Source organism: Azospirillum soli (assembly GCF_017876165.1).
Classification (GTDB): domain Bacteria; phylum Pseudomonadota; class Alphaproteobacteria; order Azospirillales; family Azospirillaceae; genus Azospirillum; species Azospirillum soli.
The window spans coordinates 114,040-161,740 of the sequence record NZ_JAGINQ010000015.1 but is presented as its reverse complement, the minus strand read 5'-3'; the positions used below and the strand labels follow the sequence as shown (position 1 = coordinate 161,740).

Annotated in this window: 46 protein-coding genes (1 of these 46 cut by a window edge); 15 read left to right on the top strand and 31 right to left on the bottom strand. The window is 66.2% G+C overall.

Features of this window, described 5'->3' with window-relative positions:
• Nucleotides 1-76: 76 nt before the first annotated feature.
• From J2852_RS21950 to J2852_RS21900, 11 genes are all read right to left on the bottom strand, one after another.
• Nucleotides 77-598, bottom strand: coding sequence for a hypothetical protein (locus J2852_RS21950; RefSeq protein WP_209879745.1), 522 nt, complete (start codon nt 596-598; stop codon nt 77-79).
• Nucleotides 599-643: 45 nt separating this feature from the next.
• Nucleotides 644-1,546 carry a hypothetical protein gene (locus J2852_RS21945; protein WP_209879742.1) on the bottom strand — a complete coding sequence of 301 codons (903 nt, stop codon included), beginning with the start codon at nt 1,544-1,546 and terminating at the stop codon, nt 644-646.
• 403 nt (nt 1,547-1,949) lie between these two features.
• Complete coding sequence (locus J2852_RS21940; protein WP_209879739.1) at nt 1,950-3,176, bottom strand: tyrosine-type recombinase/integrase; 1,227 nt, start codon at nt 3,174-3,176, stop codon at nt 1,950-1,952.
• A 129-nt stretch (nt 3,177-3,305) separates the two neighbouring features.
• Complete coding sequence (locus J2852_RS21935; protein ID WP_209879736.1) at nt 3,306-4,325, bottom strand: agmatine deiminase family protein; 1,020 nt, start codon at nt 4,323-4,325, stop codon at nt 3,306-3,308.
• Between the two features lie 150 nt (nt 4,326-4,475).
• Complete coding sequence (locus J2852_RS21930) at nt 4,476-5,327, bottom strand: ABC transporter permease subunit (protein WP_209879733.1); 852 nt, start codon at nt 5,325-5,327, stop codon at nt 4,476-4,478.
• A complete protein-coding gene (locus J2852_RS21925) occupies nt 5,324-6,247 on the bottom strand; it encodes an ABC transporter permease subunit (RefSeq protein ID WP_209879730.1) in 924 nt (307 codons plus the stop codon). The genes J2852_RS21930 and J2852_RS21925 overlap by 4 nt, the downstream gene beginning before the upstream one ends.
• Nucleotides 6,244-7,395 carry an ABC transporter ATP-binding protein gene (locus tag J2852_RS21920; protein ID WP_209879727.1) on the bottom strand — a complete coding sequence of 384 codons (1,152 nt, stop codon included), beginning with the start codon at nt 7,393-7,395 and terminating at the stop codon, nt 6,244-6,246. Before J2852_RS21920 ends, J2852_RS21925 begins: the two co-directional genes overlap by 4 nt.
• A 126-nt stretch (nt 7,396-7,521) precedes the next feature.
• Nucleotides 7,522-8,622: an extracellular solute-binding protein gene (locus J2852_RS21915; protein WP_209879724.1), complete on the bottom strand. Its 1,101-nt coding sequence runs from the start codon at nt 8,620-8,622 to the stop codon at nt 7,522-7,524.
• Between the two features lie 176 nt (nt 8,623-8,798).
• Nucleotides 8,799-9,209: a hypothetical protein gene (locus tag J2852_RS21910; RefSeq protein WP_209879721.1), complete on the bottom strand. Its 411-nt coding sequence runs from the start codon at nt 9,207-9,209 to the stop codon at nt 8,799-8,801.
• Nucleotides 9,210-9,380: 171 nt separating this feature from the next.
• The gene (locus J2852_RS21905) at nt 9,381-10,757 is read right to left on the bottom strand and encodes a tyrosinase family protein (protein ID WP_209879718.1); all 1,377 of its coding nucleotides are present in this window, start codon (nt 10,755-10,757) and stop codon (nt 9,381-9,383) included.
• A 268-nt stretch (nt 10,758-11,025) separates the two neighbouring features.
• Nucleotides 11,026-12,369 (bottom strand): glutamine synthetase family protein, encoded by a 1,344-nt coding sequence (locus J2852_RS21900; RefSeq protein ID WP_209879715.1) that lies wholly within the window; start codon nt 12,367-12,369, stop codon nt 11,026-11,028.
• Between the two features lie 180 nt (nt 12,370-12,549).
• On the opposite strand from J2852_RS21900, the gene J2852_RS21895 reads away from it, so the two are divergent.
• Both J2852_RS21895 and J2852_RS21890 read left to right on the top strand, forming a co-directional pair.
• Nucleotides 12,550-13,830: an NAD(P)/FAD-dependent oxidoreductase gene (locus tag J2852_RS21895; protein ID WP_209879712.1), complete on the top strand. Its 1,281-nt coding sequence runs from the start codon at nt 12,550-12,552 to the stop codon at nt 13,828-13,830.
• Between the two features lie 119 nt (nt 13,831-13,949).
• Nucleotides 13,950-14,963: a hypothetical protein gene (locus J2852_RS21890; RefSeq protein WP_246499896.1), complete on the top strand. Its 1,014-nt coding sequence runs from the start codon at nt 13,950-13,952 to the stop codon at nt 14,961-14,963.
• Between the two features lie 921 nt (nt 14,964-15,884).
• Here J2852_RS21890 and J2852_RS21885 read toward each other — a convergent pair.
• Both J2852_RS21885 and J2852_RS21880 read right to left on the bottom strand, forming a co-directional pair.
• Nucleotides 15,885-17,306, bottom strand: coding sequence for an FAD-dependent oxidoreductase (locus J2852_RS21885; protein WP_343206798.1), 1,422 nt, complete (start codon nt 17,304-17,306; stop codon nt 15,885-15,887).
• Nucleotides 17,307-17,322: 16 nt separating this feature from the next.
• The gene (locus J2852_RS21880; RefSeq protein ID WP_209879709.1) at nt 17,323-18,444 is read right to left on the bottom strand and encodes a polysaccharide pyruvyl transferase family protein; all 1,122 of its coding nucleotides are present in this window, start codon (nt 18,442-18,444) and stop codon (nt 17,323-17,325) included.
• Between the two features lie 122 nt (nt 18,445-18,566).
• Here J2852_RS21880 and J2852_RS21875 point away from each other — a divergent pair, with 122 nt between their 5' ends.
• From J2852_RS21875 to J2852_RS21865, 3 genes are all read left to right on the top strand, one after another.
• Nucleotides 18,567-19,034, top strand: a complete 468-nt coding sequence (locus tag J2852_RS21875) for an HAD family hydrolase (protein WP_209879706.1) — start codon at nt 18,567-18,569, stop codon at nt 19,032-19,034.
• A 241-nt stretch (nt 19,035-19,275) separates the two neighbouring features.
• On the top strand, nt 19,276-19,551 hold the full coding sequence (locus J2852_RS21870) for an HU family DNA-binding protein (protein ID WP_209879703.1): 276 nt from the start codon (nt 19,276-19,278) through the stop codon (nt 19,549-19,551).
• A 28-nt stretch (nt 19,552-19,579) separates the two neighbouring features.
• Complete coding sequence (locus J2852_RS21865; RefSeq protein ID WP_209879700.1) at nt 19,580-19,990, top strand: Ros/MucR family transcriptional regulator; 411 nt, start codon at nt 19,580-19,582, stop codon at nt 19,988-19,990.
• A gap of 217 nt (nt 19,991-20,207) precedes the next feature.
• On the opposite strand, the gene J2852_RS21860 is transcribed toward J2852_RS21865, so the two are convergent.
• Together J2852_RS21860 and J2852_RS21855 are read right to left on the bottom strand one after the other, a co-directional pair.
• On the bottom strand, nt 20,208-20,729 hold the full coding sequence (locus tag J2852_RS21860; RefSeq protein ID WP_209879697.1) for a GNAT family N-acetyltransferase: 522 nt from the start codon (nt 20,727-20,729) through the stop codon (nt 20,208-20,210).
• Between the two features lie 139 nt (nt 20,730-20,868).
• Nucleotides 20,869-21,042: a hypothetical protein gene (locus J2852_RS21855; protein ID WP_209879694.1), complete on the bottom strand. Its 174-nt coding sequence runs from the start codon at nt 21,040-21,042 to the stop codon at nt 20,869-20,871.
• Between the two features lie 292 nt (nt 21,043-21,334).
• On the opposite strand from J2852_RS21855, the gene rpoH reads away from it, so the two are divergent.
• Nucleotides 21,335-22,222, top strand: coding sequence for an RNA polymerase sigma factor RpoH (rpoH, locus tag J2852_RS21850; protein ID WP_209879691.1), 888 nt, complete (start codon nt 21,335-21,337; stop codon nt 22,220-22,222).
• A 230-nt stretch (nt 22,223-22,452) separates the two neighbouring features.
• A complete protein-coding gene (locus tag J2852_RS21845) occupies nt 22,453-23,799 on the top strand; it encodes a globin-coupled sensor protein (RefSeq protein ID WP_209879688.1) in 1,347 nt (448 codons plus the stop codon).
• Nucleotides 23,800-23,884: 85 nt separating this feature from the next.
• Here the strand turns inward: J2852_RS21845 and J2852_RS21840 are convergent, their stop codons facing one another.
• Together J2852_RS21840 and J2852_RS32265 are read right to left on the bottom strand one after the other, a co-directional pair.
• Nucleotides 23,885-24,055, bottom strand: a complete 171-nt coding sequence (locus J2852_RS21840; protein WP_209879685.1) for a hypothetical protein — start codon at nt 24,053-24,055, stop codon at nt 23,885-23,887.
• A gap of 268 nt (nt 24,056-24,323) precedes the next feature.
• Entirely contained in the window at nt 24,324-25,391 is a 1,068-nt protein-coding gene (locus J2852_RS32265; RefSeq protein WP_209879683.1) for a glycosyltransferase family 9 protein, read from the bottom strand.
• 123 nt (nt 25,392-25,514) lie between these two features.
• On the opposite strand from J2852_RS32265, the gene J2852_RS21830 reads away from it, so the two are divergent.
• Nucleotides 25,515-26,060 carry a GNAT family N-acetyltransferase gene (locus J2852_RS21830; protein ID WP_209879680.1) on the top strand — a complete coding sequence of 182 codons (546 nt, stop codon included), beginning with the start codon at nt 25,515-25,517 and terminating at the stop codon, nt 26,058-26,060.
• Between the two features lie 5 nt (nt 26,061-26,065).
• On the opposite strand, the gene J2852_RS21825 is transcribed toward J2852_RS21830, so the two are convergent.
• Nucleotides 26,066-26,536, bottom strand: coding sequence for a hypothetical protein (locus J2852_RS21825; RefSeq protein WP_209879677.1), 471 nt, complete (start codon nt 26,534-26,536; stop codon nt 26,066-26,068).
• A 210-nt stretch (nt 26,537-26,746) separates the two neighbouring features.
• Between J2852_RS21825 and J2852_RS21820 the strand changes: the two genes are divergently transcribed.
• Nucleotides 26,747-27,892, top strand: a complete 1,146-nt coding sequence (locus J2852_RS21820) for an alpha/beta hydrolase (protein ID WP_209879674.1) — start codon at nt 26,747-26,749, stop codon at nt 27,890-27,892.
• Nucleotides 27,893-27,909: 17 nt separating this feature from the next.
• Here J2852_RS21820 and J2852_RS21815 read toward each other — a convergent pair whose 3' ends face one another.
• From J2852_RS21815 to J2852_RS21770, 10 genes are all read right to left on the bottom strand, one after another.
• Entirely contained in the window at nt 27,910-28,542 is a 633-nt protein-coding gene (locus J2852_RS21815) for a LysE family translocator (protein WP_209879671.1), read from the bottom strand.
• A gap of 78 nt (nt 28,543-28,620) precedes the next feature.
• Entirely contained in the window at nt 28,621-29,343 is a 723-nt protein-coding gene (locus tag J2852_RS21810) for an MORN repeat-containing protein (RefSeq protein ID WP_209879668.1), read from the bottom strand.
• 89 nt (nt 29,344-29,432) lie between these two features.
• Entirely contained in the window at nt 29,433-29,906 is a 474-nt protein-coding gene (gene moaE, locus J2852_RS21805; protein ID WP_209879665.1) for a molybdopterin synthase catalytic subunit MoaE, read from the bottom strand.
• Nucleotides 29,907-29,927: 21 nt separating this feature from the next.
• Nucleotides 29,928-30,647 carry a hypothetical protein gene (locus J2852_RS21800; RefSeq protein ID WP_209879663.1) on the bottom strand — a complete coding sequence of 240 codons (720 nt, stop codon included), beginning with the start codon at nt 30,645-30,647 and terminating at the stop codon, nt 29,928-29,930.
• A gap of 10 nt (nt 30,648-30,657) precedes the next feature.
• On the bottom strand, nt 30,658-30,909 hold the full coding sequence (gene moaD, locus J2852_RS21795; protein WP_209879660.1) for a molybdopterin converting factor subunit 1: 252 nt from the start codon (nt 30,907-30,909) through the stop codon (nt 30,658-30,660).
• On the bottom strand, nt 30,909-32,162 hold the full coding sequence (gene moeA / locus J2852_RS21790) for a molybdopterin molybdotransferase MoeA (RefSeq protein ID WP_209879657.1): 1,254 nt from the start codon (nt 32,160-32,162) through the stop codon (nt 30,909-30,911). The genes moaD and moeA overlap by 1 nt, the downstream gene beginning before the upstream one ends.
• Before the next feature lie 540 nt (nt 32,163-32,702).
• Nucleotides 32,703-33,215 (bottom strand): molybdopterin-guanine dinucleotide biosynthesis protein B, encoded by a 513-nt coding sequence (gene mobB / locus J2852_RS21785; protein WP_209879654.1) that lies wholly within the window; start codon nt 33,213-33,215, stop codon nt 32,703-32,705.
• A gap of 72 nt (nt 33,216-33,287) precedes the next feature.
• Nucleotides 33,288-33,890 carry a CDP-diacylglycerol--glycerol-3-phosphate 3-phosphatidyltransferase gene (gene pgsA, locus J2852_RS21780; RefSeq protein WP_209879651.1) on the bottom strand — a complete coding sequence of 201 codons (603 nt, stop codon included), beginning with the start codon at nt 33,888-33,890 and terminating at the stop codon, nt 33,288-33,290.
• A 51-nt stretch (nt 33,891-33,941) separates the two neighbouring features.
• A complete protein-coding gene (uvrC, locus tag J2852_RS21775) occupies nt 33,942-35,909 on the bottom strand; it encodes an excinuclease ABC subunit UvrC (RefSeq protein WP_209879648.1) in 1,968 nt (655 codons plus the stop codon).
• Nucleotides 35,910-36,313: 404 nt separating this feature from the next.
• Nucleotides 36,314-37,084: an SDR family oxidoreductase gene (locus J2852_RS21770; RefSeq protein ID WP_209879753.1), complete on the bottom strand. Its 771-nt coding sequence runs from the start codon at nt 37,082-37,084 to the stop codon at nt 36,314-36,316.
• A gap of 47 nt (nt 37,085-37,131) precedes the next feature.
• Between J2852_RS21770 and J2852_RS21765 the strand changes: the two genes are divergently transcribed.
• The 5 genes from J2852_RS21765 (at nt 37,132) to J2852_RS21745 (ending at nt 43,881) form a co-directional block, all read left to right on the top strand.
• Nucleotides 37,132-37,935, top strand: a complete 804-nt coding sequence (locus J2852_RS21765) for a hypothetical protein (protein WP_209879645.1) — start codon at nt 37,132-37,134, stop codon at nt 37,933-37,935.
• Nucleotides 37,936-37,974: 39 nt separating this feature from the next.
• On the top strand, nt 37,975-38,337 hold the full coding sequence (locus tag J2852_RS21760) for a hypothetical protein (RefSeq protein WP_209879641.1): 363 nt from the start codon (nt 37,975-37,977) through the stop codon (nt 38,335-38,337).
• A 100-nt stretch (nt 38,338-38,437) separates the two neighbouring features.
• Nucleotides 38,438-40,942, top strand: a complete 2,505-nt coding sequence (gene ptsP / locus J2852_RS21755) for a phosphoenolpyruvate--protein phosphotransferase (protein WP_209879639.1) — start codon at nt 38,438-38,440, stop codon at nt 40,940-40,942.
• Nucleotides 40,939-41,883 (top strand): 1-phosphofructokinase, encoded by a 945-nt coding sequence (gene pfkB / locus J2852_RS21750; protein ID WP_209879637.1) that lies wholly within the window; start codon nt 40,939-40,941, stop codon nt 41,881-41,883. The genes ptsP and pfkB overlap by 4 nt, the downstream gene beginning before the upstream one ends.
• A 186-nt stretch (nt 41,884-42,069) precedes the next feature.
• Nucleotides 42,070-43,881: a PTS fructose-like transporter subunit IIB gene (locus J2852_RS21745; protein WP_209879634.1), complete on the top strand. Its 1,812-nt coding sequence runs from the start codon at nt 42,070-42,072 to the stop codon at nt 43,879-43,881.
• Here J2852_RS21745 and J2852_RS21740 read toward each other — a convergent pair.
• Together J2852_RS21740 and msrB are read right to left on the bottom strand one after the other, a co-directional pair.
• Nucleotides 43,878-44,867 (bottom strand): LLM class flavin-dependent oxidoreductase, encoded by a 990-nt coding sequence (locus J2852_RS21740; RefSeq protein WP_209879631.1) that lies wholly within the window; start codon nt 44,865-44,867, stop codon nt 43,878-43,880. The two genes, J2852_RS21745 and J2852_RS21740, sit on opposite strands and share 4 nt — an antisense overlap.
• Complete coding sequence (gene msrB / locus J2852_RS21735; RefSeq protein ID WP_209879629.1) at nt 44,864-45,325, bottom strand: peptide-methionine (R)-S-oxide reductase MsrB; 462 nt, start codon at nt 45,323-45,325, stop codon at nt 44,864-44,866. Before msrB ends, J2852_RS21740 begins: the two co-directional genes overlap by 4 nt.
• A 132-nt stretch (nt 45,326-45,457) precedes the next feature.
• Here msrB and dusA point away from each other — a divergent pair, with 132 nt between their 5' ends.
• Entirely contained in the window at nt 45,458-46,438 is a 981-nt protein-coding gene (dusA, locus tag J2852_RS21730; RefSeq protein WP_209879625.1) for a tRNA dihydrouridine(20/20a) synthase DusA, read from the top strand.
• 56 nt (nt 46,439-46,494) lie between these two features.
• Here dusA and J2852_RS21725 read toward each other — a convergent pair whose 3' ends face one another.
• Nucleotides 46,495-47,701: the 3' portion of a sodium:proton antiporter gene (locus J2852_RS21725; RefSeq protein ID WP_209879622.1), read on the bottom strand. Its footprint extends 245 nt past the window's final position; 1,207 of the gene's 1,452 nt are visible here — the last part of the coding sequence; its start codon lies beyond the right edge, outside the window — the gene reads right to left on this strand; it ends in the stop codon at nt 46,495-46,497.

Below are 47,701 nucleotides of genomic sequence, written 5' to 3'. Positions count from 1 at the left end.
GGAATACGGCTGGCCCATGGACGCAGACCCTTCGACGGTGTCTCACTCCAACAGCACGGGCCAGCCAAAATGCCGTCTACACCCAAAAACAATCCGCTTTAGTGAAGCGCGAGGGTAAAGCCGCCTCCAGGGCCGTTTGTTGCGCGTGGTTGATGGCCGCGCTTTGGCTTAGCGAGTGGTCCATGCGGATCGGCATCGGAAGGTTGCAAGAAATTCTATTGTGATGAAGGAGTAGCTGCTCTTCATCAGTCAGCTCTCTGAACGCGGCTTGCTCACGCGGTTCAAGGCAACTGAATGCTTCAAGAGCTTTCTCGACCTTTTCTTCCGCTGTCTTCTCCCCTTTACGGGTTCTCGCTGCCTTGGCGCTACGGATCGCGTGCTGTGCCTTCTGCCAATAGACCTCAGCGTCAGGGCTCATCTCAAACAAGCTGGGTCCTTTCATCGCAGCAAGCAGCGTGTTTCGGTGCTCCTGGTACTCTGCCTGTTGCTCGTTCGTGAGCAGGTCAGCGAATTCGGTTTCGGGAACGGTGGCTTCAGGCTCGGCCTTCAGATTTTCGAGGACGATCCTGATGTAGGCTCGACGCAAGTCATCAATCATTGCGTGTTCCGTGGGTGAAGGGCGGGGTTGCCCCCGCCCTCTCAATCACGCAGCCCGCTCAACGGCTCTTGGAACAATCTGTTCCTTGTCGACCGAGATCCAACGCCCTGTGATCGAAGTTCCGACCTTAGACACGTCGTCGGACGAAACCACCGGCTGATGCCCCTTGACGCTGTTGACGATCCGCATCTTTTCGGCTTCGGGCAGAACAACGGTACCGCGAACTTTCGCCCGCTTCCCGTCACAGTCTACCACGATGATGTGCGCACCCTTGGGGAGAGCCGACTTGAAGAAGGCCGACTTTTCCGCAACGCTGCGCCGCTCACCGTAGAGTTCAGTCCAAGTAGCGATGATGCCATTGAGCTTCTTTCCACGGTCGTTCGAGAAGTTCTCGATGTACTGAACCACCCGGTCAGGAGTTACCCCCATCTTCTCCAGGTAGGCCATTACATATGCGTACTTCTCAGCCGAGCGATCACGCTTCCAAGGAACGAGGTTGCTGCTGCCCATGAAGCTCACGAAGTCCTTGTCTTCCTGAAACTCCCCAAACATGCAAGAAACCAACGCCAGCCATTTGTTCTGGCCTTCCTTGGGCGACTTCACCTGATGCCGGATCAACTCTTTCGCGAGTTCTTCAACTCGATCAGGTTCCAAGGCTAGCAGCCCTGCCGCATAAGCATCGGCAATGAGCTGATAAACTCGGCATCGCTTCGCAACAGACAGTTTCTTGGTCTCGTCACTGTTCGTGCTCTTGACCTCACTGTTTCTGTAGCGAACCTCGTCAAACACAGACGCCAGAGACTTCTTTTCAACTTCGTTAGACATTGACTGCTCCATCTTGGAGGGTCCGGCACATACGTCCGGTCCACCACCGAAGTGGCCGCTCATGCGCTTCAAAATGGGCGGCAAATGCCGGCCCGAGGTTGCCGCACGGGCAAAATCGCCCATACCAGCTCAACCCTACCACGACCTTGGAGCCATGTAAAGAAGAAACCGCCCCTGCCCTGCCGCAGTCTTCCTTCACTCAAAGTGACGGCTGCTGGACCCTAACTATAGTTCGCCGTTCCATACGCCGAGCACAATGAAACGAGAGGCATCCTGCTGCCCATGCTCATCTCTTATTGACCGATCCTACACGGCTGCGGTATTATCCTGTGGGTATCCTACGCATACCGCGCACGCGGACCAAGAGCCAAATTGGCTTGCTAATGTTGCGCCTCACTCAGAGTGAAGCGTGAAGTCTGTTGAGTGCAGGCTCAACGGCTTGCCAACCTCTTCCACAGTAGGTGAAGGCGGCCAACACTGCATAAACCCTTAGCTGATCCGGAGCCGCCGAATGCGCTACCTGAACTCAGTTCGCCCACGCGGGCCGTTCGGGTGCGTTTTCGCTCTGTCGATGGGTCAGTAGTGCCGCCTTGTCGAGGTTTGCGATATGTCCGTAGTGGTCCATTATTATTTGAACACTCGTCCGCATGTTCCGCGCCAAATCCTCGATGGGAACGCCTCGGTCAAGGGCTTCGGTGGCTGCGGTATGGCGCAAGCTGTAGAGGGAGCGAGGCGTGCCATCGGTGTCGAGCCAGAGATCGAACCTTTTTAGGCAGTTGCGGAAACTCTGCTCAAGCAAGGGCATTTCTCCCTTCTTGTAGGCGAACACAAGGTCGTCCGGCTCCGTGTGCGGGCAGATATTGCGCCATTCGATCAGCAGCGGCCCGGCGTCATGTTGGACCACTACCCAGCGCGGCTCGACCTTGCCGCGTAGGAGGAACTGCACATACCAGTGGCTGTCCTTGTCGCTCCAGGTCGCCTTGACATCTCGCCATCGCAGCAGAGGCATGTCGTTCGTTCGCATACCACTGTAGTAGACCAGTTTCACAGCGTAGTAGAGCACCGTTCGGACCATTCGGTCGCGGTCGTTGCGCGCCTCGTTCTGCCAAAGCTTCAGGATCGTGAAGAGCGTCTTCATTTCCTGCGGCGTAAAGGCCGCACGCCGGTTTACCTTGGTCTTGGCGAGGGCCTTGGGCTTTTTCAGGCGAGGCACCACTCCGCGCTTCAGGTGCCCCTTGATCTCCGCCCACTCGATGATCTGGTTGATGGTGTTCAGTTCGGCGCCGATGGTGACCTTGCTGGGTTGGACGCTGCGCTTAGCGTTGGTGAGCCGCCATGTCCAATAGCGATCCGCTTCAGCATGGTCGATGCTGCTCAAAGGCCGACCTTTAAAGTAGGATTTTAGGTATCGCTTGATCGCTCCCTTGGCTACTCGGAGCACGCTGGCCTTGTATGCGCCCTTCTTGGCCAGTTCTTCTTTTTCCGCCAACCACAAGTCGCACGCCTTCTCTATGCGCATCTCGAAGACGGGTAGATTGTCCTCAACGCGCACCTGAAGCCGCATCCATCGCTTGCGCGCCTCGACGACAGCGGTGTGGATGTCGGTGGTCTTGAGGCTTTGCCGGACGTAGCGGCGGGTGCCGGGCACGTAGGCGCGCATCTGCCAGAACGGGCTCTTGCTGTCGCGCCAGATCAAGAGCCCGTCTTCAATCTCCTTGCGCTCCGCCAGCGTGGCCGCTTCGGCTTCCGACATGATACCTCGAAAGTTCGCAACTACTTCGCAACAATGCGCGCCACTTCCGAGGAAAATCAAGACCTCGCAACAAGTTCGCAACAGGACATTTCAGCCTTGCATCTGAAAATTCTATTTGTTTCCAGTGTCTTATCGGACCGCTGGTTGCTGTTGCGTAATGCAGTGGATGCCGCCGCCGCCGCGCACGATGTCCAGCGCCGGGACCTGGATCACCTCGCGGTCCGGGAAGGCCTTGCGCACCGTCCGGTAGGCTTCGTCGTCGGCCGGGTCCTCGAAGGCCGGCATGACGATGCCGCCGTTGGCAATGTAGAGGTTCGTGTAGGACAGCGTCAGCCGCACGCCGTTCTCGTCCCGCCGCGCCGGCTGGCGCACGGGGATGACCTCCAACTCACGCCCCTGCGCGTCGCGGGCGCGCTTCAGCCGGTCCAGATTGTCCTGGAACGCCTTGAAGTTGGCGTCGCCCGGATCGTCCGTCGTGATCGCCATGACCACGCCCGGCTTCACGAACAGGGCGATCTCGTCGATGTGCCCGTCCGTCTCGTCGTCCTGATAGCCCTCGCCCAGCCAGATGATCGTGGACAGGCCGAGGTGCTCCTTCAGCAGTTCCTCGATCTCCGCTTTGCTCAGGCTCGGGTTGCGGTTGGGGTTCAGCAGGCACTGCTCCGTGGTGATCAGCGTCCCCTGCCCGTCCACGTGGAAGGAGCCGCCCTCCATGACCAGTGGCGCCTCGAACCGGCGCATCCCCAGATGTTCCAGCACCATCCGGCCGACCTGCTGGTCCTTCTCGCAGCCCTCGTAGTTGCCGCCCCAGGCGTTGAACCGCCAATGGACGCCGCCCACCTGCCCTTTCCCATCCACGACGAAGCTGGGGCCGGTGTCGCGAATCCACGAATCGCTGATCGGAAACGGCAGGATTTCCACGCCGGCCCCGCAGGCCAGCGAGGCTTCCGCCACGTCCGCCGGGTCGCAGACCATGGTCACCGGCTCGAATCGGCTGATCGAGCGGGCAACCTCGGCATAGGCGTCCGTCGCCGCGTCGAAGGCGCCTTCCGGCCAGGTTTCCGGACGGCAGGGCCACGCCATCCAGCAGCGCGTGTGCTGCTCCCATTCGCCGGGCATGTACAGCCCTTCGGCCGCCGGTGTCGTCATCCCTCGATCCCTCGGTTCTTCAACGTTTCCGTCATCCCCGCCTTCGTGGGAATGACGGTGAAAGCTTGTAGATCGCTCTCTTCCCAATCCACCCTAACCATCGGACGGCGGATTTGGCAACGGGATGAACGGAGATGGGCTCAGGGGGGATCACCGCAGCGGGCGCGGAACGGTCTCCTGCACGGCCATCTGCTCGTCGCGCTGCTTTTGCCGGTGCTGGCGCGCCATCACCAGGCTGGCGATGAAGATGCCGGTGGAGACGACCAGCATCATCAGCGTGGCGAGCGCGTTGATTTGCGGGCTGATGCCGAACTTCACGCTGGAGAAGATGACCATCGGCAGCGTGGTCGATCCCGGCCCGGACACGAAGCTGGCGACCACCACGTCGTCCAGCGACAGGGTGAAGGCCAGCAGCCAGCCGGACACGATGGCCGGCGCGATGAGCGGCAGGGTGATGACGAAGAACACCTTGGCCGGCCGCGCGCCCAGGTCCATGGCCGCCTCTTCCAGGCTTTCGTCCATGCTGACCAGCCGCGACTGCACGATGACCGCGACATAGGCCATGGTGAAGGTGGTGTGCGCGATGGTGATGGTGGTGATTCCGCGCCCGTCCGGCCAACCGGTCAGCTGCTCCAGCGCGACGAACAGCAGAAGCAGCGACAGGCCCGTGATGACCTCCGGCATGACGAGCGGTGCCGTGATCATGCCGCCGAACAGCGTCCGCCCCCGGAACCGCCCGAAGCGCGCCAGCGCCAAGCCCGCGATGGTGCCTAGCACGACCGACGCCGTGGCCGTCATCGCCGCCACCTGCAACGACAGGCCGGCCGCGCTCAGAAGCTGGTCGTTGTTGAACAGCTCCGCGTACCATTTCGTGGAGAAGCCGCCCCACACCGTGACCAGACGCGACTCGTTGAAGGAGTACACGACCAGCAGCGCGATGGGCACATACAGGAAGGCATAGCCGAACCACAGCGCCCATGCCAGGAATCCCAAGCGCTTCATCGGCCTGCCTCCGTCTGGCGGCCCTGGACGTGCTGAAAGGCCATGATCGGCACCACCAGGAACAGCAGCAGCGCGATCGCCACCGCCGAGGCCACCGGCCAGTCGCGGTTGGCGAAGAACTCGTTCCACAGCACGCGCCCGATCATCAGCGTGTCCGGCCCGCCCAGCAGTTCCGGCGTCACGAACTCACCCACCGACGGGATGAAGACCAGCAGCGACCCGGCGACGATGCCCGGCAGCGACAGCGGCAGCGTCACGGTCAGGAACGCCTTCCACGGCCGGCAGCCCAGGTCGGCCGCCGCCTCCAGCAGCGTCGGGTCCAGCTTCTCCAGAGTGGCGTAGAGCGGCAGGACCATGAAGGGCAGATAGCAGTAGGTCATGCCGATGTAGACCGCCCAATCCGAATACAGCAGCTCGAACGGTTCCGTCGTGATCCCGGTCCAGCGCAGCAGGTTGTCCACCACGCCGTTGGCCTTCAGGATGCCGATCCAGGCGTAGATGCGGATCAGAAACGAGGTCCAGAAGGGCAGGATGACCAGCATCATCAGCGGCCCGCGCTTGGCCGGCTCCGCCTTCGCGATGGCGTAGGCCATGGGATAGCCGATCAGCAGGCAGCACACCGTCGTGACCAGCGCGATCTTCAGCGAGTTCAGATAGGCCAGGACATACAGCTCGTCCTCGCCCAGCCTAAGGTAATTCGACAGGTTCAGGACCAGCTGAAGCTTGCTCGTGCCGGCGTCCTCGTCGTGCAGCCAATCGACCAGCGGCGCGTAGGGCGGCTGGGCGATCACCGCCTCCGACAGGCTGATGCCGAAGACGATCAGGAACGGCACCAGGAAGAACAGCAGCAGCCACAGGTACGGGACGGCGATGACCGCCCCGCGCCTCCACAGCCCGACACGGCTCAGAAGGTCCTTCATTGCGTCAGCACCACGTTGGCGAAGGGCTGCCACGTCAGATAAACCGAATCGTCCCAGGTGATCGGCATCTCGGTGCGCCGCGTCAGGTTCGGCGCGGTCACCCGCACCGTCTTGCCCGTGTTCAGCTCCACCAGATAGATGGACACGTCGCCGAGGTAGGCGATCTCCCGCACGATGCCGCGCGCCATATTGCGCCCATCGGCGCCCGGCGGCGGCTCCTTGCTCAGCGCGATCTTTTCCGGACGCACGGCGACCGCCACCGTGGCGCCCTCCGGCCCGGACACGCCGTGGTCGATGTAGAGGTTGCAGCCCGCCTCCTCCGACCGGATCAGCACATGGTCGGCCTCGTCCTCGACCACGCGGCCTTCGAACATGTTCACCGACCCGATAAACTCCGCGACGAAGCGCGACTGCGGGTATTCGTAGATTTCCGTGGGCGTGCCGACCTGGGCGATGACGCCGTGGTTCATGACGGCGATTCGGCTCGACATGGTCATCGCCTCCTCCTGGTCGTGGGTGACCACGATGAAGGTGACGCCCAGCTTTTCCTGGAGGTTGACCAGCTCGAACTGCGTCTGCTCGCGCAGCCGTTTGTCCAGCGCCCCCAGCGGCTCGTCCAGCAGCAGCAGCTTCGGCCGCTTGACCAGCGAGCGCGCCAGCGCCACGCGTTGCCTCTGTCCGCCCGAGAGTTGATGCGGCTTGCGCTTGGCGAAGCGGCCGAGTTGGACGAGGTCCAGCATCTCCGCCACCCGTTCCCGGATTTCGCCCTTGGGCACGCCATCTTGGCGAAGGCCGAAGGCGACGTTCTGCTCGACGCTCATGTGCGGGAACAGGGCGTAGGACTGGAACATCATGTTGACCGGCCGCTCATAGGGCGGGATGCCGGCCATATCGACGCCGTCGATGTAGATCTTGCCCTCGGTCGGCGTCTCGAAACCGGCCAGCATGCGCAGCAGCGTCGTCTTGCCGGAGCCGGAGCCGCCCAGAAGGGCGAAGAACTCCCCCCGGTAGATCGACAGGCTGACGTCGTCCACGGCGACGAAATCGCCGAAGGCCTTGGTCACCTTTTCGATGCGCACATAGGGTGTCTGGGCCGGGTCCTGCCAGGGTTCCAGACGCGTGGGCTTGCGGATCGGCTGGACGGCCATCGGTGTCCTTCTCAAGTCCGGCTGACAGGGGAAATCCGACAGGGGATTCCGACAAGGGAACGCCCCGGCCGCCCCCTCATCGGGAACGACCGGGGCGCTGGTAGCGCATCGACTCTTAAGACGGCCTTACTTGCCAGTCTTGACCTTGGTCCACAGGCGCGTGCGGGCGCGCTCCGTCGACTGCTTGATCGCCTTCAGGGCGAACAGCTTGACGTTGCTGTTCTCCGGCACGAAGACGGCGGGGTTCGACTTCACGGCGTCGTCCACCGTCGCCAGAGAAGCCGGAACGGCGTTGGCGTAGTTCACCTTGTTGGAGATGGCCGCGATGTTCGCCGGGTCCAGAATGAAGTTAATGTACTCGTAGGCACCCGCCTTGTTCGGTGCGTCGGCCAGCACAGCCAGCGTGTCCCACCAGACCTGCACGCCCTCCTTCGGGGTGACGTACTCGACCTTCACGCCGTTCTTGGCTTCCTCGGCGCGGGCGGCACCCTGGATGGCGTCGCCGTTGTAGGACATCACCACGCAGGCGTCGCCGCCGGCCAGGATGTTGATGTTGCCGCCGGTCACGAACTGCTTGATGTACGGGCGCACCGCCATCAGCGTCTTCTCGACCTTCTCCAGATCCTCCTTCTTCTCGGAGTTCGGATCGAGGCCGAGGTAGTTCAGAACCGACGGGATCACGTCGGTCGCCGAATCCATCACGGTAATGCCGCAGGACGCGACCTTCTTGGCGACCTCCGGCTTGAAGATCAGGTCCCAGCTGTCGAGCGGGACGTCGGGGGCGACGGCCTTGATCTTTTCCGGGATGATCGCGATGCCGACGGTGCCGCCCAGATACGGGACGGCGAACTTGTTGCCGGGGTCGGACGCCTCCAGCAGCTTTAGCACCTTCGGATCGACGTTCTTCAGGTTGGGGATCTTCGACTTGTCGAGCGGCGCGACGACCTTCGCCTGGATCAGGCGCGACAGGGTCGGTTCGGCGGTCGGGACGATCACGTCGTAGCCGGACTTGCCGACCGTGACTTTCTGCTCCAGCAGTTCCAGGCTGTCGTACAGATCGACCTTCGTCGGGTAGCCCGTGGCCTTGGTGAAGTCGTCGGTCGTCGTCTCACCCAGATAATCGTTCCAGATGTAGATGTTGACGGGCTTCTTGTCCTGGGCCATTGCCGGCGCGGCGACCGCGACGGCGGCCACCGCGCCGAGGATGCTGAAAGCGAGTCGTTTCATGTCGTAAGCCCCCGAATTTCTTGGCCGAATTTCTTAGTCGTTCGGCAGGGGTGCGGCGCGCTCCGCACGGCGTCCCCGGCGCGGGCGTTATTGCACCCACGAAGGGGTGGGTTGTCAACGATTCGCGGGGGCGGCGAAGCACGATGCCGCGCGGTCAATGGGGGGCCGGACGAAGGCTATTCCGCCCTGAGGCGGACCGAGCGGATTTCCAGGGCGGAATTCTCCAGCTTCGTTTTTTCCTCCACGGGAACCAGCGTCACCGTCAGGGCCAGTTGGCCGTTCCCGCCACGCGCTGCCACCGTCTCGGCGGGCAGCGGAGCGACGAATTCCACCGCCTTGCCGACCTGCGGCGGCGGGAAGAAGCTGAACACCGCCAGGGGCTTCGCTCCGGCGGGGGGCGGTCCGGCGGCCGAGTCGTAGACCGCCACGGAATAGCCCTCCCCGCGCTCCACCCGCGTGGGCGCCACGGTGAGGGCCAGGAAATAGCGCTGCCCGCCCGCCGGCACGGGCACCGAAACCTCGGCCGGCTTGTGCGCGCCGACCGTCCCCAGCGCCTCTGTCGCCGCGCCGGCGGCGGAAAGGGGCATGGCGGCTCCCGTCAGGCCGAGAGCCGCCAGCGTTAACAAAGCCCCGATCGTTGGAAGGCACGCCGATTTCTTGCCCATGGCCGACCATCCGTCGTTCCAAACCGCTGAGAGGAAAAGTCCCTGACAGAGAAATTGGCGCGACGGAGCGGCATGGCAACCGGGCCGCGTGCGTCAGCTCTGAACGACGCGGACGCCGCGCACCGTGAAGGTCGGCGGCGCGCCGGTGTAGGGCTCCAGCATCACCGGGACCAGCTGCAGGCTGACGTCCGACGGGTTGGCGGAAGTGGCCTGCGACAGCGCCCTGGACAGGTCGATCACGATGTCCTGCGGCGCCGCGTGCAGCCGGTGGCCGCCGAAGAAGCTGAAGGAACCGGCGAAGCTCGGGTCGGTGGTGGGGGTCTGGGCGTTGGCGTCCGGCTTGTTGACGAAGACGTTGATCAGCATCGGCGCGATGGTCGGGGCGTTGCCCACCGTGATCACCGCCCGCACCCGTCCGCCGCCCGACGCGGTCGCCGGTGCCGACAGCATCCTGGTGCGGGAGCGCGCGCTGGTCAGCGGGATGGTGGTGACGTAAGGGGCGGAGACGACCGTCGGGTCGCTGGAGCTGGCGAGCGGAGCGGCGGCGGAAAGCGTCGCGCGCCGGGGGGCTTCCGCCAGGGCGATCTGCGCCGACGGCGGGGGCAGTCCCTCATAGCTGTAGCCGAGCCCCGGATAGTTCAGCGACCCGGCGGAGGCGATGCCGGTGACCGTCTGGCCTTGGCCGTTGACGAACTGCCCGCTGTAGTTCTTGTCCAGGCCCGGCGTCGTTGTCGCCTTGGCCTGCCACGACGCCCACATGTAGTCGACCATCGTGTGGTGCAGCCAGAAGATGGGGTCGAGCGGCGACATGCCGTCGCCCATGTGCCCGGTGCTCCCGCCGACCACGACGTGGCCGTTGTTGTGCGGGCTGGTCTCCAGCGACTGCCAGAAGGATATGAAGTCGGTGGAGGCCAGGATGCTCTGAAGGTTCTCCTTGGTGAAGGCGCCGCCGCGCACCGGGTCGCTCTGGACGCCCTGGCCCTTCGGCAGGATCCGGATGCCGATCGTCGTCACCTCGTCCGGCCCCCAGTTGTCCGACTGGGCGTCCGACTTGTCCTTCCAATAGGTGACGTTCAGCGCGTCCACGTCGTAGAACGGATCCGGGATATTGCCGGTGCCGTAGGACCAGTCCCAATAGGGCAAGGCGAAGTTCGGATTGCCGCTGAGCTGGCCGCAGATCTGCTCGAAATAGGTCAGGTAGTAGCGGTGCCAGTGGACGAAATCCACCGCCCCGTGCGGGCAGTGGTTCAGATGGATCAGCGCCTGATTGCGCCAGTTGCGCTGGTCGGAGGCCGGGAGCTGGTGCATCGCCGAGACCGCCTTGGCGTAATCCGTGAAGAACGGGTCGTCGGCCTTCAGGCTCATGACGTTGCGGCGGACCCGCCCGGTCTGGGCGCGGACGGTGGCCGGAACCAGGGCCGTGGCGGCGCCGATGGCGGCGGCCCCGACGATGAACTGGCGGCGATCCATGTGGCTCTCCCTATGGCTGTATGAATTTTCTGGAATTGCAATAATGCCGCGAGCAATCCAGCGCCATAAAGAGAAAAATTCACCACCTAGACAACCATCAGGACATCCCGTCACCACCCTCCATCAAGTTCTTTGAGTTGCATGCCTATGCGCGCAATTTTCGCGCCAAGTGTCCTGCAATAGCATGTGAGGATCAGGGACTCGGACATGCCCGCCGCGATGCCGAAGGCGGCGGGTATTCATCCGAAATCCGCAAACGGACGGGCCGTTACACGTTCAGCAGCAGGTTCTCGCGCTCCCACGAGCTGATGACCCGGTGATAGGCCTCGTACTCGGCCTCCTTCACGCAGGTGACCGCGTCCACGAACTTCTCGCCCAGGATTTCCTTCAAAGGCTTGCAGTTGTTGAACTTCGACAGCGCGTCGCCCTGGTGGCGCGGCAGCGTGAAGGCGAGGCGGTAGGCCGATCCCTTCACCGGCTCCGTCGGTTCCAGCCCCTGCGCCATGCCGAGGTAGCCGCAGGCAAGCGACGCCGCGATGGCCAGATACGGGTTGGCGTCAGCCCCCGCCACGCGATTCTCCACCCGCCGGGCGTCCGGCTGCGAGACCGGCACGCGCAGGCCGGTGGTGCGGTTGTCGCGGCCCCAATGCACGTTGATCGGCGCGTCCGAATTCGGCACCAGCCGGCGGTAGCTGTTCACGTTCGGCGCCAGCAGCGGCATGACGTAGGGCAGGTATTTCTGAAGCCCCGCGACATGCGCCATGAACAGCGCGCTGTCCTTGCCATCCGGTTCTGAGAACAGGTTTTTCCCGCTTTCCGCGTCCACCACGGACTGGTGGATGTGCATGGCGCTGCCCGGCTCGTTCTGCATAGGCTTGGCCATGAAGGTCGCGTAGACCTGATGGCGCAGCGCCGCCTCGCGCGCCGTGCGCTTGAACAGAAAGGCTTGGTCGGCCAGTTCCAGCGCCTCGCCGTGGTTGAAATTGATCTCGATCTGCGCGGCCCCGGCCTCGTGGGTCAGGGTGTCGATGTCGATGTCCTGCGCCTCGCAGAAGTCGTAGACCATCTCGAAGATCGGATCGAACTCGTTCACCGCGTCGATGCCGAAGGCCTGCCGCCCACTCTCGACGCGCCCGTTGCGCCCGACCGGCGGCACCAGCGGATAGTCCGGGTCCTTGTTCACCTGGACCAGGAAAAACTCCAGCTCCGGCGCGACCAGCGGCTTCCAGCCGCGTTCCTCGTAGAGCGACAGCACGCGCTTTAGCACATGCCGGGGCGAGAAGCTGACCGGGCTGCCGTCGGCGTAGACGCAGTCGGTGATGACCTGCGCCGTCGGCTCCTCGTACCAGGGGACGAAGCGAATCGTGCGCTCGTCCGGAATCATGTAGATGTCGGAATTCTCGTCCGACGTGACGTCCTCGTCGTCCGGATACTCGCCGGTCACGGTCTGGACGAAGATCGCCTCGGGCAGGCGCAGGCCGCGGTCGCGCAGGATGCGCAGGAACTTCTCGGCCGGCACGATCTTGCCGCGGGCGATGCCCGACATGTCGGGCACGAGGCATTCCACTTCGGTGATGCGGTTCTTCTTGATGAAATCTTCCATGAATCCCATGAAACGATGGACCGCACCGGACGGTGGGCAGCCCCTCCCTGCTGTTGAACAACCGCCACCACTATGACCCCGAAGCCCCCCATCGCGCCAGAGGGGAAGGTGGAGGTTGCCCCAATGGCTGTATCGGCGGCCGTATCGGCGGCCTTGACGCCCCCCGCCCCCGCCCCCTAACTCGGCACCATGCCAAAGCCCTCCTACCTGCGTTCCTGGTACGCCGACACCGCGACTCCGCACCCGCCCCACCCCACGCTGGAGGGGGAGAAGACATGTGACGTCTGCGTGGTCGGCGGCGGCTACACTGGCCTGATGACCGCGCTGGAACTGGCCGAGCACGGCTTCGATGTGATCCTGCTGGAGGCGCAGCGCGTCGGCTGGGGCGCCTCGGGCCGCAACGGCGGGCAGGTCATCACCGGCTACAACAAGCCGATGTCCACCATCGAACGCTGGGTCGGCCGCGACGACGCGCTGCGCCTGTGGGAACTCGGCGAGGAATCCAAGGCCCTCCTCGCCTCCCGCGTCGAACGGCACGCGATCGCCTGCGACCTGACCTGGGGCTTCGTCTACGCGGCGGTGAAGCCGCGCCATATGGCCGACGTGGCCGATCTGGACGGCGAGATGCGCGGCCGCTACGGCTACGACCGCATCCGGACGCTCGACCGCGCCACGGTACGGGAGCACGTCAACAGCGACGCCTACGTCGGCGGCCTTCACGACTCCGGCAGCGGCCACCTGCATCCACTGAACTACGCCCTCGGCCTCGCCCGCGCCGCCACGGCGGCCGGCGTCCGCATCTTCGAGCAGTCCCCCGTCACCGCCATCGACACCGGCGCCAATCCTTCCGCCAAGACCGCCAAGGGGAAGGTCCGCGCCCGCTTTCTGGTTCTCGCCGGCAATGCTTACCTGGGCAGGCTCTCCCCTCGCCTCGCCTCCATGATCATGCCGGTCGCCACCTACCTGATCGCCACCGAATCGCTGGGCGAGGACACAGCCAAATCCCTCCTCCCCACCAACGTCGCGGTCAGCGACATGAACTTCGTGCTGAACTATTTCCGCCGCTCGTCGGACCACCGGCTGCTGTTCGGTGGCGGAGTCAGCTATTCCGGCATGGATCCGCCCGGCCTGCGCCTGACGATGCGGTCCAAGATGCTTGCAGTCTTCCCGCAGCTGCGCGACGCGGCCATCGATCATTTCTGGGGCGGCAACGTCGCCATCACGGTCAACCGCATGCCGCAGGTCGGCCGTTTGACGCCGACGACCCTGTTCGCCCACGGCTATTCCGGCCACGGCGTGGCCCTGGCCGGCATGGCGGGCCGCGTGATGGCCGAGGCGATCCGGGGCACGGCGGAACGCTTCGACGTGTTCGCCCGCCTGCCGCACCAGCCCTTCCCCGGCGGACGGCCCTTCCGCACGCCGGCGCTTGTCCTCGCGATGCTCTGGTTCCGGCTGCGCGATCTGCTGTAGTGTGAAATCGCCTCACCGGCGGGGGAGCGACATTGGACCGCACCCCCCGTCCCCGGCGAACGCATAGTCTGTACCGATAACAACCCAGCCCCGAACATAACCCGAATGGCCCGCCGACCATGACCGACGCCCCCGACACCCCCACCGGCATCGACCCGGCCGACCCGGCCGCGACTCCGACGCCGGAGGGCGAAGCGCCGGCCCCCATGCGGGACACGCATTTCGATTTCCAGCACAAGGTGTTCAGCCTTCCCGGCGCCTTCTTCTGCATCGATCCGGGCAGCAAACAGCCGGTCCTGAACATCCTGCTGGGCGACCTGAAGGCGGCCCTGCCCTTCGTGACGTTGCAGGAATCCTTTCAGATCCCGGACGACAGCCACGACGCCCGCCTTCTGGAGGTCGTGACGAAGGGCCTGAACTACGTGAAGCAGATCCGCCCCGGTGAGCAGATTCCGGGCGAACTTCTGGACGGACGCGCCTCCTGGTCGGTGGAGGACAAGCACCGCCTGATCGCCAAGGGGCGCCTGACGGTTCAGCTCGTCTCCTGGATCACCGGCAGCGAGATGATCGTCGTGGACGCCGACGAACTGGAACAGATCGTCGAGGATCCCCAGACCAAGCAGCGCCTGAAGACAGCCTTCACCGAGATCGCGACCAAGCTGGGCATCACCGACAACGCCGAACAGTTCCTGACCGACCGCATCGACGACCTGACGCAGGAACTGTCCTACATCGAGGCGCTGCGCGACCGCTTCAACCACATCCGTGCCATCAGCACCGGCCTCGCCAAGCTCGGCCAGTTCTACCGGACGGACCGCACCTTTTGCAGCGAGATCGCCCGCATGCAGGGCCTTCTAAGCAAGCCGCTGAAGGAATACGACGCGATCTTCGAACAGGCCGACGCCCAGACCGGCGAGATCGTCGGCGCGCTGAAGGCGTTCGACACGACGGTTCGCTTCATCCGCAAGATCCGCGACGACCTCCGCGCCCGCCTCCTGGAGTGGGAGGAGTTGCTGCAAGCCTGGGACAGCACTCCCATCGAAAAATCCCCCGCCGCCGAGCAGCTGCAAAAGCAGACCTACCGCTTCCTGGCCAACCGCTTCATCGAAACCAAGGTCTGGGATCGTCGGTAAACCGGCGATTGTCTCCTCCGCCGCCATAGACGAGCGAGGGGGACGGTTGACCTCTCTGCGCGCCCATAATAGGATTATCGTCCTTCATTCTTCCGGGGGGACGCGCCATCACCGTCGCGCTGGGGTTCCGCCGAGGCAAGAGCTGCATCCCCCGCGACCGCACGCAGGGCTTGGCCGCGCTCGGCTTCTCCCATCCCACGCTGGTAGACGGCCTGGGACCGCTCCGATCCCAAGTGCCTGGACAGTTGCGTCCTCCGCTACGCCCAGGACGGCCGCGCCCCGACCAGCGGCCCCGACGCGCTGGACGGCCCGCCCCTCCCGCAATGCGAGGAAGGCCGTCTCGTCCCCCGCTCGCCCTACCCCGACGAAGTCTGGGCCCGCGTCGCCCGCCTGATCGCCGCCGGCTACTCACCCACCGAAGCGGGAGCCAAGGTCGGCCTGCACCGTACCACCATCTGGGGCGCCTGGCAGGAACACACCGATTTCCGCTACCGCACCTATTGGGAATATGTCTCTCTGGTCCGCGAGGCCCGCGTCAAACTCCGCAAGCACAACGACCTGCTCGCCCCCTCCTGGACCCTGCCGCCCGACGACGAGGGCCGGTTGGACCGCCCGTTGCCGCCGATCATCCCGGATAACACGGGCCCCCACCCTAACCCTTCCCCGCTTTCAGCGGTGGAGGGAACAACGGCGGAGTTCCCTCTCCCGCGCGGCGGGGAAGGGTTAGGGTGGGGGCACAGCACACCCGATCATTCGCCCGCCAACCGTTGTGCACCCACCGCACAACATACGCCCACCCACAACCCTCACCATCCCCCTAAAATCAAACGACAAACCGCCCAAAAACCCCGTTGTGCAGAACCCGTCCCCTGCACAATCCGCACAATGGTGCACAAGAAGGCAAGCAACGCCACCAGCGGCTCAGCCAACCTCCCGCAACAAAGCCCCCTGCCGCAGCAACTCCTTCTGCACGGCCCCGGCCACGACGTCCCGTGTCCTTGCCCTGCCCTTCGCGGCCATGGCGGCGCAGACGCCGGCAGCCTGCCCGGTCGCCATGCAGGTCGGCGTGACGCGGTAGGACGAATGGGCCTCGTGGCTGCCGGAAATGCAGCGGCCGGCGACCAACAGATTCTCCATCCCCTTGGGGAGCAGAGCCCGCAGGGGCACCTCGTACCACTCGCCAGAGGGAACGCGCTTCAGGACGGTCCCCTTCCCCGTCGGGCTGTGGATGTCCACGGGGTATGTGCCGCGTGCCACCGCGTCGTCGAACTTGGCGGCGCCCAGAACGTCATCGGCCGTCATATAATACTCGCCGACGATCCGGCGGGTCTCGCGCACCCCGATCCCGGTCCCCGTCTGGCAGTTGTAGGCGCGCTCGAACCCCGGCACATATTTCCGCAGGAAGGCGGCGATTTGCGCCGCCTGCCGGTGGCTCTCCCACTCGGCCCGCGTCAGGTCGAAGACGTTCGTCCCCAGAACCCCGGTCACCCGCGTGCAGTTCAGCGCGACCTCGCCCGGATGGGTGGTGGCGAAGAACAGGATGTCCTCGCGCGTCAAATTCAGGTCGCCGTTCGCGGTCGCCTTGGACACGAGATCCCACAACCCGTGCACGCCGCGCCATTGCGTCGGGTTGCCGTGCACGAAGTCGGAAAAGGCCGCGTGGTCGAACCCGACCATGCGGAACATCAGCGTCATGGGCTGCGTCAGCCCGTCCTCCTCCCGCCCGACCTCGTAGTCGCAGCCGGCGAGCGCCGCGATGTCGCCGTCCCCGGTGCAGTCGATGATGACATCGGCCTCAATCACCACCGGGCCGGACTTGGTTTCGAACACCACCCCGCTCGGCCGCCCCTTCTCGCCCAGCACGGTCGAGGCGAAGGCGTGCAGCAGCACCTTCACCCCCGCCTCGTCCAGGATCTCCTGCGCGGTAACCTTCAGGATTTCCGGGTCGAAGGGCACGGTGAAGCCGGTGTCCGGAGAGGGCGGGATCGCCCCGTGGCTGGCGTAGAGCCGCCCCAGGAACACGGCCAGGGCGCCGCCGACCACCGGCTCTCCCGGCCCGTGGTCCTGCGGCATCAGCGCGGTGTTGTCCACCACCGCGACCGAGCCGCGTTGGGTGTAGAAGCTCATCCAGGGCATGACCAGCGCCGCCGTGGCGTTGCCGCCCAGAAAACCGTAGCGCTCCACCAGAACCGTGTCGGCCCCGGCCTGCGCCGCGCCGATGGCCGCGCCCATGCCAGCCGGCCCGCCGCCGACCACGAGGACGTTGCACCGCCCTGCCCTCAAGGCTTGGCGAGGCGGCAGCGTGACGGTTTCCGGAGAGCTGGGACAGGTCAGGAACGGCACGTCGACACTCCTCTCGTCAGGCTATCGCCACATCGTCGCGCGGCCGAACCGTCTGGACGGCGAGCGCAACCGTGTGGCGGGCGCGGTCCTGAAGGTCGGGCACGCGCTGGCGCAGCAGCGCCTTCTGTTCGGCGCGGTTGTCCCAAAGCCGGTCGAGGTCGGCCAGGAAGGTCCCCGCCGTGGTGTGCCCCGCCATGGCGCGCGGCTCCAGCCCCAGCGAGGCCAGAAAGTCCCAGACCTTCGACGCGTAGGGCAGCGCGATCAGCGGCGTTCCGGTGATGGCGGCGAAGATCAGGAAATGCAGCCGCATGCCGACCGCCATCTCGAAATGCTCCATCAGTCCGATGATCTGGCGCGGCTTGTACTGGTACTTCAGAAGATGGGCGTGTTCCGGGAGGCTCATGCGCCCCATCACCCGATGGGCTTCCCGCACGTCGGCCAGTTCCATCGGCACGAAGACCACGTCAGCCCCAAACCGCTCGACGATGAAGTCCGCCGCCTCGGCCAGCAGCTGGTGGTACGCGGTCTCCGACAGGTCCGGCGCCGCCGCGCCCTGCTCGCGCACCGACAGGCCGACCAGAGGGCGGTCCCTGGGAATACCGGCTTCAGCCAGCATGGCGTCGGTGAAGGGTTCCGGCTCCAGCAACAGGGCGGGATCAGCGGTGACCGTCACCGGGACGGTGACCCCGATTTCCTCGATCAGGCGCTTGGCGCTTTGCTCCCGCACGGTGATCCCGGCCATGCGGTCCAACCCTTCCCGGACCGCCTCCCGCTCCACCCGGTCCTTCAGCGGCCCGACACCGATGGCGAAGGTGTATGTGGGGATGCCGAGATTCTGCGCGATGGTCACTTCCCGCAGGTACGTCTGGGCCTCGCTGTCGTACAGGATGCCGCCGCCGCCCAGCAGAAGCAGGTCCAGCCGCTCCACCTCCGGGGTGATCTCGTCCCGCATGGCCTCCCGAGGGTTCAGCACCCGGTCCACCGCGTGGTTTTCCTGCGTGTGCTGCGCGTTGCGGGTGAAGACCACCACCTCCACCCCCGGCACGGTGGCGCGCAGCTGCGCCACCGCCGATGTCAGGATCGCTTCGTCCCCAAGGTTCAACCCCCCATACGATCCTGAAATGCCTATGACGGTCATACCCCGCTCCCCAAAAGCGTCTTGCCCAGCAACCCCACCCCACCGGCGAAGGTTCCCCAAACATCTCCGCTCCTCCGGGGTTATTCTGTGGTCGAACCACCTGAGGAACCGACGGTCCCCCGATGACGAAGCTGGAGTTGTTTCTCGACCTCGACGGCGTGCTGGCCGACTTCGACCGCGGCGTGAAGGCCGTGACCGGCAAGCGCCCGGAGGAATTGCCGATGAAGGTCATGTGGCGGGAGCTGTCCCGGCATCCCGACTTCTTCGGCACTTTGGAGTTCATGCACGACGCCCAGGATCTCTGGCGCTTTTGCGAGCCCTACGAGCCGACGATCCTGACCGGCCTGCCGCTGGGGTCCTGGGCGCCGGAGCAGAAGCGGCGCTGGGTCGCCCACATGCTGGGCTCGCACGTCCGCGTCATCACCTGCATGGCCCGCGACAAGCACCGCTACGGCGGCCCCGGCAAGGTGCTGGTGGACGACCGCGAGAAGGCGCGCGAACCGTGGGAGTCCGTCGGCGGCCGTTTCATCCTGCACACCAGCGCCAAGACTTCGATCGAAGCCCTCAAGACGCTCGGATTCTCCGGGTGACGCGGAGAAGCGGCCCGAAATGCCTGCGAGTCGCGGGAATCCCGGCGCCGGCAGAGGCTCCGCATCCAAGCCGGCACGGGTTCCGCGGCCGGCTTGATGCATACGGGCCACAGTTCCGGCAAGAAGTCAGACCCTGTAAAACACCCCAGGTTGCCTTGGGCGCCTTGGCTCTTGTGCGGATGGTTTCCTTCTGCCAATAACACGGAAAAATCCGCAGTCAATCCAGCCCATGGAGTTGTGCATGAACCAGGCCGAACTCATCGAAACCGTCGCCACCAGCGCCGGCATCAAGAAGACCGAAGCGGCCAAGGTCGTCCAGTCGGTGTTCGAGGGCATCTCCTCGGCGCTGGGTCGCGGTGAAGAGGTTCGCCTGGCCGGTTTCGGCATCTTCGAGGTGGCCGAGCGCGCCGCCCGCGAGGGCCGCAACCCGCGCACCGGCGAAGTCGTGAAGATCGCCGCCTCCAAGGCGCCGAAGTTCAAGCCCGCCAAGCAGCTGCGCGATTCGGTCAACGGCTGATACGCACCGGACCCAGCGGAGCGCCACAATGACCATCGAACCATCGGAACTGCAGACGCTGACCGCGAAGGTCGTGGCGGCGTATGTCGGCAACAACACGGTGGCGGTCGGCGACCTGCCGTCGCTGATCAGCAACGTTCAAGAGGCGTTCCGCGGTCTGGGTGAGGAGAAGGCCGCTCCGGTCAAAGCCGAGCAAGCGCCTGCCGTGCCGATCAAGAAGTCGGTCACCCCCGACTACATCGTCTGCCTGGAGGACGGCAAAAAACTGAAGATGCTCAAGCGGCATCTGAAGACCGTCTACGATCTGACGCCGGACGAATACCGCGTGAAGTGGAATCTGCCGCCGGAATACCCGATGGTGGCTCCGAACTACGCGAAGGCGCGCTCGGAAATGGCGACGAAGCTCGGCCTCGGCCGCAAGCGGGCCGTCCACGGCTGACGCCCCAAGGCTGACGCTGGCGCTATTGGCTTAGCGATCAACGGGCGCATCCACCGGGTGCGCCCGTTTTTCATGCTCCCGCTTCTCATAACCGGATCACGGGATCTGCGACATTCCACTCATGGCGCCATTGTGCGCTGCGGCATAAGCTTTGGTCATACGCCTCTGGAGCGTTTCCTCCCTTACTCAGGCCGTTGGTGATCGCCGACGGCCTCTTTTATTGCTCGGGAAGGGTTCTGTCGCCGTCCCCCAAGGCCCGCTGCATCAGGACGCCGTCCACCCACCGACCGAACTTGAAGCCGACCGATCTCAGGACCCCCGCCGGCTCGAAGCCGAGATGCCGGTGAAGCCCGATGGACGCCGCGTTCCCGCTGTCGCCGATCACCGCCACCATCTGCCGGCATCCGGCTTCGGTGCAGCGGTCGATGATCCCCGCCAGCAACGCGCGCCCGATGCCCCGCCCCATGCAGCCCGGATCGATGTAGATCGAGTCCTCGACCGTGAAACGGTAGGCGGTGCGCAGGCGGTAGGGACCGGCATAGGCGTATCCGGCGAGTTCGCCGTCGATCTCCGCCACCAGATAAGGAAACCCGCGCTCCAGCACGTCATCCCGCCGCCGCCCCATCTCGGCCTGGTCCGGCGGCACCTCTTCAAAGGAGGCAAGGCCCCGCAACACATGATGGGAGTAAATCGCCTGGATGCGATCCAAGTCTGAAGCTCGACTGTCGCGAATGATCATGGGGGAACCCTGTGTCTTTCCTCCAGGCTAACACGCCGGTTGCAACCCACGCTAGCCGACGATTGCCGAGGAGGCGAGTAGCGGCAAAGCAAGGGCATCCCGGAAGAAAAGGCTGGTCGCATGGCAGAGCGCTCCCATTTCAAAATTCCGCGACCGCCCCGCTTTCCCGGCTGATCGCAAACAAAGCGCCTGGACGCCGCCCCATGACGTTCGGCTGATCGCGATATTCCGAAAGGCTGGTTGGGTCGATCGATGTTTTGGCTTTTTGGCTGAGACTGGCCAAATGGACAGGCCCAAAATCGCTCGTCTCCAAAACGTCAGACCTCCTCCGCGAACAACCACAACAAAGGTTCTCACTTTTGGAACAACTGTCTCGGCTGTAGAATAGCCGGGATATACGACGAAAAATATTGTCGGAGAACCGTTTACAGGCTTGATCCAACTTGGTCATCCCGGCACATTATCGGTGTCTGACTGACGCGATCCTGAAGAAGTTCGGCGAAATTCCATAAAACAAAGGCCGAAACGATGAGCGCTCTCAGCGTTCATCGGCAGGGTAAGGCGTCACGGCTGACGGTGGAGAGTTGGAGAGAGGAGGCCTTGGAGTGCTCAAGAAACTCCTGACTGGTGAAAATGCCAGCCTGACCCGATACGTCGAAGAATCGAAGCGCTTCCCCATCCTCGCCCCGGATGAAGAGCGCGAACTGGCCGTTGCCTGGCGCGACCGCGGCAGCGCGCCAGCGCTCGAACGTCTGGTCGGCAGCCACCTCCGGCTGGTCATCAAGATCGCGCGCGGCTTCGGCGGCTACGGCCTACCCTTGGCCGACCTGGTGGCCGAAGGCAACGTCGGACTGATGCAGGCCGCCCAGAAATTCGATCCCGAGCGCGGGTTCCGCTTTGCGACCTACGCCACGTGGTGGATTCGAGCCGCCATCCAGGAATACATCCTGCACAGCTGGTCGCTCGTGAAGATGGGCACCACCGCCGCGCAGAAGAAGCTGTTCTTCAACCTGCGCCGCCTCAAGAGCCAAATGGAAGAGCTTGAGCAGGGCGACCTGTCGCCGGAAACGGTCACCGCCATTGCGACCGAACTGGACGTTCCGGAATTGGAAGTGGTGGAAATGAACCGCCGCCTCTCGTCCAACGACAGCTCCCTGGACGCCACGCTGTCCAGCGACGGCGAGACCAACTGGCTGGAGTTGCTGGCCGACGAACGTCCGACCCAGGAAAGCATGATCGCGGAAGCCGATGAGCTGGCTTTGCGGCGGCGCTTGGTCGGGCAAGCTCTGGAGCGGCTCGACGACCGCGAACGGCGCATCCTGTTCGAGCGCCGGCTGAAGGACGACCCCTCGACTTTGGAGGCGCTGAGCCAGCAGTTCTGCGTGTCGCGCGAACGGGTGCGTCAGATCGAGGTGCGCGCGTTCGAGAAGTTGCAAAAGGCGGTGCTGAGTGCCGCTCAGGCGCTGCGGCGTCCCGCCCACATGGCGGCTTAACCCGCTCGAGTCGCATACAGAACGGCCTCCATAACCTTTCCGTACACACGACCGGCGGCTGCCATACGGCGCCGCCGGTTATTTTTTGCGCCTGCAATGTACCTGCGACAATGGGGACCGTTTTCACAACTCTATCACCACACCATAGTGGCCCACTCGCAGTAGATTATTTTGCATTCTATACAAATCCTGCGTAAGCTGCCGTCGACCTTTCGCCCGAGGAAGCCGCCATGTCGCATGCCGCCCAGACTCAGTCCATCCTCGACCGCATCTCGTTTCTGCGCATCGACGAAACCGGAAAGGCCGCTCTTCGGGAGTTCCAGCCCTATCTGGCGCAACGCATTGACCAAATCCTGGAAGATTTTTACGGTTACCTGCGCACGATCCCCCAGGTCTCGCATCTTCTTGTCAATCCGGCGACGGTCAGCCGCGCGCGCGACATGCAGAAGCAGCACTGGCTGAAGAGCGTTTTCACCGGCACTTTCGACGACACCTACATGGCGCAGGTGCTCAAGATCGGTCAGGCGCACCAGCGAATCGGCCTGGAGCCGCGCTGGTACATGGGCGCCTACTGCTTCACCCTGAACAAGCTGATCGACCTTGCCGCTCAAGTGTACCGCAAGAAGCCGGAAAAGCTGGCGCTGCTGTTGCAGTCGATCAACAAGGCTGTCTTCCTCGACATGGATTTGGCGACCTCGGTCTATGTCGATCTGAACACCGCCGCCATCATCTCCCGCGAATTGGGCAGCACCGCCGACGCCTTCGAGCGTGAGGTCAAGGGCGTGGTCCAAGCCGTGGCGAACGCCGCGCAGACGCTTCAGGGCACCGCCCAGAAGATGAGCCGCACGGCCGAGGAAACCAGCGTCCAGTCTACCCAGGTGGCGGCGGCGGCCGAGGAAGCCTCCGTCAACATCCAGACGGTGGCGGCGGCGGCGGAGGAACTGACCGCCTCCATCGGCGAGATCAGCCATCAGGTGACTCAGTCCGCGGCCATCGCCAGCGAGGCGATGTCGCAGGCCGAACGGACCAACAACACGGTGCAGGGCCTTGCGGACGCTGCCAGCAAGATCGGGCAGGTGGTGAAGCTCATTCACGACATCGCCAGCCAGACCAACCTGCTGGCGCTGAACGCGACCATCGAGGCCGCGCGGGCCGGAGAGGCCGGCAAGGGCTTCGCGGTCGTGGCGTCGGAAGTGAAGAGCCTCGCCAACCAGACGGCCAAGGCGACCGAAGAGATCAACGCCCAGATCGGCGCCGTTCAGGGTGCGACCCAGGAGGCCGTCGGCGCGATCCGCTCGATCTCCGAAACCATCTCGCGGATCAACGAGATCTCGACGTCGATCGCCACGTCCATGGAAGAACAGGGCGCCGCGACCACCGAGATCGCTCGGAACGTTCAGCAGGCGTCCATCGGCACCCGCGAAGTAAGCGAGACCATCGTGCGCGTCAACGGCTCAGCCGCCGACACCGGCAGCGAGGCGCGCAACGTGCTTGACGCGACCAACGAGTTGACCCGCCAGTCTTCCACGCTCGGCACCGAAGTGGATCGGTTCCTGGCGCGGGTGCGCGCTGGTTGACCGGTGCACCGAATGGGTGCGCGCCTGATCGGCTTCATGGATGCCGTCGGCGCGCACGCCCTTTCCGGTGTCTCATATGGTCTGGTCACATCGCTGTGCGGACGACCATGTCGCTCACGGTCACGTTTTCAGCGCGCGCGGCCTTCCAGACATCGTCAAGCGAGCGCCAATAGCTGCGCCCCGCCAAGGTCTCCACCGCCCCACCGCGCATAACGACGAAAAGCCCGGTACGCCCAAGATTCACAACTCTCATCATGGCTGTGCCCTCCACCGATTCAGACGATTTTAGATAAAAGTTTCTGTCCACCGGGGTGATTCAGTCTTTATCGTCCTTCGTTTAGACACTTACCGAAACACGCGAAGGCTGTCAACGCGGTCTGCGGTTGTATGCCTTTGGCTCAGTTCAATGAGCAGGGTGCCAAAAGGTTGCACGACCGCGGCCACGCGTCGTCATGCCGTACGGTGCCGCATTAAAGTCTCGCTCGTGTTGCTCATGCTTGCAACCGGTCAACCGACCTATTCCGTCACGCGGTGATATCCCACCCGGCCAAGGCCTCCCGGATCTCCTCGACGACAGCTTCCCACTGGCCGGGAGACAGCTGGCGATAAAGGAGCATTGTCGGGTACCAAGGACTGTCAGAGCGGCCAAGCATCCAGCGCCAGTCCGCTTCATGGTGGAGTATCGTCCAGACCGGCGCCCCCAGCGCACCAGCCAAGTGAGCGACCACCGTATCGACGGAAACAACGAGGTCCAAAGCCCTGATCGTCGCCGCGGTATCGAGCAGATCCATGCTGCGCGGGCCTCGGTCGCAAAATGGGAGCGCTCCGGCGTGGTCCAGCGGTGCGCCTCGTTGCAGGCAGACCCAATCGATGTCCGGCACGCTCATCAATCGTTCGACCAGCGATGACGGGAGCGACCGGTGCCCTCCGTCCCAGCCGCCGGCCGCCCAAGCCAGCCCGACGGTCAATCGCCCTCGACGCGTCAGACGAGCCGCCTGTTCGGCCACGCGTTTGGCGTCCACCGCAAGGTAGGGAACCGAAGCCGGCAAGGTGTCGAGAGACGTGCGGAAGGCAAAAGGCAATTCCATCAGTTCCGCCTGCACCGAAATCCCGGGCAGTGGCGCGTCGTCGGACAATGGAACCAGTGTCTTCACACCGGGAAACGTCGAGAGCAGGTCATGAACGGCCTCCGGCGCTTGCACCGTCAACCGTGACGCCTGCCGCGCGACGAGCGGCAGGTAACGGGCGAATTGCACGATGTCACCGAGCCCATGGTAACAGCGCACCACCACCGACCGTCCATTGAACGGCGTGCCGTCCCACACCGCCCGCTGGTGAAAGGGCCGGTCGGTCCGGTTGAGATCGGCGGGATTCATCGCCGCAAGCACCTGGTCGCTGATGGTCCAGGCGGCCTCGAACTCTCCCAGCAGCATGTGCGCCTTCCACCGCTCGCCTCCGATGGCGAGCGGATCGACACCCAGCATCATGGCCTGATCGTACAGGTCCAAGCTTTCTCGGACTTGGCGCGCTCGCAACAGCGCAGCGGCTCGACCGAGCAGGTCGACCGCTTCCGGCGGCCAAACGGTGTCCACACGTCTTCTCCGTTCAGAACCCGATCGCCGGATCAACGCGAACGGGCGTGTCCGGTTTCACACGGGAACGCGATCCGGTCGATGGCCGTTTTCCCGGCAAAGGAATGAAGATCGGGAGGAATCATGGAGGGTGGCTCCACAAAACAGGACGTTCTTACTCTGCCCGTCACGATCCGCTTCGCCCGCCGGAACGACCTGCCGGATTTGGAGTGGTTCGGCCTGCACACCCCCCATCGGGAAATCCTCGCCAACGCGTACCGCATGCAGGAACGCGGCAGCGGCGCCCTGCTGGTGGCCGAGGTCAACGGCTTTCCGGCCGGCCAGCTCTGCATCGATTTCATCCGCAAGCGCCACGTGCGCCGGGCCACCCTGTGGGCCTTGCGGGTGTTTCAGCCGTTCCGCAAGCAGGGGCTCGGAACGCGGTTGATGGCGATGGGCGAGCGAACGGTCCTGGATCACGGCTTTCGCGAGGCCGAACTGGGGGTCGATCGCGACAACGCCGGGGTGCTCGCCTTCTACGACCGGCTCGGCTACGTGCCTTGCGGGACGGAGCGGGGCCGGTATTCCTACCGCACCCCGTCCGGGGAGTTCGTGCAGGTCCCAATCGACCAGTGGATCCTGAGCAAGTCTCTGGTGATCGAACCCGTAAAGCGGATGGCCCATTCCTGAGGCGATTACTCCGCCGCCATGGCGATCAGCCGGGCGGGCCGGCGGCGCGGCAGACGGATGCGGGCACCGTCCAGAATGCGGGTGAGTTCCCGCGCGGAATCGGTCGCCATGCACAGGGCCACCATCGGGAGCCAGCGGTCGAGCACCTGGGTCGCCACGTCCTCCTCCCCTGCCTGCATGGCCGCCAAGGCGTCGAGCAGGGCCATTTCGTCCATCCCAACCCGCGAACAGGACGGGCAGCGAATTTCCGGCCGAGCGGCCTGCGAGACAGCGAAGGTGCCCAGCATCGCGAAGAGGGGAAGCAGCGCCGTGGCCGGCACGCCGGCGACCGAGAAGCCCGCCCTCATGGCGACCATCGCGCCCGCCGTGCCATCGCGAAACCACTGTCGGAAACTGGTCAGAAGCGCCCGCTCCGCCGCCGTCAGATCCGCCAGCGTCCAGGGTGACAGACGCCCTTCCCCAACCGTCTCACACATAACGAACCCTTCCCGACATGAGTGACGGAAGGAAGTTAACGCAGTCCGCGTTTAATTGCGAGTAATTCTCATTTTCAGAGGTGCGGCGGACCGCCACAGCCCCGCTTGGCTTCCCAAACCGTGACAATGTTTGGCCGGCCCGCGCTGGAAAGATTGGATTAACCGTAATGGCGAATTCTTCCCCTCGCTCGCAGCATGGAGCGTGGAAGGATGAAGCGGATTTTCGGACAGGCAATTCTTGGGCTTATGGCGGCGGCAGCCGTTCTTGCGACGGCGACCACGGCCACGGCGCAGATTCGGTTGAACGCGGCCTATGGCGAGGAAGCCCTTCTGGGGCCCTCCCAGGCCAGGGGCGCCGTGGTCTGGAGCCATGGCCGCTCGATCGAGGTCGAGGATTCCAACGCCCCGACCCCCTCTTACATGAAGGCGCTGCGCGACGCCGGCTGGGACGTGTACCGGCTGGACCGCATGCGGGTCAGCGATACCCTGCCCAACAGCTCCCGCGCGCTGGCCGGTCATGCCGACCAGTTGAAGGAACGGGGATACCGGCGCGTGGTCCTGACCGGCCAGTCGTTCGGGGCGTTCATTTCGCTGATGGCGGCGGGACAGACGGAGCGGATCGACGCGGTGATCGGCACGGCGCCGGCGGCCTTCGGGAATTTCTCGGAGGCGTACGACAGCTTCCGCGACAACGCCAGCCAGCTCTGGCCGATCCTGCGCAACGTGCGCAGTTCGCGGGTGATGCTGTTCTTCTTCCACGGCGACGATTTCGATCCGGGCGGGCGTGGGGAACAGGCCCGCAACGTCCTTGCCTCGCGCGGGCTTCAGCATCTGGTGGTGGACCAGCCGGCCCTTCTGACCGGCCATGGTGCCGCCAACACCGGCCTGTTCGTCCGCCGGTTCGGGGCCTGCATCGTGCGCTTCGCGGAAGCCCCTCCGCAGCCCGGCGACCCGTCCTGCGACGAGGCGTGGGGCCGCACGCCGAGCCCCGACCTGTTGCAGGCGGCCCTGCCCGGTTCGCGGACCGGCGGTTCGGCGCCGGCCTCTTCGGCCCAGCCGTTCCTCGGCACGTGGTACGGCGCCTACATCAACGGTCGGGAGGTGGCCCTGTCGGTGGACCGGATCGAGGGCGACACGGTCTACGCCGACTATGTGCTGGGGCCGGGAATGGAGCCCGACCAGACCATCGAACGGGTCCGCCGCAAGGGCCGGGTCGAGGGCGACGAGCTGGTCTTCGACGAGAAGGGCCGGAACACCCTGCGGTACAACCTGCGCACCGACGGGCGGATGGCGGCCATGTGGCTGGAAAGGTCCGGTAAGGGCCGCCTGGAAACCGTGCTGCGCAAGGTAAACTGAGGTTACAGAAGCGGAACTTATAGACGGCGGGCGAGCGCGAGCAGCCCGCCGGCACCGATCATCAGCCCACCGGTCAGCCGGTTCAGGGTCTTGGCGGCGGAGGCGCTGGTCAGGCGGGCGCCGATGCTGTTTCCGCCCATGGCGTAGGCCATGATCCAGGCGAACTCCACCACCGTCATCATGATGACCAGCGCCACGAGCTGCGGCCCCAGCGGTGCCGACGGCTCGATGAACTGCGGGAACAGGGCCGCCATGAAGACCAGGGCCTTGGGATTGCTGAATGCGACCAGCGCGCCCCGCAGAAACAGCCGGACAGCCGAGACGTCTTCGGTGGGCTGGGTGGCGGAATTGGCCGTCCCTTCCCCCGTGGGGGCGCGCCACGCGGCGATGCCGAGCCAGGTCAGATAGGCCACACCCGCCCACTTCACGGTCAGGAAGGCTGCTTCCGACGCGGCCAGAAGCGCGCCGAGGCCCAGCACCGACAGGGTCGCCAGGGTCGCAAGCGCCACGCACATGCCGAACCCGCCCCAGGCGGCGCGGCTGACGCCGTATCTGAGGCCGAGGCTCATCGCCAGCAGCATGTTGGGGCCGGGCGTCATCGACAGCACGAAGGTGGTCACCAGAAACAGCCCGAGCGTCTGCCAGCTCATCCATCGTCTCCTGGAATGGGGAGAAGGATGGGAGCACGGCGGGATGGCCCGCCGCAATTGCAGTCGATGCAGGTCTGCTCAACGGTTGGGGGCTGGGGTCGGTTCGCGCAGCCACTCGTCGAGGCTTTCCGGCTGGGATGGCCGCTCGGCGGTTTGCGGGGATTTGGACTCCCCGGGCTTGGCTTCTCTGGGTTTGCGTGTTTGGGGCTTGGATTGCGGCGGCTGGGCGCGCTCGTCGGGGCTCAGAATGGGGCCGGGGCGAATGTCGCCGTTCGGCTCGACCCGCGCGGCGTAGCGGGTGCCCATGGCGGTGATGAACTCCCCTTCCCCGGTCGGACGGTTGCGGATGAAGTTGCCGACGTAACGGTGGCCATCCGGGAAGGTCAGGGTGCCGAAGCCGGTGCGGCGGTCGTCCTCCCACTCCCCGGCGTAGCGCCGGCCATCGGGCCAGACGAAGACGCCATAGCCGGAGGCGCGGCCGTTCCGGAAAGTGCCGGTGAATTCCCGGCCATCCTCCCACTCGACACGGGCTTCGCCCTCCAGGCGGCCATCGGCGAAGGTGCCCTCGACCCAGCCGTCGGGACGGCCGTTGTAGGCCCATTCCAGCATGCCGCCGCCGTGGGCGAAGCCGTTGCGGCATTGGCCGGCCCAGCGGATGGTCTTGCGGGCATCCGGGTATTGGTCCCGGATCCGGCAGCCGCTGGCGCGGTCGGCGACAACCTGCTCCGCAACGGAACGTGAGGTCGGGACGGCTGCGCCAAGCACGGCGATGACGCCGAGGGCCACAGGCCAGACTCGCATGATCAGGCACTCCGGACTGTCTCGCTGGCTTCGCGAGGGGAGAGCCTAATCACAACAGGCGAGGCTCCGGCTGTGTCCCGCGTCTCATTTCACCCTTTTTGATCTCCGTCTTGGTTGGCCCAGCGGGCCGCCGCCGCGTCGTCGGAGTCCTTGGCCTCCACCCAGCGTTCGCCCTCCGGGGTCGCTTCCAGCTTCCAGAAGGGGGCCTTGGTCTTCAGCCAGTCGATCAGGAAGTGGCAGCTTTCGAAAGCGGCTTCGCGGTGGGCGCTGGCGGTGGCGACCAGCACGATCTGGTCGCCGGGCTCCAGCCGGCCGTAGCGGTGGATGATGAGCGCATCGTCCAGCGGCCAGCGAGCGCGGGCCTCCGCCTCGATGGCCTCCAGCTGCTTTTCGGTCATGCCGGGATAGTGTTCGAGCGTCATGGCGCTGACCGACTCCCCGCCGGCCATATCACGAACAAGGCCGACGAACAGGGTGACGCCACCGATCGAGGTCTTTCCACGCGTCATGGCGGCCAGTTCGGCCCCGACGTCGAAATCCTCGCGCTGAACCTTCACCGTCACGGCGTTTCCCCTTCCTTGTCGTCACCGCCCATCATCACCGCCAAGGCGCAAGGCGTTCAGGGTGAAGCCCCAGTTGGTGGTGACCCAGATTTCTTCTTCCGGCCGCAGATGGCGGTCGCGGATGGCGAGGCAGACGCGGCCGGCGACGTAGCCGTACAGCACCAGCCCCACCTCCTCCACCCAATCCTCCAGCGTGCGGCAGAGGTCCAGCAGTTCGGCCGGGATGGCACCACGCTTTAGGGCGTCCTCGTTGCGCGCCTTGAAGAAGGCAGCGTCGGCGCCGTAGTTGCGCAGCAGGATCTGCGCCTCGTCCCGCACGCGGGCGCGGTTGCGCTCCGGATCGGGGTCGAGCGTGACGCGGGCGGCCATGGCGTCGAGGCCCGGCACGAACATCAGGCGGACGATCTGCGTGCGTTCCGACACCACGCCCCCGGCCCCGGCGTAGACGCCGTCCACCTCGTACATGGTGTAGCCCTGAATGCCCGAGCACAGGCGCGCGGCGATGGCGTCGATGTTGTGGGCCAGTTCCGGCCAGTGCCGTTCCAGCAGGGTCACGATGTGCGACCGGGTGTGGAGGTTGGCGAGGTAGGCACGGATGTTGGCGGCGTCGAACGCCTCGGTCAGCGTGTCGTAAAGGACGCCCTGAAAGTCAGCGCGCTTGGGCAGGTACAGTTCCGCCTGCAAGCCGTGCTCGGGCGGCTGGAACAGGTATTGGCGGGAAGACGGCGCGCCGCCGGCCATGTCGGTCGCCTCAGCCGCCGGTCACCGGCGGGAACAGGGCCACCTCGTCGCCGGGGCTCAGCGGGTGATCGTAGGGGACGTGCTCCTGGTTGACCGCGACCTTCACGACCTTGGAGTTGGCGAGCGCCTCGGCGTGCTTCGGGCTGCGGGTCTTCAGCCATTCGACCAGACCGCCCACGTCCTTGACCTCCGGCGGCAGGTCCACCGTCTCGGCCGCGACACCGATCTTCGTCCGCAACCATGCGAAATAGAGGACCTTCATCACCGAACCTCACTGAAAGGCAGAAAATCGACGATCACGCCGGGCTCGACGCGGGTCGCCTCCTCCGGCAACTCGACCAGCCCGTTGGACTCAACCATCGACGACAGGATACCGGCACCGTCGCGCGGGTGCTTGACCGCGGTCATGACGCCATCGGCGGCGCGGACCAGCGTGGCGCGGACATATTCGCGGCGGCCGGGCTTCTTTTTGTAGGTGAAGCCGGCACGCACCGGGAACAGGGCCGGCGCCTCGTCGGCCACGCCCATGAGACGCAGCAGGATCGGGCGGGCGATGCGCAGGAAGGTGACCATCACGGCGACGGGGTTGCCAGGCAGTCCGACGAAGGCCGCATCCTTGACGGTACCTAGCGCGACCGGACGGCCGGGCTTGATGGCGAGGCGCCAGAAATGGAGGGAGCCTTGCGCCTCCACCGCCGTCTTGACGTGGTCCTCCTCCCCCATGGACATGCCGCCGGAGGTGACGAGCACGTCGTGGGAAGCGGCCGCGCCGCCCAGCGCGTCGCGGATCGCGTCGCGGCGGTCCGGGAGGATGCCGAGGTCGGTGACCGCGCAGCCGAGCTGGCGCAGCGCCGCGATCAGGGCGAAGCGGTTGGCGTCGTAGATGCAGCCTTCGGTCAGCGGAACGCCGGGGTCGCGGACCTCGTCGCCGGTCGAGAAGACAGCGGCGCGCAACGGTGTGCGCACCTCCACGTCGCGGCGGCCGAGCGAGGCGAGCAGCCCGATGTCCTCCGGCCGCAGGCGGCGGCCAACGTTCAGGACGGTGCTGCCGCGCGCCATGTCCTCGCCGGCACGGCGGCGGTTGGCGCCGCGCTTGATGCCGGCCGGGATGGTGACGGTGTCGCCTTCGGTCCTGCAGTCCTCTTGCATCAGCACGGTATCGAAGCCAGAGGGCATCGGGGCGCCGGTGAAGATGCGGATCGCCTCGCCCCGCTGACCAGGGCGACCCAGCAGGTGGCCGGCGGCGACACGGGCCGTAATGGGAAGGGTGGTGTCGCCATCGGGCGTCAGGTCGTCGAAGAAGACGGCGTATCCGTCCACGGCGGAATTGTCGTGCGGCGGCACGTCGAACGGCGCCACGACCTCCTCCGCCAGGACACGGCCCAGCGCGTCGGTCAGCCCGACCCGTTCGGTTCCCGTTACCGTGTGGACGCGCTCAGCCAGCTGGGCCAGAGCCTGTTCCACCGCCATCATCTCGCCGCCGAAGGCGAAGCAATCGTTGCTGAGCTGAGCCATGGACGCACTCTAGTCCGGCGGGCCGGGCGGGTTGAAGCCCGTTGTACATCGTTGTGCAGATTGTGCAGGGAACGGGAAATGCACAATGGGGCAAATGGGGTGATTTGTCGTTTCGGGATAAGGGCTTGGCGTGATTTGTTCGTGAGCGTACGTGTAGCAGTCGGTGCACAATCCGCCGGGGAATTGGACGAAGGGATGAGGGCGGGTGTGCGGGGCATGGGTGGGTGCGGGGGTGGTTTGTGGGATTTTAATCCCAGAACGAGACTTGCCTGTTTTGCAAGCTTTTGCCCCTCCCTATAGGGCGATCGCATTCGGAGAGAGACTTCTTTGTAAAGGAAAATCGTCATTCCCGCGAAAGCGGGAATCCAGAAGCGAGCGTCCGTGAGCCTCATGACTTATCTCGCCGCTGACGCGGCTCTCGCTGGATCCCCGCCTTCGCGGGGATGACGGCTGTTTTATGGAATGACAACCGTCTTCGAATGCGATTGCCCTGCCCTCCCTCTCCCTCCCACGCTCGGCGAGAGAGGGGGCCGCAGGAAGCTAAAGTCCCCTGCCCGCCAACCCACACCGGGCGATGACGAACTCTGCAATGGCATCCTCGTCGTTCAGGTCGAAAACGGGGACGGGCGCATCCGGGACCGGGCCGTCGCTGGCGATGGCGACGATGGTCGGGTCGTCGGGGGCGATCAGCGGCTTGCCGACCGAGCGGCGCCACACCTCGATCTTCTCGTGGGGCTCGCGCTTGAAGCCTTCGATCAGCAGCAGATCCACCGGCGACAGCTTCGGCAGAAGCTCGTTCAGGGTCAGTTCGGGTTCGTCGTTGCGGATCTCATGCATCAGCGCCCAGCGCTTGGGCGAGCTGACCAGGACCTCCGTCGCGCCGGCCATGCGATGGTTGTGGCTGTCCTTGCCGGGGTGGTCGATGTCGAACCCCTTGTGCGCGTGCTTCATGGTCGAGACGGTCAGACCCTGGCGGGTCAACGCCGGGATCAGGCGGACCATCAGCGTCGTCTTGCCGCTGCCGCTCCATCCCGTCAGGCCGAACATCTTCATGAACGCGCTCACCCCCGCATGGTCGATGCGGTCAAATAGCAGAAACACGCACGCGTGCGAATGGAATAAGGATCAGCCGGGGGTCCGGGCCGGAGCACCCTTCGGACGCTTCGCGGGCTGGTGGGCCATCATGTGCTTCAGCCCGGCGCGCATGTAGTCCCAGCCGGTGACGAAGGTCAGGATCGCCGCCGCCCACAGGCCGGCCGTGCCGATGGCGGTGACCGGGATGTGCGCCGGGCCGTAGTCGCCGACGATCAGGAAGCCCAGCGCCACCATCTGGATGGTCGTCTTCCACTTGGCCAGCCACGTCACCGGCACGCCGACGTTGAGGCCTGCCAGATATTCGCGCAGGCCCGAGACGAGAACCTCGCGCAGCAGAATGACCACGGCGGCCAGCACCGACAGGCCGGTCAGGCGCGTGAAGGCGACCAGCATGATCAGCGTCGCGGCGACCAGCAGCTTGTCCGCGATGGGGTCGAGGAACTTGCCGATGACGCTTTCCTGCTCCCACGCGCGGGCCAGATAGCCGTCGAAATAGTCGGTGATGCAGGCCGCCGCGAACAGCCCGCAGGCCGTGTAGGCGGCCCACGCCTCCGGCACGTAGAACAGCCCGACGACCACCGGGATCACCGCGATGCGTGACAGGGTGAGCAGGTTGGGCAGGCTGGTCAGCATCGGTTCGGACTCGGACACTCGGGAGGGACGGGCGCGACGGGAACCGCCATTCTAACCGTCCTGATGGAAATGATCGTATATCTTTTTCGCAACTGCCCGATTGATCCCTTCCACCGCTTCCAGATCGGCGAGTCCCGCGCGGGACACGGCGACCGCGCTGCCGAAATGGTGCAGCAGCGCCTTCTTACGGGCCGGGCCGATGCCGGGGATCTCGTCGATCATCGACTTGCCCAGCGCCTTGGTGCGCTTGGCGCGGTGCGTGCCGATGGCGAAGCGGTGCGCCTCGTCGCGCAGCCGTTGCAGGAAGTAGAGGACCGGGTCGCGCATCTCCATCTGGAAGGGCGCGCGGCCCTCCATGAAGAAATGCTCGCGGCCGGCGTTGCGTTCGGGGCCCTTGGCGATGCCGACCAGCGTCACGTCGTCGATGCCCAGTTCGGCCAGCACCTCAAGCGCCACGTTCAGCTGCCCCTGCCCACCGTCGATCAGGACCAGATCGGGCCAGCTGCCCTGGGCGCGTTCGGGGTCTTCCTTCAGCGCGCGGCCGAATCGGCGGGTCAGAACCTCGCGCATCATGGCGAAGTCGTCGCCGGCGGCACCCTCGGACTTGATGTTGAACTTGCGGTAGGCGTTCTTGATGAAGCCTTCCGGCCCCGCGACGATCATGGCGCCGATGGCGTGGGCGCCCTGGACGTGGGAGTTGTCGTAGACCTCGATTCGCTGCGGCGGTCCGTCCAGGCCGAAGACGGCGGCGACACCGTCGAGCAGGCGGGCCTGGGAGGAGCTTTCGGCCAAACGGCGGCCGTGCGCCTCGCGCGCGTTGGTCAGGGCGTGCTCCACGATGCGGCGCTTGTCGCCCCGCTTGGGCTCGATCAGTTCGACCTTGTGGCCGGCGCGGAGGGAGAGCGCCTCGGTCAGCAGGTCGAGTTCGGGCAGCTCATGGCTGACCAGCACGAGGTTCGGGGCGGCCTTGTTCTCGTAGAACTGGGCGATGAAGGCGGCCAGAACCTCCTGCGTGTCGGCGGACTTGTCATGGCTGGGAAAATAGGCGCGGTTGCCGTAATTGCGCCCGCCACGGAAGAAGAACACCTGGACGCAGGTCACCCCGCCCTCGGCATAGGCGGCGATCACGTCGGCGTCCTCGACCACGCCTTCCACGTTGATGTCCTGGTGCGCCTGCACAGCGGTCAGGGCGCGTATTCGGTCGCGGTAGCGGGCGGCGGTCTCGAAGTCCAGGGCTTCGGACGCCTCGGTCATCTTGGCGGCGAATTCGGTCTGGATGTCGCGGCTCTTGCCCGACAGGAAAGCGCGGGCTTGGTTGACCTGGGCCTGGTACTCCTCCGGGCTGACGCGGGCGACGCAGGGCGCGGTGCAGCGCTTGATCTGGTATTGCAGGCAGGGTCGCGTGCGCGAGGCGAAGACCGTATCGGCGCAGTTGCGCAGCAGGAACGCGCGCTGGAGCGCCGTGATGGTGCGGTTGACGGCACCGGCCGAAGCGAAGGGGCCGAAATAGTCGGCGTCGCGGTTGCGGGCGCCGCGATGCTTGGTCAGCTGCGGGTAGTCGTGATCCTTGGTGATCATGATGTGCGGGAAGGTTTTGTCGTCCCGCAGCAGCACGTTGTAGCGCGGCATCAGCCGCTTGATCAGGTTCGATTCGAGCAGGAGCGCCTCGACCTCCGTGTGGGTCGTGACGAACTCCATGGTTTCCGTCTCCGACACCATGCGCTGAAGGCGCACGGGCAGGCGGTTGACCTGGGTGTAGTTGAACACCCGCCGCTTCAGGTTCTTCGCCTTGCCGACGTACAGCACCGCCCCGTCGCCAGCCAGCATGCGGTAGACGCCCGGCGTCTGCGGCAGGGTCTTCAGATGCTCGCGAATCACCTCCACGCCGCGCGCGAGGTCCGCCGGGCGGCGGCGGGCGCGGGACGACGGAGAGTCGTCAGCTGCCTCGGGGGCGGACGACTCTGGGGCGGAGGTCTCGTTGACGGCGAGATCCGGGGTTTCTGGAACGGTGTCGGCCATGGGCCGAATGTCGTCAAAGCCGCAGGCCGGGTCAACCGCCCCCTGGCCGAAAGAGTTAAGGCTTCCGACTCACCCGTTCGAAAGGATATCCACGGAAATTGTGGATAAGTCTGTCGATAACGGATGGGGTAGCTGTTCCGAAGTCAGGCGCCGCAACGCCTTCCTGGGAGCTGCCTATTTTTTGAGCAAACTTGCTAAGTGGTTGATTTTATTCGCGCGCATGAGAGTCAAGAGGGGTAGGTGCATGCGGCGCACAAAATTGTCATACCCCCCAAACCACCTCTTGCAAGCCGGTGGACAGCTGTATAAAACGCGCGGTCCTTGCGAGCGGACAAAGCTTCAAATTGGTTAAAAATTGTTACTTGCGGTCTATGGCCGCGAGGCGGCGAAGCCATGCCTTGGTTCTATTCCACGGGAACGAAACCGACGGAGGGTTGCGCCCACCCCAGATGCTCTCCACCGTCGAGCGCGATCATCTGGCCGGTCACCGCCGGGGCGTCGATCAGGAAGCGCAGGGCGGCGCAGATCTCCTCCGGCGAGGTGCCGCGCTGGAGCGGAGTGGCGTCGCGCTGGGCGGCGAACTCCTCCTCCGACTGGCGGCTGTTGCGCAGGGTCGGGCCGGGGCCGATGCCGTTGACCCGGATGCGCGGCGCCAGCGCCATGGCCAGCGTCCGCGTCAGCGTCCACAGCCCGGCCTTCGACAGCGTGTAGGAGACGAAGTGCGGGGTGAGATTCCACACCCGCTGGTCCAGCAGGTTGACGATCAGCCCCTTCTCGTCGGCCGGAACCTGCGCGGCGAAGGCCTGGGACAGGACGAAGGGGGCGCGCAGGTTCGCCTCCATGTGCCGGTCCCAGGAGGCGCGGGTGGCGTCCTCGACCGAATCGCGCTCGAAGCAGGAGGCGTTGTTGACCAGGAGGGACAGCGCGCCTATCCGTTCGACGGCCTCGGGCACCAAGGCCTGGACGTCGGATTCCCGCTCCAGGTCGGCGTGGAGTGCCACAGCGATGCCGCCCTGCGCCTCGATGTGGGCGACCACCGAATCGGCATCGGCACGGGAGTTCAGGTAGTGGACGCCCACGGCCCAGCCCTGCGCGGCGAGGTCGAGCGCGATGGCGCGCCCGATCCGCTTGCCAGCCCCGGTGACCAGGGCCGCTTTCCTCTTGATCTCGACCATGCCGCCATAGGTACCCTGCACCCGGTTTCGGTCAAGGGGCCTGTTCCGTGTTGCGCGAAGCGTTCGAGTATCTGACGACCCCCTGCCCGCCCCTGGCACGTCGATTCGGCTATCTGGCGGAGGCGGTGGCGCTCGGCGCGCGATACCGGCGGCAGCGGAGGGCGTGGGAGCCGCATGTGGAGGCCTGCCGCCGCTTTGTCGCGGAGGCTGCGGAGCGGGCGCCGAGGGGCGGGCGGGCGCTGGTCGCCGGCTCGGGCCTGCTCATCGAAGTGCCGTTGCGCGAACTGGCGGAACGGTTCGACGAGGTGGTGCTGGTGGACGTGATCCACGCCCGCTCGGTCCGGCGGGAGGTTCGGCGGTTCGCCAACGTACGCTTGGTGGAACTGGACGTGGCCGGGATTCTGGACCCGCTGGAGGCGACGCTGCGGAGCGGTGGGCACTTGCCCTCCCCCAACCCGCCGGAACTGGCGGGCGGGCGGTTCGCCTTCGCGGTGTCGTGCAATCTGCTGTCGCAACTGCCGCTGATGCCGCTGGACGCCATCGACCGGCGTGCGCCGCATGTTCCGGATGCCGAACGGGCGACCTTCGCCAAGGCGCTGGCGCGAAGCCATCTGGCGTGGCTGGCCCGCACCGCTCACACCGCCGCGCTGTTCACCGACATCGAGAGCCTGTGGCTGGACGGCGGACGAGTGGTGGAACGGGAGGATTCGACCTGGGGCATTCCCCTGCCCGCACCGGACCGACGCTGGGATTGGGACATCGCTCCGGCACCGGAGGAGGATCGGCGCCGCGACCTGCGGCATACCGTGGGAGCCTGGTTCGATGTGACGGGGTTCGCGCTTTCCTGTTGAACCGCTTGGGCTCGATTCACCCAAGACAGGAGAAGCGGCATGGGCGCCGACAAGACGAATTCACAACGCGATCTCGGTATTCCCAACAGCGAGGAAGCCGGGCGGGATGGATCGGTGGAGAACCCGACGCCCGGCACCGGCGGTGGCGGAATCGATCCGGCGGCGCTCGGCGGCCCCGCCACGCCTGCCATCGGTGAGGACGGCGCGCAGGCCGGCGGCGGCCCGCATGTCGGCGCCACGGAGGGTGGAACCCAGGGCGTTCTGGATTTGGGAACCAGCGCGACCGCCGGCCCGACGCGCGGGACGGATGACCGCGACCGCCCGCAACCGCAGCCCGGACAGGATGGCCGCTTCACGGATGATCGCAACGTCGCCGTGGATGGCGCGCGCGACAAGGAATAGGGAGGAACGTTGTCGGTAATGCGGCGTTGAAGCTCTTTGAACGAGAGCCCTCCGCGCGCCTTACCATGCGGAAAGGACTCCACAGCGGGGAGGACGGCGAATGCTCCAGCTATCCGAATCGCAGGTGCGCCTTGGGCTCTCGGCGCCGGACAAGGCGGAGGCGATCCGCATCGCCGGCCGCGCCATGGTGGACAGCGGCCTGATCGACCCCGGATACATCGACAGCATGCTGGGGCGCGAGAATGTCGCCGGCACCTATCTGGGCAGCGGCATCGCCATCCCGCACGGCCTGCCCGATGCGCGCGATCTGGTGCGCCGGACGGGCGTGGTGGTCGTGCAGTTCCCGCAAGGCGTCGATTGGGGAACGGGCGAACCGGCCCGGTTGGTGGTCGGCATCGCCGCCAAGTCGGACGAGCACATCGCCGTTCTGCAACGGCTGACCAGCGTTCTGGGGAATCCGGCGGAGGCCGAACGGCTGGGCACCACCCGCGATCCCCGCGACGTGATGGCGGTGCTGAACGGCAGCGGTGCGACTTCCGAGACAACGACGCAGGCCCCTGTGGTCGGCGAGTCGATTGAGGTCACGGCGCCGGTGCCGCACGGCCTGCACGCCCGGCCGGCGACGGCGCTGGTCGAGGTGGCCAAGCGCTTCCGGGCGGAGATCGCCGTGCGTCATGGCGAGGACGTGGGCAACGCCAAGAGCCTCGTGTCGCTGCTGCGGCTGGGGGTGTCGGGCGGGCGGCCGATCACCATCACGGCGGCGGGCGACGATGCCGGAGCGGCGCTGGCGGCGATCCGGGCGGCGTTCGAGGCCGGGCTGGACGAGCCGGCCGCGTCCGAGACGCCAGCGGCACCTCCCGCAACGTCCCGCACGGCACCGGTGGATCTGGACTATGACGGGCGGGTGGTGGCCGGCATCTCGGCCTCCCCCGGCGTGTCCATCGGTCCGGTCTGGAAGTTCCAGCGCGAGGAACTGACCGTCGCTGAGACCGCCCCGGATCCGGCGATGCAGCACGTGCGCCTGGATCAGGCCTTGGCCGGAGCGGCGGCCGATCTGCGCAACCTTCACGAGGAGTTCTGGAAGAAGGCCGGCGCGGCCAAGGCCGCCATCTTCAAGGCGCATTTGGAACTGCTCGACGATCCGGAGATGGTCGCCGACGCCCACGCGCGCATCGACACCGGCGCCAGCGCCGGTTGGGCGTGGCGGGAGGTGTACGAGGAGCGCGCGGCCATGCTGGCGCAGCTCGCCGACCCGCTGCTGGCCGGGCGCGCGGCGGACCTGCGAGACGTGGGCCGTCGGGTGCTGCGCCTGCTGGCCGACGCGACGGAGAGCGTCGCCGCCCTGCCCGACCATCCCGTGATCCTGTTGGCCGAGGATCTGGAGCCGTCCGACACGGCGAAGCTGGATCCCGCCATGGTGCTGGGACTGTGCACGGCGGGCGGCGGGGCGACCTCGCACACGGCGATCATCGCGCGGTCGCTGGACATTCCGGCGGTGGTGGCGTCCGGGCCGGCGGTGCTGGACTTGGAGAACGGGCGGGAGGCGATCCTCAACGGCGACGACGGCGTTCTGGTGGTGGACCCCAGCGACCGCGACCGGGGACGCGCCGCCGCGGCCCGCGTCGCGGTGGGCGAACGGCGGGAGGCCGAGCGGCTGGACCGATACAAGCCGGCCATCACCACGGATGGCAAACGGGTGGAGGTGGCCGCCAACATCTCCGACCCGGCGGAGGCGGCCGGCGCTGTGGAGGCCGGCGGCGAGGGCGTCGGGTTGATGAGGACGGAGTTCCTGTTCCTGCAACGCGACTTTCCGCCCGACGAGGAGGAGCAGTTCGAGGCGTACCGCAGCATGGTGCGGGCGATGAATGGGCTGCCGATCATCCTGCGCACGCTGGACATCGGCGGCGACAAGAACGTGCCGTACCTGCGCATGCCGGCGGAGGCAAACCCGTTCCTGGGCGTGCGCGGCGTGCGCCTGTGCTTCGAGCGGGAAGACCTGTTCCGCACGCAGCTGCGCGCCATGCTGCGCGCCTCGGCGGAAGGGCCGGTGCGCATCATGTACCCGATGATCGCGGCCCCCGCCGAGTTGGCGAAGGCCAAGGCGATCACCGAGGAAGTTCGGCGGGAGGTCGGGGTGGAGCCGGTGGAGCTGGGCATTATGATCGAGGTGCCCTCGGCGGTTATGATGGCCGACCGGCTGGCGCGCGAGGTCGCCTTCTTCTCCATCGGGACGAATGATTTGACCCAGTATGTGCTGGCGATGGACCGGCTGCACCCGGTGCTGGCCCCACAGGCGGACGGCCTGCATCCGGCCGTTCTGCGCATGGTCGAACGGACGGTGGCGGCGGCAAAGGGCGCCGGGATCTGGGTGGGGGCTTGCGGCGGCATCGCGGGCGACCCGGCGGGAGCGGTGCTGCTGTCCGGACTGGGCGTGGCGGAGCTGAGCGTCGCCATCCCCACCGTGCCCTCGGTCAAGGCGCGCCTGCGCGGGATCGCCATGGCGGACGCGGAACGGGTGGCGCGGGAGGCGCTGGATTGCGCCGACGCGGCGGAGGTGCGGGCGCTAGTCCGTGAACGCTTCGCAGGGACGGGAGGGGCGGCATGACGCAGGCGATGGGCGTCGTTACGGTCACGCTGAATGCGGCGGTGGACCAGACGCTGGACGTGCCGGGCTTCACGGCGGGCGCGGTCAACCGCGCGGTGGCGGAGACGCGGACGGCGGGTGGCAAGGGCATCAACGTCGCGGCTTTCCTGTCCAGTGGACCGGCGCCGGTGACGGTCACGGGTTTCCTGGGCGAGGACAACGCCTCAGTGTTCGAGGCGCTGTTCCGCCGCCGGCACATCCGCGACCGCTGCCTGCGCCTGCCCGGCAACAGCCGGGTCAACGTCAAGGTGGTGGACCGCGAGGGCCGCTCGGTCACCGACATCAACCTGCCCGGCCTGCATGTGCCGGCGGAGGCGTGGCGGGGCCTGATGACCACCGTGGACGACCTCGCCACGCAGAACGGGACCTTCGTGCTGGCCGGCAGCGTGCCGGCGGGGGTGCCGGAAACGGCTTACGCGGATTTGGTCCCCCGCCTGCGCGGGCGCGGCGTGTTCATGGCGGTGGACGCGAGCGGAGAGCCGTTGCGGCATGCAGTCACCGCCAAGCCGGATATGGTGAAGCCCAACGTGCATGAACTGTCGGAGTTGCTCGGCCGACCGCTGACGGGGCGGGACGAGGTGGTGCTGGCGGCGCGGGAGTTGGGCGAGGCCGGCATTGCGCTGGTGGCGGTGTCGCTGGGGGCCGAGGGCGCGGTGTTCGTCGAGGGTGGGCGGGCGTTGCTGGCCGTGCCTCCGCCGGTGGAGGTCGCCAGCACGGTCGGCGCCGGGGACGCCATGGTGGCGGGGGTGATCGCCGCGCGGCTGAGCGGCGGGGATCTGGAGGACTGCGCGCGGCGCGGCACAGCCTTCGCGGCCGGCACGCTGTCGCGGCTGGGGCCGGAACTGCCGTCACTGGAGCGGATCGCCGAACTGATGAAAGCGGTGAGGGTCGAAGCGTTGTGATCCAAACTCCTCTCCCGTCCCGGGAGAGGGTGCCCGCGCAGCGGGCGGGTGACGGTGCATCCAAGGATCAAAGCCTTGATTCTTGATGGCCCCCTCACCCTCCCACGCTGACGCGTGGGCCCCTCCCTCTCCCGAGGCGGGAGAGGGATTTGGGCGCCTTGAGCGGATGCGAAAGGGAGGTTCGATATGGCTAGGCTCGTGGCGGTCACCGCCTGTCCGACGGGCATCGCCCACACCGTCATGGCGGCCGAGGCTCTGCGCCGAACCGCCGCGCTGAAGGGGCATGCCATCGACATCGAAACGCAGGGCGCCCAAGGGGTGGGGTCGCCGCTGAGCGGCGCGGCCATCGACGCGGCCGACTCGGTCATCCTGGCCGCCGACATCGCGGTGGACGAGTCCCGCTTCGCCGGCAAGCCGATCCTGCGGACCACGACCGCCAAGGCCATTCGCGACACGGATCACGTTCTGGACGAGGCGCTGGGCCATGCGCCTGTGGCGAAGGCCGCCGCGCCAGCGCCCTCCCCCGCCCCCGCCCCGCGCGCTGGGGGTGGGCTGCTGGTCGCGATCACCGCTTGCCCGACGGGCATCGCGCACACCTTCATGGCCGCCGAGGCGCTGAAGCAGGCGGCGCAGGCCAAAGGGTACCGCATCAAGGTCGAGACGCAGGGATCGGTCGGGGCGAAGAACGCCCTGACCCCGGAGGAGATCGCGGAGGCCGAGGCGGTCATCATCGGCGCGGACACGCACGTCGCGACCGACCGCTTCGCCGGCAAGCGGGTGCTGAAGACCTCGGTCGGTGAGGCGTTGAAGCAGGCGAACCGGGTCATCGACGAGGCGGTGGCCTTGCCGGCCGCGTCCGCTGCGGCGCCGGGCTATGCGGACGAGGTCGCCGGGGCCAAGACGCGGCAGAAGGAGGCCCAGTCGGGGCCTTACAAGCATCTGCTGACCGGCGTGTCCTTCATGCTGCCCTTCGTGGTGGCGGGCGGGCTGATCATCGCCCTGTCCTTCGTCTTCGGCATCGAGGCATTCAAGGAACCGGGCACCCTGCCCGCCGCGCTGATGCAGATCGGCGGCGAGGCGGCCTTTGGGCTGATGGTGCCGGTGCTGGCCGGCTACATCGCCTATTCGATCGCCGACCGGCCGGGGCTGGCGCCGGGGTTCATCGGCGGGATGCTGGCGGCGAAGATCGGGGCCGGGTTCCTGGGCGGCATCGTCGCCGGATTCCTGGCCGGCTACGTGGCGCGTTGGCTGCGCGACACGATCCGGCTGCCGCAGAATCTGGAAGGGCTGAAGCCGGTGCTGATCATCCCGCTGCTGGCCACCCTCGTGGTGGGGCTGCTGATGGTCTATGTGATCGGCACGCCCGTGGCGGCGATCATGGCGGGGCTGACCGGCTTCCTGCAAAGCATGGGCGGGGCGAACGCGGTGGCGCTGGGCGCGCTGTTGGGGGCCATGATGGCGCTGGACATGGGCGGGCCGGTCAACAAGGCGGCTTATACGTTTGCGGTCGGCTTGCTGGCGTCCAACACCTTCACCCCCATGGCGGCGGTGATGGCGGCGGGGATGACGCCGCCGCTGGGGCTGGCGCTCGCCTCCATGATCGCGCGCAACCGCTTCAACGCGCAGGAGCGTGAGGCCGGCAAGGCGGCGGGCGTCCTCGGCCTTGCCTTCATCACGGAAGGAGCCATTCCCTTCGCGGCCAAGGACCCCCTTAGAGTAATTCCGGCGGCCGTGGCGGGGTCGGCGGTGGCCGGAGCCTTGTCCATGTGGTTCGGCTGCGGGCTCAGGGCGCCGCACGGCGGGGTGTTCGTGCTGGCGATTCCGAACGCGGTGGCGCCGCTGGGGTTTTATGTGATCGCGATCCTGGCCGGGACCCTGGTGACGACGGTGGCGCTCATCGTGTTGAAGCGACCGATCGAGGGCGAGGTGATGCCCGCCTCCACCGGCGCCGCAACGGCGGAAACCTCCCGCGCAGCGCCGAGCGGGGTTGGGCGTTAAAGCGTCTTCGCCACCTCCGCGAGGATTTCGTAGGAGCGCAGGCGGGCGGCGTGGTCGTAGATGGCGGAGGCCACCATCAGCTCGTCGGCCTGGGTGTCGGCGATGAAGCGGCGCAGGCCGTCGCGGACGGTTTCCGCCGAGCCGACGAAGGAGCAGGCCAGCATGCCCGACGCCTGCGCCTTCTCCATTGGCGACCAGTAGCTTTCGATGTCGTCGATGGGCGGCGGCAGCTGGCCGCGCGTGCCGCGCACGAGGTTGGCGAAGGACTGCTGCGCCGAGGTGAAGAGGTGCTTCGCCTCCGCATCCGTGTCGGCAGCGATGACGTTCAGGCCGACCATGGCGTGGGGGCGGTCAAGCTGCTCGGACGGGGTGAAGTTGGCCCGGTAGACGTGCAGGGCCGACATCAGCGCCTCCGGCGCGAAGTGCGAGGCGAAGGCGTAGGGCAGCCCGAGGTTGGCGGCGAGTTGCGCGCCGAACAGGCTCGATCCCAGGATCCAGAGCGGGACGTTCAGGCCGGCGCCGGGCACGGCCTGGATGCGCTGGCCGGGTTGCACCGGGCCGAGGAGGGCTTGCAGTTCCAGAACGTCGCGCGGGAAGTTCTCCGCCGCCGAAGGGTCGCGGCGGAGTGCGCGCAGGGTCAGCTGGTCGGTGCCGGGAGCGCGGCCAAGGCCGAGGTCGATGCGGCCGGGGAACAGCGATTCCAGAGTGCCGAACTGCTCCGCGATCACCAGGGGCGAGTGGTTCGGCAGCATGATGCCGCCGGCCCCGACGCGGATCGTCTTCGTGCCGGCGGCGACATGGCCGATGACCACGGAGGTCGCGGCGCTGGCGATGCCGACCATGTTGTGATGCTCGGCCAGCCAATAGCGCTGGTAGCCCCAACGCTCGGCGTGCTGGGCGAGGTCGAGCGTGTTGCGCAGCGCATCGGCCGGCGTGAAGCCCTTCGGCACCGGCGCGAGGTCGAGGATGGAAATGGGAGTCGTCATTCGTATTCCGCCACCGTCTTCGGCAGGGCTTCACCCTCCGCGACGAAGTTGAGGGAGATGGAGTTGATGCAGAAGCGCATGCCGGTCGGCGGCGGCCCGTCCGGGAAGACGTGGCCCTGGTGGCTGCCGCAGCGGGCGCAGAGGATCTCGACGCGGGTCATGCCGTAGCTGGTGTCCTGCCGCAGCTTCACATGGGCGTTGTCGTAGGGTGCGGTGAAGCTGGGCCAGCCGGTGCCGGATTCGAACTTCGTACCGGCCTTGAACAGGGGAAGACCGCACAGCTTGCAGCAGTAGGTCCCCGGTTCCTTGTTGCCGAGGAGGGTGCCGCAGTGGGGCGCCTCCGTCCCATGTTCGAGAAGGACGGCCCTTTCCTCGTGCGTCAGGCGGGATTCCAAATGCCGGCGCTGTTCCACGGTCGGCGGGGACAGGTCGAAGCCGGTGGGCGATTGCGTCGTCATGGGTCGGGTCCTTTCGCGGTCTTCGGCTTAACTCTAGGACATGGGGTGGGATCAGGGGATTGGGGATTGCCATCCCGGCCGCACTCGTCCAAATGAGGGCGTTTGGGATCAGGACCAAGGTTTTCTCCGCGCATGACCGCTATTCCTCTCAGCGTTGCACCGATGATGGACTGGACTGACCGTTATTGTCGGACCTTCCATCGCCTGCTGTCGAAGAACACGCTGCTCTATACCGAGATGGTCACCACCGGGGCCGTGCTGCACGGCGACCGGGAACGGCTGCTGGGCTACGACGCGGCGGAGCATCCGGTGGCGCTGCAACTGGGCGGGTCGGAGCCGGGAGAGCTGGCGGCGGCGGCGCGCATCGCCGAGGAATGGGGCTATGACGAGGTCAACCTGAACGTCGGCTGCCCCAGCGACCGCGTGCAGTCCGGCCGCTTCGGCGCCTGCTTGATGGCCGAACCCGATCTGGTGGCGAGGCTGGTCGGCGCCATGCGCGAGGCGGTCTCCATTCCCGTCACCGTGAAGTCCCGCATCGCCATCGACGAGATGGAGGAATGGCCGACGCTGGACAACTTCATTCGGACGGTTTCGGCGGCGGGCTGCACGCACTTCATCGTGCACGCGCGCAAGGCTTGGCTGAAAGGCCTGAGCCCCAAAGAGAACCGGGACATTCCGCCGCTGCGCTACGACCTCGTGCACCGGCTGAAGGCGGAGTACCCGCATCTGACCATCGCCATCAACGGCGGCGTCCGCACGCTGGACGAGGCGGCCGAGCATCTGGCGGATTTGGACAGCGTGATGATCGGCCGCGCGGCCTACGAGACGCCCTACATCCTGGCCGACGCCGACCGCCGCTTCTTCGGCGGCGAGCCGGGGCCGGACCGGCAGGCGGTGGTCGAGGCGATGATCCCCTATGTGGAGGACCGGCTGTCGAAGGGCACGCCCCTGTCGGCGATCACCCGCCACATGCTGGGCCTGTTCCAGGGACTGCCCGGCGCGCGGGCGTGGCGGCGGCACATCAGCGAGAACGCCCATCGGCCGGGCGCCGGGCCGGAGGTTCTGCTGAAGGCGGCCTCCCTGGTCCGGCGCGGAGTCGCGGAGGCCGCCTGACGGGCGGCTGACCGGACAGGGTTAAGGACCGCTGTCCGGTCAGCCGCCGGGGGGCCTTACAGGAAGAAGACCCAGGTCGTCAGGACGAACAGCGGCACCAGGAAGGCGCAGGACCAGGCCATGTAGCCGAAGAAGCTGGGCATCTTCACGCCGCGCTCTTCGGCGATGGCCTTGACCATGAAGTTGGGCGCGTTGCCGATGTAGCTGTTGGCGCCCATGAACACCGCACCCGCCGAAATGGCCGTCAGCGTGACCGCGAGGTCGCTCATCAGCACGCCCGCGTTGCCGCCGGCCGTGTTGAAGAAGATCAGGTAGGTCGGCGCGTTGTCGAGGAAGCTGGACAGGATGCCGGTGGCCCAGAAATAAGCGGCCGGGTTCGGCTGCCCGCCCTCGTTCACCGCGGTGATGATGGCGCCGAGCGCCCCGTCCGTGCCGGCGCGCAGGATGGCGATGGCCGGGATGATGGTCAGGAAGATCGCCGCGAACAGCTTCGCCACCTCCAGGATCGGTCCCCAGGTAAAGGCGTTCAGGCGGCGGCTCTGCTGGCTGGTCAGCTTCAGCGACAGGGCAGTGATGAGGATCAGCAGGCCCTGGCTGACGATGGTCTCCAGCGGCACATGCACGTGGTAGATCGTGACCCCGACGCCCGGATGCCACACGCCGCTGAGCAGCACGGCGCCGACGATGGCGACCAACAGAAGCAGGTTCACCGCACCTTCGATGCGCACCGGCTCCCGTTCGTGCACGCCCTCGATCAGCGGGTGCTTGCCGGGATCCTTGGTGTGCAGATAGAGGTCCAGCACGAAGTAGATCGCCAGCAGGCAGCCGGCCACCAGAACCATCGGCCAGAACAGGTGGGTGGTCGGCCAGAAGAAGCTGACGCCCTTCAGGAAGCCCAGGAACAGCGGCGGATCGCCCAGCGGAGTCAGGGAGCCGCCGACGTTCGACACCAGGAAGATGAAGAAGACAACGGTGTGGACCTTGTGCTTGCGATGCTCGTTGGCGCGCAGCAGCGGGCGGATCAGCAGCATCGAGGCGCCGGTCGTGCCCATCAGGCTCGCCAGCGCCGTCCCGAGCGCGAGGCCGACCGTGTTCGCCAGCGGCGTGCCGACGAGCGAGCCGGCCAGCCGCACGCCGCCCGCCACGGTGAACAGCGCGGTCAGCAGGACGATGAAGGGGATGTATTCGAGAAGCAGCGTGTGCAGCAGCTCGTACAGCGCCAGGCCGGGGCCGAAGACGGCGGCGAAGGGAACCAGAAAGGCC

What these genes read in the sequence shown, in the direction of transcription:
- J2852_RS21950 (WP_209879745.1), bottom strand. Translation starts at nt 598, where the DNA reads ATGATTGATGACTTGCGTCGAGCCTACATCAGGATCGTCCTCGAAAAT.
- J2852_RS21945 (WP_209879742.1), bottom strand. Translation starts at nt 1,546, where the DNA reads ATGGGCGATTTTGCCCGTGCGGCAACCTCGGGCCGGCATTTGCCGCCC.
- J2852_RS21940 (WP_209879739.1), bottom strand. Translation starts at nt 3,176, where the DNA reads ATGTCGGAAGCCGAAGCGGCCACGCTGGCGGAGCGCAAGGAGATTGAA.
- J2852_RS21935 (WP_209879736.1), bottom strand. Translation starts at nt 4,325, where the DNA reads ATGACGACACCGGCGGCCGAAGGGCTGTACATGCCCGGCGAATGGGAG.
- J2852_RS21930 (WP_209879733.1), bottom strand. Translation starts at nt 5,327, where the DNA reads ATGAAGCGCTTGGGATTCCTGGCATGGGCGCTGTGGTTCGGCTATGCC.
- J2852_RS21925 (WP_209879730.1), bottom strand. Translation starts at nt 6,247, where the DNA reads ATGAAGGACCTTCTGAGCCGTGTCGGGCTGTGGAGGCGCGGGGCGGTC.
- J2852_RS21920 (WP_209879727.1), bottom strand. Translation starts at nt 7,395, where the DNA reads ATGGCCGTCCAGCCGATCCGCAAGCCCACGCGTCTGGAACCCTGGCAG.
- J2852_RS21915 (WP_209879724.1), bottom strand. Translation starts at nt 8,622, where the DNA reads ATGAAACGACTCGCTTTCAGCATCCTCGGCGCGGTGGCCGCCGTCGCG.
- J2852_RS21910 (WP_209879721.1), bottom strand. Translation starts at nt 9,209, where the DNA reads ATGCCCCTTTCCGCCGCCGGCGCGGCGACAGAGGCGCTGGGGACGGTC.
- J2852_RS21905 (WP_209879718.1), bottom strand. Translation starts at nt 10,757, where the DNA reads ATGGATCGCCGCCAGTTCATCGTCGGGGCCGCCGCCATCGGCGCCGCC.
- J2852_RS21900 (WP_209879715.1), bottom strand. Translation starts at nt 12,369, where the DNA reads ATGGGATTCATGGAAGATTTCATCAAGAAGAACCGCATCACCGAAGTG.
- J2852_RS21895 (WP_209879712.1), top strand. Translation starts at nt 12,550, where the DNA reads ATGCCAAAGCCCTCCTACCTGCGTTCCTGGTACGCCGACACCGCGACT.
- J2852_RS21890 (WP_246499896.1), top strand. Translation starts at nt 13,950, where the DNA reads ATGACCGACGCCCCCGACACCCCCACCGGCATCGACCCGGCCGACCCG.
- J2852_RS21880 (WP_209879709.1), bottom strand. Translation starts at nt 18,444, where the DNA reads ATGACCGTCATAGGCATTTCAGGATCGTATGGGGGGTTGAACCTTGGG.
- J2852_RS21875 (WP_209879706.1), top strand. Translation starts at nt 18,567, where the DNA reads ATGACGAAGCTGGAGTTGTTTCTCGACCTCGACGGCGTGCTGGCCGAC.
- J2852_RS21870 (WP_209879703.1), top strand. Translation starts at nt 19,276, where the DNA reads ATGAACCAGGCCGAACTCATCGAAACCGTCGCCACCAGCGCCGGCATC.
- J2852_RS21865 (WP_209879700.1), top strand. Translation starts at nt 19,580, where the DNA reads ATGACCATCGAACCATCGGAACTGCAGACGCTGACCGCGAAGGTCGTG.
- J2852_RS21860 (WP_209879697.1), bottom strand. Translation starts at nt 20,729, where the DNA reads ATGATCATTCGCGACAGTCGAGCTTCAGACTTGGATCGCATCCAGGCG.
- J2852_RS21845 (WP_209879688.1), top strand. Translation starts at nt 22,453, where the DNA reads ATGTCGCATGCCGCCCAGACTCAGTCCATCCTCGACCGCATCTCGTTT.
- J2852_RS21840 (WP_209879685.1), bottom strand. Translation starts at nt 24,055, where the DNA reads ATGATGAGAGTTGTGAATCTTGGGCGTACCGGGCTTTTCGTCGTTATG.
- J2852_RS21830 (WP_209879680.1), top strand. Translation starts at nt 25,515, where the DNA reads ATGGAGGGTGGCTCCACAAAACAGGACGTTCTTACTCTGCCCGTCACG.
- J2852_RS21825 (WP_209879677.1), bottom strand. Translation starts at nt 26,536, where the DNA reads ATGTGTGAGACGGTTGGGGAAGGGCGTCTGTCACCCTGGACGCTGGCG.
- J2852_RS21820 (WP_209879674.1), top strand. Translation starts at nt 26,747, where the DNA reads ATGAAGCGGATTTTCGGACAGGCAATTCTTGGGCTTATGGCGGCGGCA.
- J2852_RS21815 (WP_209879671.1), bottom strand. Translation starts at nt 28,542, where the DNA reads ATGAGCTGGCAGACGCTCGGGCTGTTTCTGGTGACCACCTTCGTGCTG.
- J2852_RS21810 (WP_209879668.1), bottom strand. Translation starts at nt 29,343, where the DNA reads ATGCGAGTCTGGCCTGTGGCCCTCGGCGTCATCGCCGTGCTTGGCGCA.
- J2852_RS21800 (WP_209879663.1), bottom strand. Translation starts at nt 30,647, where the DNA reads ATGGCCGGCGGCGCGCCGTCTTCCCGCCAATACCTGTTCCAGCCGCCC.
- moaD (WP_209879660.1), bottom strand. Translation starts at nt 30,909, where the DNA reads ATGAAGGTCCTCTATTTCGCATGGTTGCGGACGAAGATCGGTGTCGCG.
- moeA (WP_209879657.1), bottom strand. Translation starts at nt 32,162, where the DNA reads ATGGCTCAGCTCAGCAACGATTGCTTCGCCTTCGGCGGCGAGATGATG.
- mobB (WP_209879654.1), bottom strand. Translation starts at nt 33,215, where the DNA reads ATGAAGATGTTCGGCCTGACGGGATGGAGCGGCAGCGGCAAGACGACG.
- pgsA (WP_209879651.1), bottom strand. Translation starts at nt 33,890, where the DNA reads ATGCTGACCAGCCTGCCCAACCTGCTCACCCTGTCACGCATCGCGGTG.
- uvrC (WP_209879648.1), bottom strand. Translation starts at nt 35,909, where the DNA reads ATGGCCGACACCGTTCCAGAAACCCCGGATCTCGCCGTCAACGAGACC.
- J2852_RS21770 (WP_209879753.1), bottom strand. Translation starts at nt 37,084, where the DNA reads ATGGTCGAGATCAAGAGGAAAGCGGCCCTGGTCACCGGGGCTGGCAAG.
- J2852_RS21760 (WP_209879641.1), top strand. Translation starts at nt 37,975, where the DNA reads ATGGGCGCCGACAAGACGAATTCACAACGCGATCTCGGTATTCCCAAC.
- ptsP (WP_209879639.1), top strand. Translation starts at nt 38,438, where the DNA reads ATGCTCCAGCTATCCGAATCGCAGGTGCGCCTTGGGCTCTCGGCGCCG.
- pfkB (WP_209879637.1), top strand. Translation starts at nt 40,939, where the DNA reads ATGACGCAGGCGATGGGCGTCGTTACGGTCACGCTGAATGCGGCGGTG.
- J2852_RS21745 (WP_209879634.1), top strand. Translation starts at nt 42,070, where the DNA reads ATGGCTAGGCTCGTGGCGGTCACCGCCTGTCCGACGGGCATCGCCCAC.
- J2852_RS21740 (WP_209879631.1), bottom strand. Translation starts at nt 44,867, where the DNA reads ATGACGACTCCCATTTCCATCCTCGACCTCGCGCCGGTGCCGAAGGGC.
- msrB (WP_209879629.1), bottom strand. Translation starts at nt 45,325, where the DNA reads ATGACGACGCAATCGCCCACCGGCTTCGACCTGTCCCCGCCGACCGTG.
- dusA (WP_209879625.1), top strand. Translation starts at nt 45,458, where the DNA reads ATGACCGCTATTCCTCTCAGCGTTGCACCGATGATGGACTGGACTGAC.